Below are 53,840 nucleotides of genomic sequence, written 5' to 3' on the forward strand. Positions count from 1 at the left end.
GGCGTGTTCATCACCGAACTGATCGGCCAGGGCGTCAATGGCGTCACCGGCGATTATAGCCGGGGCGCCTCCGGCTTTCTGATCGAGAACGGCACGGTGAGCCACGCCGTGTCTGAAATTACCATCGCGGGCAATCTCAAGGAGATGTTCGGGCGGATCATCGCTGCGAACGATCTCACCTTCCGCCGCGCCATCAACGTGCCCACCCTGCGCATCGACGGGATGACCGTTGCCGGGGAGTGAGCCCCCCTCTCTGGATCTTCTGGCCGATATTCTGGCCATAGCCGACGCTGCCGGCCTGCTGGCCATGCGTTTCTGGGAAGCCGACGCACCCATGCACGGCCATTGGGAGAAGCGGCCCGGCGAGCCGGTGAGCGAGGCCGATCTCGCGGCCGATGCGCTGCTGCGCGCACAGCTTGGCGCGCTTCTGCCGGATGCCGCCTGGCTCTCCGAGGAAAGCGCGGAGACGCCCGGACGTGCCGGTGCCCGGCGCGCGTGGATCATCGATCCCATCGACGGTACCCGCGATTTCGTGCGGGGCCGGGCGGGCTGGGCGGTCTCGGTCGCACTGGTCGAGGACGGCGTTCCGACTGTCGCGGTGCTGACCGCACCGGCGCGCAACGAGCGTTGGTGGGCGGTGCGCGGCGCCGGTGCCTGGCGGGAGCGCACGGGGGCACAGCCCGAGCGGCTCGCCGTGGGCGATCATGCCACGCTCTCGGGCGCACGCGTGCCGCTCGATCATCTGGGCGGCATCGATATCGACTACCGCATGGTCGCCAAGCCCAACAGCATCGCGCTGCGCATGGCGATGGTGGCGGCCAATGAAGCCGATCTGGTAGCCGGCCTGCGACGCGGCGCGGAATGGGATTTGGCGGCCGCGACTCTCATCGCGCAGGAAGCCGGCGCCCGCGTTACCGATGCGCTGGGCGAACCCATCATCTTCAACAAGCCCGACCCCTATGTGACGGGGATGCTCTGCGCCGTTCCCGCCCTGCACGATGCCGGCCTGGGCCGGCTGCGCGCGCGGGCGCTCAGGCTGCTCAAGCAGGGATGATCGGCTTGTCTGGGCGCGGCTGCGCTCAGGCCTTGAGCCGGACGACCTGCCGCAGCCGCGATTCGCGCGCCAGACCCAGATAGGCCTCGACCAGACGATCGTGCATCAGGCGCTGTGCGGGCTCCGCGGCGACTTGCGCCAGACGGCGATGTTCGTTGGCGCGGTTGCGGTAATAAGCGTGACGTGACGGAATCATGCATGTCCTCCCGCCTGCCTCTTCAGCAGATCGCGCCCATGCAGAAATTGATCGGGATCAAGCCTCCGAAATGCGCGCGCTCTGGCGGGGCCGGTTCCACAGCGATGGATCACGCGGCGCGGGGGGGTAGAGGCTGGTGCGCCGACCAGCCTGCGTGCCGGCGCGGAGCAGCCAACCCAGCTTCTCCGCCTTGCTGGTGAACAGGCGCCGACGCAGCGCCTCCTGCGGGTCGGCGGCGACCTTCCGGGCAATGCCGCCATAGATGCCCGCGGCAGCCAGCACCGCCCATGCCGAGCGGAACGGCAGCTTTGGGGTGCCATGCCGGGCGCTGTCTTCATAGCGCGCCGCCATCGCCGCCACGCGCTCCGTGACCGCCGCGAGGGCCGGGCGCCGCTCCGCCGCCATCGGGTCCGTCGGGTCGATGCCGGCCTCGATGAGCCAGTCCGCGGGCAGATAGCAGCGCCCGCCTGCCGCATCCTCGGCCACATCGCGGGAGATATTGGCGAGCTGGAAGGCCAGCCCCAGATCGCAGGCGCGGTCCAGCGTCGCCTCGTCATCGGGCGCGACACCCATCACAATGGCCATCATGCAGCCGACCGCACCGGCGACATGGTAGCAATAGCGCAGCAGATCGTCCTCGGTCTGCGGTCGCCAGCCCTGCGCATCGAGCGCGAAGCCTTCGATGAGATCGTCCATATAGCGGCGCGGAATCTTGCATTCCGCCGCCACCAGCGCCCCGCCGGCAAAGGCGGGATCATCCAGCCCGGCCTGCCCCGCCAGAGCGCGCTCGGTCCGCGCGCGGATGTCGGCCAGCCGGGCCATGGGGTCGCCGGTCGCCTGCATGGTCCCGCCATGATCCTGCCCGTCGGCAATGTCATCGCATGCCCGGCACCAGCCATAGAGCAACCACGCCCGCTCGCGCGTCTCCCGGTCGAACAGCCGCGAGGCCGTGCGAAAACTCTTCGACCCGCGCGCAATGCTCTCCTGCGCAAGACCGACAAGGGCAGGGCGTTGCTCCAGCATCTAGCCCCTCCCCTTCAGGGGAGGGGATGGGGTGGGGGACGGCGCTGCCCAACGGGCTGGTGCTGAATTCAAACGCGTCAGTATTGCCTCCAGAACCTCGGTGAGATTGGTGCGTACATCTTCGTTAGTGAACCGCAGAACGCGATGACCTTCCGCGGTTAACGCAGCATCCCTGCGCGCATCTTCTTCCGGATCGTGCGTATCGCCATCCACCTCGACGATCAGCTTTTTGGCGGGGCAGAAGAAATCCACAATGAACGGCCCCAGCACATGCTGCCGACGAAATTTGTGCCCGCCAAGCTGGGACCGACTCAGATGTCGCCAGAGAATGATCTCGCATGGCGTCGCCTCGTGCCGCATCGCTTTTGCGTGGATCAGAAGGCGTGCATCTTGCGTCACGGGCGCTCCCCACCCCAACCCCTCCCCTGAAGGGGAGGGGCTCATGTTTCCCCTCAAAGCCGGTCGACCTTCATGGCGAAGATCGTTTCATGGGGCGTGTAGGCGGCCATCGCGTCGAGCAGGTCGTCCAGCGTCTCGCGGGCGATCAGGATGTTGGCGTGGGGTGGGCGGATGAAGCCGGTTTCGATCATCTGGCGATTGAAGCCGATCAGCTGATCGTAGAAGCCGCCGGTGTTCAGCAGCCCGACCGGCTTGTCATGATAACCGAGCTGCGCCCAGCTCACCGCTTCCCACAGCTCGTCCATCGTGCCGACTCCGCCCGGCAGGGTCACGAACCCATCGGAAAGCGTGGTGAACAGCGCCTTGCGGCTGTGCATGTCCGGCACGACGTGCAGTTCGGTGAGGGCGCGATGGGCGACCTCGGCATTCACCAGCGCCTCGGGGATCACACCGATCACCTCGCCGCCGGCCGCCAGCGCGGAATCCGCAATGGCGCCCATCAGCCCGACCTTGCCGCCGCCATAGACGACGCCGATGCCGCGCCGGGCCAGCCCGGTGCCGACCGCGCGGGCCGTCTCCATGTAGATCGGGTCGGGTGGGGTGGCGGAGCCGCAATAGACGGCCAGCCGGTTGAACGATGTCATGCAAGATCCTCGAGCATCAGGGCCGCCGTCGCGCGGGCCGAGCCGACGACGCCGGGAATGCCGGCGCCCGGATGCGTGCCGGCGCCGACGAAGTAGAGATTGTTGATCACATTATCGCGATTGTGGGTGCGGAACCATGCACTCTGGGTGAGCAGCGGTTCCAGGCTGAAGGCGCTGCCCAGATGCGCGTTGAGATCATGGGTGAAGTCGCTCGGCGCATAGGAGAACTGCACCTTGATGCGCGAGCGGATGTCCGGGATCAGCCGGCGCTCAATCTCGTCGAGAATGCGCCCGGTAAGGATCGGCCCCACCTCGTTCCAGTCCACCGGCAACTTGCCCTGATGGGGCACCGGCGCCAGCGCATAGAAGGTCGAGTGGCCCGGCGGCGCCAGATCGGGGTCGGTGACGGTCGGGTGATGCAGGTAGAGCGAGAAATCCTGCGAGAGTACGCCATGGTCGAAGATGTCGGTCAGCAGCTCCTTATAGCGCGGGCCGAACAGGATCATGTGGTGCGGGATACCCGGCCAGGTCCCCTCGATGCCGAAGTGGACGACGAACAGGCTCGGGCTCCAGCGCTTGCGGAACAGCTTGGCGCCCTGCCGCTGGCCGCGCGGATGGTCGGCCAGCAGGTCGGCATAGCTGTGCATGATGTCCGCATTGCTCGCCACCGCATCGGCCTCGATATGCAGGCCCGAGCGGGTGACCACGCCGGTCGCGCGGTCGCCCACAGTCTCGATCTTGGCGACCGGATCGCCGAGGATCAGCGTGCCGCCCAGCCGCTCGAAATGCGTGACCATCCCGCGCACCAGCGCATGGGTGCCGCCCTTGGCGAACCACACGCCGCCCTGCTTCTCCAGCTTGTGGATCAGCGCGTAGATGGCGCTGGTCGTCATCGGGTTGCCGCCGACCAGCAGCGTGTGGAAGCTCAGCGCCTGGCGGAGCTTCTCGTTCTTCACGAAGCTGGAGACCATGGAATAGACGGAGCGCCACGCCTGATGCTGGGCGAGGTCCGGCGCGGCCTTGAGCATCGACTTGAAGTCGAGGAAGGCGACATGCCCCAGCTTCTCATAGCCCTCGCGATAGACCTCGGCGCTATAGGCGAGGAAGCGCTGGTAGCCGGCGATGTCGGCGGGATCGAGCTTGGCGATCTCGCGGTTAAGCGCGGCATCGTCGTTGCCATAATCGAAGGTCGTGCCGTCCTGCCAGTGCAGGCGGTAGAAGGGGCTGACCGGCAGCAGCGTCACGTCCTGCGCCATGTCGTGGCCGGTCAGGCGCCACAGCTGGGCAAGGCAATCCGGGTCAGTGATGACAGTCGGCCCGGCATCGAAGGTGAAGCCCTCCTTCTGCCACATATAGGCGCGGCCCCCGGGCAGTTCGCGCCCTTCCACAATGGTGGTGGCGATGCCCGCCGATTGCAGGCGCAGGCCGAGGGCAAGGCCCGCAAAACCGGCGCCGATGACGATGGCTGTCTTCATCCGCGTGTCGCTCCAAGGGCTGAAATGGCTCGGCTGACGGGAACAGGAGGCTTCCCGGTCAGAACGCGCAGCTTGTCGAAAAGGGTGCTCTGCCCGGCATAAAAGCGGGCGATGAGGGATGGGTCAAGCCGGTAGAAGCGCGCCAGCACCCGCCAGCGCTCCTGCGGCTCGGCGGCGCGGAAGAGCAGCCGTGAGAGCATCCGGTAATAAGCCTGCCCGCGCCAGTGCGCCGCGCCGCGCGCACGCATCGCCTCATGCAGGGCCGGGCCGGAAAGATCGTCCATCGCCGCGATGGCGAGCGCGTTGCGCACCGCATCCGGCAGCGAATAGCCGGTGAGCGCGTGGAAAAAGCCGCCGCGCAGTCCGGCCTTGGCGACGCCGGGGGACTCGGCCTCCCACAGCCGCGCGAAATCGCCGCCCATGCACACAGGCAGCACGCCGGTCTCGCTATGGCCGCGCGCCGCGCCCTCCCAACCCTGCGCCTGGGCATAAGCCGCAATTCTCGCCGCGAGCAGGGGCTCATCCAGTGCCGGACCATCGGCATAATAAGTGTCTTCGATGAACAGCTCGGTGGGGGAGAGGGGCAGGGTGTAGACGAAGCGATAGCCGTCCTGCTGATCGACGGTCGCGTCCATGATGATCGGTTCGGCAAGGCCGTGGGGGGTATGGCACAGCCAACTCGCCCCGACGAATTTCTGATAGCCTAGCTCCAGCGCGCTCATATCGCCCGGCCCGCGCGCATCGATGACGCCGCGCGCCTCGATCACGCGTCCATCGGCCAAGGTGACGCTGTTCGGCGTGAGTGCGGTTGCCGCCCGGTCGAACAGCAGGTCACCCTCCGGCATGGCGCGGTGCAGGCGCATCCCCAGCCGCTCGCTGGTCAGCGTCGCATAGCTGCTCGGCAGGCGCCTCACCTGACCCGGGAAGCGCACGTCATAGCCGCCCCAGCCATGCACGATCAGCGGCTCGATCAGCCAGCGATCGGCGGACGCAACATCCTCGGCAAAGCAGGACCAGAGCTGATTGCCGCCAGCCCGCGCGGCTTCCTCGATCACCACGACGCGCAGCTCAGGTCGCCGCGCGCGCAGGGCCAGCGCGATCAGGCTGCCGGCAAGGCCGCCGCCGACAATGGCCAGATCGATAGGTCGTGCGCCTGTCATCCGCGCAGCCCTAGCCGAGGGGGAGGCGCTTGGCTATCGGCCAGTGATGTGGGAACGATGCCCGAAGGGGCGGGGGAACTTATCTCTGCGCTTGGCGAGCGACCGGCGCGAACGCTTTACCGATTATCGTTTCCCTCTCAGGCGGGGCTCCCTATAGCATCGCCATGCAGCCCGCGATGCTGATCCTTGCGTCCATTCTGGCGATGTCCGGCATCATCGCGGTGCGTTACCTGCTTTCCAGTGGCGGGTTCGCGCTGGCGACCCGGATGACACGCCCCGGCCATTATGCCGGGCTGCGCCGGCAGATCGGCGCGGAAATCCGCTGGTCGCTCCTTTCGGCGCTGATCTTTGGCCTGCCCGCGGGGATCGTCGCCTGGGGCTGGCAGAGCCACGGCTGGACGCTGATCTACACCGATGTCGATGCCTACCCGCTCTGGTATCTGCCGATCTCCGTGCTGCTCTATCTCGCCGCGCACGATACGTGGTTCTACTGGACGCACCGGCTGCTCCACCGCCCGGCCTGGTTTCGCGTCGCCCATGCGGTGCATCACGCCAGCCGGCCGCCCACGGCCTGGGCGGCGATGAGCTTCCATCCGTGGGAGGCGGTGACCGGCGCGGTCGTCATTCCGTTCCTCGTCTTCGTCATTCCCATTCATGTTGCGGCACTGGGGGTGGTGCTAACGGTGATGACTGTCATGGGCGTCACCAATCATATGGGCTGGGAGATGTTCCCGCGCTGGCTGGTGAACGGCCCCGCCGGGCGCTGGCTGATCACCGCTTCCCACCATGAGAAGCATCATGAGCAGTATCGCTGCAATTACGGCCTCTATTTCCGCGTGTGGGACCGGCTGTGCGGCACGGATCGCGGCCTGTCTCCCCGGTTCGCGCCGACACCGGCGGGAGGCTCCGCCGCCATGCCGCACAATGATGACCCCGCGCCGGCAAGGGATAATGCTGCATGATGTTCTTTGACGGTGCCGACCATGGTCTGGCGCGTCGTGTCGCACGGCCGCTGATGCTGACAGGCCTGCTGCTCTCGCTCGGCGCGCCAACCCTGGCGCTGGGTGAAGATGGCGCGGCCACCGTGCGCACCGCCGATGCGGTCGTTCCGGCAGCGGCGGGCCTTGCACCGGCCACGGGCCAGATCGACGTGCGGTTCGAGGGCTTGCGCTCCACTCGCGGCATGTTGCGCGCCTGCCTGACCAAGGACCGCTCCCATTTCCCCAAATGCGAGAAAGACCCGCTCGCCCTCACGGCCAGCGTTGCGGCGGGCGACCATGCCGAACTTCTGTTCGCACGCGTGCCGCCCGGCGACTATGCGCTGCTCGTCTTCCACGATGAGAACAGCAACAGCCGGCTGGACACGATGCTGGGCATCCCGCGCGAGGGGGTCGGCTTTTCGCGCAACCCCCGGCTGCGCTTCGGCGCGCCGGGCTTTGAGTCCGTCGTCCTCACCGTCACCCCCGGCGCGGCGAAGCGGACGGCGGTGAAGCTGCAATATTTCCTGTAACGCCTCGCGCGATCAGGGCGTAACGGTCGGGCCCTGCTGCTGCGCCTTGAGCCGCGCGGCCTCCTCATCGGCCTTGGCCTGTGCTTCGATCTGTGCGGATTCCGCATCGAGATTGCCGAGCCGCTCCTCGCGCGCCTTGGCGACGGCATCGGCCCAGGTGCCGGAACCGAGCATTTTCTGGCGCTCCTCGCGCGCCGCACGCGCGATCTGTGTGAAGCAGCCGGTGAAGCCAGCCGAGCCGGTGGGCGAGCAACTGTCGGTCCCAGACGCGCCGACATATTCGATCGAGCGGGCGCGATTGGCCCAGCTTTGCACGGCCGGGCTGTTGGGATCGGTGCGCAGTTCCTTGGGGATGCGGTAGCGATCATTGTCGGGCATCCGCGCACAGACGACGATCTCGTCGCCCTCGCTCGCCGGGCACGGGTCTTCGCCATAGACGAACACCTGCTTCACCTTCGCGACATCCTCCGGCCCGGCGGCGGCAGCGGGAGCGGCCGGGGCGGCCTGCGCGAAGGCAGGGACCGCAAGAGCGAGGCTGAGGGGGAGTGCAAGGACGAGGGCACGCATCGACAGGTTCCTTCTTAAATCCGCTTCGAGAGGGCAATGGCAGCGCGGCAGCCAAGCCGGATCGCCCCGAAAAGCAAGGGATAGGCAGGCGCGGATTCTGCGCCATGGGCAATCGCGGCATCGCGATGCTCGACTTCTTCGGCCTGGAAGTCCGTGATCGCTTCGGTCAGCGCCGGGTCGTCCTCGCCGATCTCCTTGAGCTGTTGCCCGTAATGATCGTCGATCTCGGTTTCGATGGCGGCGGTGCAGGCCATCGCCGCGCGCGGGCCGATGAGCGCGGTTGCAGCGCCGAGCGCGAAGCCGGCAACATGCCAGAAGGGCTGCATCAGCGTGGGGCGCACGCCACGCTCCACCATCATCGCATCGAAATGCGCGCGGTGGCGCTCTTCCTGAGCCGCCATGCCGGCAATCTCGCGGCTGATCGGGTGACGGTCGCCCAGCACGGCGAGCTGGCCGGCATAAATCCGCACCGCGCCATATTCGCCGGCCTGATCGACCCGCAACATCGAGGCGCGGTCCGCACGACGCTGGCCGGGACGGGGCGAGACGCGTGTGCTGTCGGTCATGACCGGCTCCATTTGAGAACCAGAATGAGGATCAGCAGTGCGCCGCCGAGCGAGAGGATCGCATTATAGCCAGCGAGCGAAATGCCGAACATCGACCAGGGCACGACATCGCAGCGCACCAGCGTGGCCGACATGATCGAATCCAGCATCGACTGGCCGGAAGACGTGTCCATGGTCGCCGTGCAACTGGTCAGGCCCTGCCACCAGCCATATTCGACGCCGGCGTGAAATGCGCCGATGGCGCCGCTGGTCGCGATGGCCAGCGCCGCGAGCATGGTGAACATCGCGCTCATCGGCGCGGTGCGGCGCAGGGCAATCGCGGCGAGCGCGGCGATGATCGCGCCCAGATGCGGCCAGCGCTGCCACATGCACATTTCGCATGGGAACAGCCCGCCGACATGCTGCGAGAGCAGCGCGCCGCCCAGCAACAGGGTCGGCAGCATCACCGCCACGAACCGGGCGAGCGACAAGGAGGCGTCACGCGACATCGGTCTGTTTACCGCCGTGCCTTCGTCGCCGGGGCTGCCGCCATTTGCGGCGCCCCGTTCAGGCGGCCGAGAGTCTGCAGCGCGTAATGGAGCTGGAAGTCCTCAACGCCCTGCTTCTTGAGATCCTCCGCCGTCGCGGTGAAGCGGGGATCGGGGTTGCTGTCCGCCTCCAGCTCCGAGCGATCCAGCTTGGCCTCGTTGATGAGGTGACGGCGCAGGTCGCTTTCGCGATATTTCGGCCGCTTGGCATAATCGGGGTCGGAGAGCTGCGGCACCAGAATATCCGGCTCGATGCCGCCTTCCTGCACCGAGCGGCCCGATGGCGTGTAATAGCGCGCCGTGGTGAGCCGCAGCGCGGTATCCTGCGAGAGCGGCAGCAGCGTCTGCACGCTGCCCTTGCCGAAGCTGCGCTCGCCCATGATGAGTGCGCGCTTCTGGTCCTGCAGGGCGCCGGCCACAATCTCGGAGGCGGACGCTGAACCCGCGTCGATCAGCACGACGACAGGCAGGCCCTGCGCATCATCGCCGGGCCGGGCATAATAAGGCCGGGTGTCGCCGCGCTGGCGGCCGCGCTGCGAGACGATCTCGCCGCGCTCGAGGAAGGCGTCGGAGACGCGCACGGCTTCATCCAGCAGCCCGCCGGGGTTGGAGCGCAGGTCCAGCACATAGCCGATCGGCTTGTGGCCAAGCGACTTGTCGATGCCGCGAATGGCGCTCTGCACGTCGGCCCCGGTGTCGGCGGAGAAGCTGACGATCTTGATGACGCCGACATCGCCCTTCACCTGCCATTTGACCGGCTTGATATCGATGATCGCGCGCGTCAGTTCCACGTCGAACGGCTCGGTGCGGCCTTCGCGGGCGATGGTGAGCTTCACCTTGGTATTCGGCGCACCGCGCATCTTCTCGACCGCTTCATCGAGCGTGCCGCCATAAATCAGCTTGCCGTCGATATGCGTGATATAGTCGCCGGCCTTGATGCCCGCGCGCGCGGCCGGGGTGTCGTCGGTCGGCGCGATCACCTTCACCACGCCTTCGTCCATCGTGACGGAGAGGCCGAGGCCGCCATAGCTGCCCTCGGTCTGGGTGCGCAGATTCTCGAAAGAGCGAACGTCCAGATAGGCGCTGTGCGGATCGAGACTGGAGAGCATCCCCTCGATGGCGCCCTTGATCAGCGTCGCATCATCGACCTGCTCGACATAATTGGCGCGCACCCGCTGGAACACGTCCATGAACAGATCGAGCTGTTTGTAAGTCTCGCCCTCGGTCTCCGTGACGGCAGAGGTCGACGCGGGAATGAGCGCGATGGCGCCCAGGATCGCGGCGGAACGGAGAAACAGGGTGCGGCGGGCATTGGCCATGGAGACGCTTTCGACAAAAATGCTGTCCTGACCTATAGCAGGAACAACGGTTCTGCCTAGGTCGCACGCCAGCGTAGCGTAGATTGCGTTACGCGCTGCTGAACGGGGCTAGCGGACAAGGGAAGCAATATCGACAGCGCGGTCCTGCTGGCGCAGCTCGATGATGAGTTGGGCTGGGTCGCTGCCGGTCGCGCCGACCGGGTCGCCCTGACGCAACGAGTCTCCCGGCGCCACGCTCAGCCGGTCGAGCCCGGCCAGCAGGCTCGTCCAGCCGCCGCGATGCTCCAGAATGACGATCTTGCCATAGCCGCGAAACGGCCCGGCAAAGGCGACTCGCCCTGCCGCTGGCGCGATAACCGCGGCCCCGGCTGCGGTTGCCATGGTGATGCCCCGCGCGCGCACGCCGCCTGCACTCAATTCCCCGAAGCCGGTGACGATGTCGCCGATGGCAGGCAGGCGATAGGGCGGCGCCGGGGTCTGGCCTGCGGCGACGCTCGGCCGCTCGGGTGCCGGAGCGGCGCTGTTTTGCGGACGGGCCGGCCGGGGCATCGGGCCGGGCAGGCGCAGCAACGCCTCCTGCACCTGCGCCGCATCGCCGATCCGGTCCATCAGATCGCTGATATCGCGGGCCTGCTCGCCCATGGCGAGAGCGCGCTCGGTCTGCAGGCTGGCCTCCGCGCGCAATTGCCGGGAGGCGCCGCGCTGGCGCTGCTCAAGCGTGCTGAGCGCGGCCTGCTGCGTTTTCAGCCCGGCGCGGGTACGGACGAGGGATTGCGCCGCCGCCTCCGCGCTGCGCTGCAGATCGGCACTGCGCGCAATGGCACCCCGCAGATCCTGCGTGGAGGCGGTGATGGTCGGCAATATCTGCGCGAGCGCGATGCGGCGATGCACCGCCTCGCTAATCGTGCCAGGGGCGACCAGTGCGAGCACAGGCGAGCGCCGGGCCAGTTGCTGCAGGGCGGCGGTCAGTCGGACGATCGGTTGCTGGCGGGTGGCAAGCTGGCGCCGCTGCTCGCGCTGGCGCGTGATAATGATCGCCATGCGTGCCTCGCCCGCGCGTAGATCTGCCTCGCTCTGCTGGATGCGGGCGGCGAGCGCCGCGATTTCGTTGCGGGTCTTGTCAGCTGCGGCGGAGGAGGCGCGGGCGCGGGCTTCCAGGGCTTCGCCACGCTTGCGGGCTTCCTCGCCCTGCGCGCGGGCGCGAGCCAGCGCGGCCTGCTGCCGGGCGATCTCCGCCTGCGCGGCCTGTGGCGCCGGATTGCGCTGGGCAGAGAGAGCCAGCGGTGCCGCGATGGCGGTGACGAGCAGGGCAGCGGTGGCCAGCATGACAGGCAGGGATGGTCGCGAGGCCAGTGGCCGGGGCAGTCGGGTCCAGGTCGCCGCCACCACGCCTCATCCCTCCCGGTGATAGGGGTGGTTGGCGAGGATGCTGGTGGCGCGCCAGAGCTGTTCGGCCAGCATTGCCCGCGCCATCATGTGCGGCCAGGTCATCGCCCCGAACGCGATCAGCAGATCGGCGCTGGCCCGATCGGCGCTCTCGAACCCGTCCGCCGCGCCGATCATGAAGCGGCACTCGCGCACGCCGTCGTCCCGCCAGCGGCCGATCTGTTCGGCAAAGGCCATCGACGTCAGCTGCTTGCCGGTTTCATCGAGCATCACCATGACCGATTGCGCTGGCAGCGGCGGGGGCGCCTTGCCGCCGCGATCCGGAAGTTCGGTAACCTTGGTGGGCAGCGTCACACGCTTGAGATAGCGCTCGACCAGATCGGCCTCTGGCGAGCGGCCGATGCGTCCCCGTGCGACGATGTGCAGCAGCATTCGGCCCCCGGGGTACGCTTGATGGAGATCAGGCCTCGCCGGCGGCCAGCGGTGCGTCCGAGAAGCCCCACATGCGCTCGAGATTGTAGAAGCTGCGGACCTCCGGGCGGAAGACATGCACGACGACATCGCCCGCGTCGATCAGGACCCAGTCGGCGACGGGCAGGCCTTCGATGCGGACATTGCGGCCCATCGTCTGCTTGATCCGCTCGGCCAACTTCTGGGCAATGGCGGCCACCTGCCGGGACGAACGACCCGACGCGATCACGATGTGATCGGCAATGCTGCTCTTGCCGGCAAGCGGAATGCTCACGACTTCCTGCGCCTGATCATCGTCCAGCGATTCCAGCACGATCGCCAGGAGGCGATCCGAGGATGCATCGATGCCGGGTTGGGACAGTCCTCCAGCGGGGGCAGGACGGGCGGGCATGGGTAACGGGTCGGGCAATGTCACTCCTGTGGGATGCGGCGACCGGTCACGCCGTCGATCGGCGCAACATCAGCAAAGCTACGGTGCCAAAGAGGCGCCTTCTGCCGAAGCAGCGTGGCTGATCTGGGATCGGGGCGAAAGCGCAAAAGCACGAGCGCCGGCAGTCTCCATGTCGTCCAGCTTTTGCTCTGACTGGCGGGTCGGACGAAACGCCGCAACCAGGCCATGGCCGGTGAGCCTACAGCCGCCCGACTATAGCCGGGTCGGGCGATAACAGCAATGGCCGTTGTTCGCGCAATATCGCGCCATCCTTTCCACTGGTGGAACTGCGCCAGATTGTCCTCGCCCATCAGCCAGATGAACCGGCGATGCGGGTAGCGGCGCGTCAGCCGGCGCAGCGTGTCGAGCGTGTAGCGGGTATGCATCTCCCGCTCGATGGCGGTGACGCGGATGGGCGCGCGGCGGGCGGCCGCCTCGCCGCTGGCGACGCGCGCGTTCAGCGGTGCCATGCCGGCCCGTGGCTTGAGCGGATTGCCCGGCGAGACCAGCCACCAGACCTCATCCAGCCCTAGTGCGGCGTGCGCGAACAAGGAGATGGCGCGATGGCCGCCATGGGCGGGGTTGAACGATCCGCCGAGCAAGCCGACCGGCACGCGCTTGCCCCGCGTCACGCGGCCTGGCTCCCGCAAATCTGCGGCTGGTCGGGTGCGGGCGCGCAACAGCTCATGGCCTGTCGCTAGAGGCCGGGTGCGATCAGGTCAAACCGGCAATGGTCAGGATGCACCTCGGAAACGTTAACGCCGCGAAAAGCATCATTGCTCCAGGTCCCTCATTATGCTCAATAATTCGCTCGGCAGCGCAGGGGGAACGCGGTGTCGACTCGGGGGGGAAGATGAGTGGGACACTCGCTTTGAGCGAGCTGCTGTGCAGCGAGCTTCTCTTGTTTGCAGCTTTGGGGCTTATCATCGGTGGGCTGGACGATCTGGCCATCGACCTCATCTATCTGGCGCGGCGCGGCTGGCGGTCGCTGACCGTCTACAGCCGGGTGGCGCGGATGACATCACGCGATTTGCCGCCGGCTGGCTCTGCCGGGCCGATCGCGGTGTTTATTCCCGCCTGGGACGAGTCGGACGTGATCCGTCCCATGCTTACCGGCTGCCTCGACAAATGGGCCGGCGAGGATGTGCAGATTTTCGTCGGCGCCTATCCCAATGATCCGGCGACGTTGTGGGCGGTCTGCACGCTGATCACCGAGCGGGGCGGCGGGCGCGTGACCTTAGTGGTCAATGATCGGCCCGGTCCCACCACCAAGGCGGATTGCCTGAACCAGCTCTGGGTGGCCCTGCAGCGCTGGGAAGTCGAGCAGGGGCGCCGCGTGCTCACGGTGGTGCTGCACGATGCCGAGCAAGTGGTTTCGGTTGTAACACCGAAGAAGTCGCAGAAAACTGCGAATGTCCGCTTTGGGAGCAGTCGGCTTGCAGCGGCTATGGCTTAAATGTCGGGGGAAGCGGACAGTCGGCTTTCGACTGGTGTAGCACGATAAGCGGAACTGATTTATGAGTGGGCCATGCTCACAAATCGCTTTGCCCTATCCATGACCTTCATTTTGTTCGCTGCGATGGTGTGCGGAAGCGCGTGGGCTATCGGCAACGAAGTGGTCGGCTATATCGCTGCGGCGGTTCTATTTTCTGGCCTAGGCATTCTTGAGCAACTCGGCATTATTACCGTGTTTCGAGGCTTTCTGCGGTTTGCCCTGCTAATCGTCTTACCGTCAGCCGCATTCCCGCTCGCTGACCTCGGCTATCTCCCATTTCCAGAAATGGCTCTTTGGATCGCGGCGTTCACTATGCTCGCAGCCTTGCCGATTGTCTGGTGGCAAATTGCCAAACGCGGACAACGCGAAACGTCATTGAATGTCGGCTAAAGGGCATTTGATTTAGCGAGAAGAATGACCACAACGGCGGGGCTGGCGGACTGCCCGCTTTCCGCAAGCGGATCGGGGCGCTATTGCCGGCACATCAACCTCCGTCTGCTTGGCCCGCGTAATATGGCCAGACCTTCCGGCGGTCCGATTTGAGGAAATGATCTTCAAGGCGAGCTTGGGACTGATCGTAAAAGAGATTGTAAATTGCCGGTCCACCATTGAGGATCATCCGGCTTCTTTCCCCGGTGCGTTCGAGAGCGATAGAGCAATCTCCTCCGGCCGCCTCTCCGCCTACTTGGATTGTGTCGCCAGCAGTGCCCTTCAGGAGGCGATGCACCCGGACAAGCGCCGGCGCTTCCCTCGTCCAAGGCCGAATCACTTCACCATCAATGATGGCACTCGCCTTCTGGATCGCCAGTTTGACATCACGCCGCTGACGCGCACTGCCTTCGTAGTCTCGGGGGAGGACTATCGAGCAGGCAGATGCCGGTGCAATCGGGAACGCAGCGGCTGCTAGAACTAGAAAGGCTAACAGCGTCGCGCTATGCCGGTTGGATCGCAGACGGTAGCTCATTCGAGCAACCTGACAGGCTTCGCTAATGTCCGCAAACTCGTCGTATCCCGACAGGCGGCTTACGGGGTGCAGTGTCTCGAAGCGGAACGTCGAAAATGTCGGGGGAAGCGGACCTTATGCCCAGATAAGCGCGGCTGATACTGCCAATAGGATGACCACGGCTACGCAGCCCAACCTCAATTTGGCGCTTACTAAGCGCTGACGTTTTGTCCAAAATGCTTGGGTAGCAGCAACCAACGTAGGAAGATCGGCGTCCAGTGGAACCACCTCGCCAACCTGCTGCAATGAGCGCCGAAGAAGTTCATACAGCCTGTCGGGCTCGGCAGGCTGTTCGATAGCGCGAATTATTACCCTTTCGCCCTGCGTCTCGATTGCGAAGAGTTCACCCGCTTGACCAAAAGCTCGCGCGCCGTTGCGAACATCGATCGCTTCAAGATGCTCTTCAGCCATCTCGATGGACGAAAACATCATGAGAAGTTCGTCAGCTTCGATAAAGAGGGTCGTCATGTCGGCAACCTGTCAATTTAGCCGAACGTCCGCAATGTTGTCGTGTCCGGAAAGTCCGCTTTGGAGGTGTCGCCCCTCATTATATGCCATTGAGCCATCGCCGAGTTGCGAAGGAGCTATAGCACCCGTAGAATGCCCGTCAGGATGAGGCCAATTACCACCACCGCAAGGGTCAATGACAGGGAAAGTGGCACCTTGTCGCGCCAAAACGTGAATTGCTTCTGCTCGTCGATCCACTCGATCTGGTCCTGCCAGAAAAACTTGTAGTGGGCATACCAGTCGCTGAAAAGGATTTGCTTGGACTGGCTGGAGCTGAACACCTCTGCCTGAAGTGCGTCTAGACGCCCACGGTAGGCGGAAAGATCGTCGCCCTCCGCCCTCGCTTGCACATCGCGGTAGAGGTCGCGCAGCCGACAGAAAAGCGCGGTGAGCCGCTCACCTTCTTGACAGTGCGCAACCTTGTTATGGTCATAGTGCGTGATGATGATCGTGACGACGCCGAACGCGACCATTGTCGCAGCTATCCACTTAGCATTCAACGGCTCCCAGATAAGCGCATACACGCCCACTAAAAGGGAGACGAGCCCGAGACCTCCTGGGACCTTCTGCACAATGTCGTAAGTGGCAAAATTTTTCTTCGCGCCGAACCCGACGTTATAGCCCGTCTCAGCGATACTGCGGAGAAGACCTGCCCTATTCATCCTTGTCCTCTTGGTTTGCGCTGATTGGCACATGGATGCGATCGGTTGCCACGACCACGCCGTCAACGAGGGCATAGCACTCAACCACGTGGTCGCCTTTGAAATTTGTACGCTCAACGTTCTTCTTGTGGCCCTCGTCAGCCACAATCTGGCCTCGGATGCAATCGCGGTTGATCGCCTCCTGCCCCCGATTGAGCACTTTCCAGAACAACCCGTAGGAGCCGGGAATGTCCGTCTCGACTGTGAAAGTGAGCTTCTTGCGCGGCTTAAGTAAGGTACGATCCTTCAGCATCTCTCTAAGTGAAGCAGGCCGAAAGCCGTCCTGCTCGACTTGGCAGTCGATGCGGATGTTGTTCCGAATGTCGATGGCGGCGAATACATCCTCGGGGAACTCCTCCGTCATACTGACGGCATGACCCGCGCGGTCGGTCAGCGCCGCCTTCTCCAACTTCTCGGCAGCGGGGAACAGCCGCCCGTACACGGCGCGCCACTTGTCGTTCTGATTGTCCTTGCCCTCGGCCTCGATGGCCTTGAGGCAGAGCTCGTGCGCCTTCTTGGCCTTGCGCTGAAAATTCTTTTTCACTTTCACGCGCTGGCCGCTCCCCAACGCAGCGAAATAGTCCTGCTTGGGCAAGTCCTTGAGATAGGCAAAGAAGTCGCGGCTCATGTAGTCGTAGTAGAGGTAGCTCTTGTCGTCATACTCGCTGGTCGATTTCAGAAAATTGTGCGCCAATGTGTCGATCAGGAGCCCGCCGATTCCTACGCCGTGCTTGTTTTTCCACGCGCGCGCCATCTTGCAGAGCCGCCGAAGATTGTTGTTCTTCTCCGCCACGAACTCCGACATCGCCTGTATCTCTTCACGGGGCTTTGTGATCTTCCAAGAGCCGCCATTGTAGGTGTCGGGATATTTGAAGCTGCCGTCGTCTTGCTCGAAAACCGGCTGCGCCTCCACGGTGAAATTTGAATAGACAGCCTGGACAACAAGTCGATCCACCCTGACGGTCGTCTTCGGGTAGCGCGCGCGGATGGCAGCGGCGGCATCGGACAGCAGCTTGGACTGCCCCCCATCCTTGTAGTTGTCCCACTCACCTTTTGGCATGATGTAGAGCATATCGAGGTCGGAGATGCCCTTTATCGCAGTATGTCGCCCATAGGAGCCGACTTGAAGTGTGTTCGCGGTGTTGGACTCAGTGTCTCGGAACTTCTTGTTGAGCGCGCATGTGATCTCCCCATACCGATCAGAGATCGCTTGGGCGTTATCGACCTTTAGCTTGCTGAGAAACTGCTTGAATGTGTCCGAGATACTCAAGCTCTCTACCCCCGGCTGTGCTTCCCCAGAGTAGATTTAGATCAAATCGGGAACGTTTCAACGGGCCGGGACGAGGAATTCGCAAACTTGTGAAAAGCGGCTCAGCGGTCCAATGAACAGGTGTCCTCTGTCAGCAGCGCTTCATTGCGACGTATTAGAACGGCAAGCTCGTCTGGCGAGGATCGGGCAAGCTGTCCTCACCGTCTATAAGGGTCTGGACGTGCAGCGCGAGTTCCTTCGCCGCTGCTAGGCGCAGCGTGTCGCGAGGGGCGGTTAAACCAACACGCGCCCATCCCGGAGCCGAGAGGAGCGCGTGCGCAAGATCACTGGTCGAGGGCTGTTCCATGAGAACAGAATAGGAACATCAAACGAGTCGGGTCAAGGCCCTAAGCGGACGTTCAATTCGTGCAGTTTGGCGCTCAGTGCTGCCCTCTGAGCGCGCTGCCAATATGACGGCAAGTCAGTGTAGCCGAAGTAGGCAATGCCTTCTCTGGGCATTTCTAGGGCAGTCGTGGGCGTTGTGACCGTCGCACGAAACATGCGCCGTTGCCGGTCGCTCATCGCGACCCAAGCCTCCTGCATGTCAACGAGCATTAAACGAATGCGCTCGCGGCCATTTGCTGCCCGTTCAAGCAGCCAAGCTATCTCACCCTCTTCCGTCGGCTGCACCAGTCGGGGCCTAGCAGGGCCGATCTTATCGCGAAGCTCCTCTGCTTCCCCCTCCCATTTTTCGACCTTTGTCAGGTTGCCACGGGTTTCTTTGGGCCAGCTATAGAGCAATTGGTGATAGTGATGAAACGCTGCGTCCTCATTGCCTTGGCCGAAACAGTAAATTCCAAGTTCGTCCATAAAGGCGAGGTCATGATCGTAATTGGCGATGCACCGGCTTACGTATCCGCGACCCCCGCCAACATTCCCCCAGAGGAAGCGCGCGAACTGCTCCAAGCTGACAAAGCGGCGCTTGCCGGTAACGATCACGCCTCGCGCTTGGTGAGAGCAATCGACGCAGCGCTGGCAGCGTTGGATAGGGCTATCGGCGCTCACAGGGATTGACCCACTTTTAACTTATGCAGCTTTAGGCATCCGCGGATCAAACAGGAGGCTATATGTCCGAATATCCGCAGGTGCCCGAAGAAACCATCCGCAACCGAGTGGCAAATGGCTGGTCAGAAGAGCGGGCAGCAAATACGCCCATTAATGCCCACCGCCATCGCGAGGACGCTCCCAATGTTGCCCAGCTCGCGCGTGAGGCTGGGGTCCGCCCTTCGGCTGTTCAGCAACTCGTGCGGGAGGGTTACCCAATCGGAGCGGCCATTATTAAGGCGCAAGATCGAAAGCGCTGATTTGCCGTCAGCCTGATCCATCGTGAAAGTTGCGCCACCCCCGCATCCAACCCTTAAAACTTTGGTGGGACAAACGTCATCACGATTTCACGCTCAATATGGAGAAATTTAGGGAACTCCGCCCGGGCATAAAAAGTGGTATCCCGCATCGCATCCAATTGACCTAGGTTGATAGCTCGGCTGAGAGCTCCTTGTCGAAGCGTTACTGCCTGCTGATCGCAAATCAGCTGCCGTTCGCCGCGTCCACTCCTTGATTGCATCTGACTCCCAGCGTCCACCAGCTCTATAAAAGACGTTCGAGACGGAGACTTTATTTGAATAGTCAGGAATAAAGGCGCCGAATACACTTAAAAGACCATGCGTAGAAACGCCAACTGCTATATCGTAAGAGCAACTTACTGCGGCACTCTTTAAGGTTCTGCATGAAAGATTTGTTATGTCACGATTTACACTCATAACCTTTCCGAGAAAAGGATAAGTTATGTCGGTTAAACCCGCCATATTTCCCTGATGGTTCATGGAATCAAATAAAGTGCTATATCGAGAGTATATATTTGCAATGTCTGCTTCAGTTGGCTTCGTTGAGTTGCTGAAGGAAATTGATTTTGTCGCAAGTCTAGATCGGTAAGTTAAATTAACATCGCCCAGACATTCGCTTTTGCAGGTGTGGGCGAGGGTGGGTAGATTTACGTTAGCTGGCCTTCCCTGGTCTAGAATCACATTGTCTACAAACTGTCTCCATAACTCCGTATGGCTGGTGGATCCAAAATAGGCCATTCTGATGTTGCCGCAATAGTAGCTGCCCGCAACCTCCTTAAGATCTCTCTGCGGCGATGAAAGGAAGCGAAATACTTTCTGATCGTTTGGGCATTCACGTGAGTCAAATAGGAACACCCATTTTATTTTGGCCGATGGAGATTCCAAGAGTACAAAAACTGGAAGAGATTGCGTCGGCCCAGCAATTTTATCGTAGGAACTTTGTGATTGCGCAGGTGAGTTCAGAGCAAACAATGTTCCGATCAGTAATGCCAGGCGAATGACTAAAAGATTCACGTGCTACCCCCACAGATTAGCCAAGCCTATGTATTACATTTCGGAATAGGAAATCCATTAAAATGCGAATGCCTTAAGAGCGTGTGAGGTAGTTATCAAACGTGGATCGTGTCGTGCGAAAGTTGCCGGGCCGAGCCTTCGGAACAGCATGTTCGACGGCGGCATTAGACTTGGCAGGCGCCTCTTTTGATACAATGGCGAACTGCATACCGATATAGCCTAGGATGCCCGCTAGCGCCCCTGCGACCGTCAGCAGCAGCTTTCCCGCTGCGCCGATGCCCTTTGCCCCGCCTTGCATCTCTGTGCGCCAGTCTTCCAGCGTGCGGACCCGATAGGATAGATCCTTGATCTCGCCTTGGTGCTGCTCCTGATTCTTCAGGATCGTTGAAACCTTCTCGTCCAAGCGGATCAGCAATTCTCTAGTGTCTTGCGTCGGGGGAGCCATTAAAACACGATGCTTAGAATGGTGATGACCGCGTAGGCTGCGTCCGCGAGCGGACCAGCCTTGTCGGCTGCTATAGCGCCGATACTCGCCAGCCCTGCAAAGATCGCTGCGACTACCCATTTGTTGTCTTTTACACCTGTGGCTACCTTATCGATAAACGCCTTTGTTGCCTTCTTCACGACCCGACCCCCAAAAATCATAACTCGATTTATTTAGTGGTCGCGTCGTCCGGTTAGGCCGCCAAAGCGTCCTCCAACATTGCTAGACGTTGTTCCTGTGCAGCGATGAGGAACTGATTTAGTTCGTCGTAGCGAACGCTAAAGCGCGAGCCTGCTGCTGTGCTGTGAACAACGTCGTCCCCTGATCGAGTTTCCTCTGCATCCCATTCGTCCCAGCAGAGGAACCCATACCGGCTGTCTGGAGCCACGCCTTCTTCGAGTTCATCGATTAAGCCATGCGCAGCCATAATATTCCAAACGGTCTGAGCGCCGACGCCTACGTGGTAGCGCGCTCCTTCCTCGCCCTTTTCCTCAATGCTGTCCTTCCACTGATATTTGCGGATGGTGGCTGCAATTTCCTTAGCCGCTGCTAGCTCGGCAGTAGTGAAGCCGTCATTGTCGAATACCTTGTAGGTTTCATCCGAGGTGCTGACCGCGCCGCTGACAGCATATACGGTTGTCCAACGATAGGATGGATGACCGCTTGCGCCAGTATTGTCGTTACCGGGACGCACGTTGCCCGCGAGGTCGATATAGAGCCTGACCTGTCCGATGGTTTCGTCATAGATCATGAACTCGTCGCCGCCGCCCATACCCATGAGCCACGAGCGCGCACCGGTTCTCTTCAGTTTTAGCCAGATGTCGGCATATTCCACCGTCAGCTTTCTATCCGGGGCTAGTGCACCAAACCCAACGAAGCCATTTGCATCAATGACGGCTTGATTGTTGTTGCTTGAGCCTAGGTAGAGGTAGCTGCCAGAATTTGTTGGTCGCACATACATATGTCCGCCCGCGCCTTGGATCATGGCATTGTTTGCACTAATCATGCCGTTGACGGAGTTGATGCCTCCATTGACATAAAGTGTGCTGCCACTGGTGAGATACATCTTTTCCGCACCAGCAGTCGTGCGCCAGCTATGATGATTTGAATCGTCATAAGCTACCGTTACCGCGCTGCCATTAGAGATTGCGCGGTAGGGATTTGCCACGCCATTGTTCACAGCCCAAATGCAATATGCGTTTGATGTCGAGGTCGATAAGGTAATTCGCGCTGCGGAGTTGTTTGAGGTGCTGCTATTGACGACGCGCGCCTCCACTTCCGCACCGGAAGCGAGACCAGTAATATCCAGCTTGGCAGTAGGATTGCTTGAGCCAATGCCGACGAAGCCGTTAGCTTTGATGGTAACGTTCTGGCTAGAGGTCGAGCCAGTGCCACTATAAAACTCAATACCACCTGCGTTAGAAGCGGCTGTCGACCCCCGTGCGATGATCGTCGCACCGCCTGTCGCAAGGTCCGTGCCCGCTGCTAGAACGACGGACGAAGCGGATGAGCCTGAGAATATGGTGTTGCCGTTCGTTCGGATCATACCGCTCGACAAGAACGACATTCTCTGCGCGCCGCTCGTCCAAATGCCGATCTCGCCGCTGCCGTCCTGAGCAATATTCAACGAGCCAGAGCCTAGCTGGCTGATGCTAAATGCGCCATTTGCGCCCGCCCCACGTTGAATGCGACCGTCATAGTCGGAACCGTTCCGGGCGTGAAAATCTAGCGTGGCGGAACCGTAGCCTGTGCGATTGCCACCTATCTCGATGGCTGTGTCACCAGTCGCGACGCCGGTTCCTGTGGTTATGACGCTGCCTGCGGCAAAGTTGCCTGACGTGTTAAGGTTGCCGCTGAAGCTGCCAATGTTGCCGGACAGCGTCCCCGAAAGGCTTGCGCTATCCGCTGAGAGCGAGCCAGAAAGTGTCAAGTTGCCGGATATCGAGCCGCCAGCGCTGGTTAGCGGTTGTTGGGTTGTGCCATTGGCACGAATGAAAAGCCCATCGGTTGTTGTCCAAATATCTCCGTTGCTAGGGCTGCTGGGTGCAGTTCCGTGTGGCAGCGATATCGAAGCAATCGTTGTCGTCGAGGCCGGTAAGACGATCTTCTTCGCGGAGGTGATCGACGTCGGCTGACTGGAGAACGCTGAATTCACCCCGGAAATTGCGGAGGTCAAATCTGTTACGGCGCTGAGCATATCGCCCGCGCGCTGTTCGGTGGGAAAGACGCGATAGGGAGCGCTTGCGTTTGTCGTGCCGAGATAGGCCGGGGCAATCGCCAGGACAGTGTCACTCGCGACGCTCACAATCTCGTAAGTCTGCCCGCCGATGATGATACCGCAACCTGCTGAAACCTTATTGGCGAGGAATTGAGTGCCTGTGCCGGTAACTGCCGTCTGGCCGTTTGTAACTGAGATTGTGCCCGCGCTATACCAAGCCATTATGTTATGTTCTCCCGAATTGGTTCTCGGGTATTTATTGCTGCCGGCTTTAGCGCTTGAACTCGTTACCCCACAATGATCGGTTCGATACTACTGCACCGCTTGCGTAGCTCAATGTTGGATGAGTGAGTTGCAAGACGTAGCTGTGCGAACCACCGCCGGGGTAGTCGATCATGGTTACATTCTTCGGAGTGCCATAGCCGTTCTGCGCCTGATCCGCGCGACTATCGTAGATCACATTGCCATTGCGAAGAATCTGGAATTTGATGACCTGCACTGATCCAGTGCCAGAGAGAGCATTATACGACGCACCAATTAGAACCGGTCCGCCACTGGCCGAGATGCTGAACGATTGCACAGACGTATAGACGTTTTGCGTCGGACTTAGGCTGATATTGCCGTCGGTGTAATTGCCCGCCGTTACAGACGTGGAGTTGTTTGCGAGCTTCCATTCGTCAATCGCAGCATTCGCGATTTTGGCATTGGTGATAGACGCATTTAGGATCGAAGCGTTTTGAATATAGGTGACGCCGCCGATCACGGAGAATGGCACTGAGCCGTTGCCGCTGCTATCCACTACACGGAAGTTGGTATCGACAACGTCGAAAGTCGCCTTTGTCGCTGAGCCGTTTGCGAAGACCAGTCCAGCAATAGCTGTTCCACCCGCATTCAAGGCTACGGTCCAGCGGTTCTTTACGCCGTCTAACACGTCGTTAGTGGTGCTGAGCGTCGTCTGAACGCCAGTAATTTGGTCACCGAGTTCTGTCTGAACGCCAGTGATAGCAGTTGCACGAGCATCGCGTTCTGTAACGACTGATTCAGCAATGGCTATCGTTGCAGCTTCAATGCTTTGTCCCGTTCCGCGATAGTTGTCGAAACGTGCGGTTAGCGTATCGATAGCGAGAACCCTAGCTTCAGTTTGGGAAACGTCTGCTGCTCTGAGTTCGGTCATCACTGCTTCAATAGTCGTGCCAGTGCCCGCCACGTTGTCTAAACGCGCTAGTATCTCATCACGGGAGAAGGCGAGGGCGGCTGTTTCACCTACTCTCGCTGTTCGTTCCTCAACGATCCGGCTTTCAGCGTCGGCGAGACGAACCGCGAATTCAAGCCGCTGACCCTGTTCAAGTGAGAAGCGAGCCATACTTTCAGCGTCTGAGTTAATTTGGTTGAGCGCTCCCTTTGCAAGGCTCTCGATTTTATCGAGGGCTTGCTGTTGCAGGTCGAGGAAGACGAGACCGCTATCCTTCACGCCCTTATAGGCATTCGCTACCGTCTCTGCTTTCGCGCCGGTTGGATCGAGAACGCCTTCCCAAGTGACCTTTGTGCGCTGGATGAGCCGAAATACGGTGAGACGATCCGCGAGGCGCTGCGAGCCGTCGATGCATTCCACCTCCACCATGACGGCGTTGATGCCGTGGTCGTTGCAGAGGGCGTGGAAATCGTCGTGGTCAATGACAAGGGTGTCGGCATTCGCGCTGCTGGTGGCATAGCCGCTGGCCACGAGACTTGCAGCCGTGCCTTCCGCGATGATCGACGTGTCGATCTTGCGGATGCGCCAAGTAAGCACCGCGCTCGTGTGCTGTTTGGTCGCCGTGAACGTCGCAGTCTGGGGCGCAGGCTGGTTATATTCATCATATGGGAAGGTGTTATGCGTGGTAGCTAGCGTGAGCAGCTTTGCGGTGCCTGCCCCTCCGGCTTCACGGGACTTTGCAATCGAGAAATCCTTATAGATCGACACCCCCGCGTAGACTGCCTTGAACACCGCTGTTGCGCTGTCCTGATCCACTGCGGAAACTGTGTAGCGACCCGTGTGGGGGTCGATTGCAACGGTGCAGTCTATTTGGTTTGCGACGGAATAGGCTGCTCCTGAACCTGTGGTAACTTCCGCATTGCCATCGAAGATTCTAAAGCCGCCGCTAAATGTGTCTAATGCGCTCATTATAGGATGGTACCCCCGCTATTGGCCGCGAAGGTCACGCTCTCGTTATCCAGAAAACCTATGATGTTCGATGCATTGCTGTCCGCTGCTGCTGTTACTGAAACCGTCGTCCAAGGTCCGTAGACGCCGCTGAACATGAGGAAGCGCGCTTGCACCTCATGCTCGATGCCCCCGGCCATTGCGGCCATAGTGTATTTCTCGGCGCGATGGCTGAACCGGTCTGTGGCCGTTCTCCACTTGTCGCTGCCCTTTTCCCGAACGTTGATCTGGATGCTCTGAACGGCTGCGTCCGGCTCTTCCCACGTCACGTCGATCTGACTGACTATGCCGCCATTCGAGTTGGTGATTGTGCGCGAGCTGGCTGCGAGTGAGCTGACCGGAATGCTAGCGTTGGGATTATATGCCGATGGACGAATATCCGCTGGCAGCGCTAGCTCTTCATCGTCATCCCATGCGTAGATTGCCGGATTTTCCTCCTGCAACGTCATGTTGAATATGAGGTCCACGCTCTCGGCCTGGCTAACCACGCGGAACAGTTTGCCGGGCTGGTTCCAGCCTTCGATTGGCAGGACGAGCCGAATGAGAGTTCCGACCTGCGCCGCAAATGCACGGGGTCCAAAAATGCCAGAGAACGTCCCTGTGTAGTTGTTTCGGACGAGAAGCTGCTTGGCAATGCGCTGGCAGGTTTCGGCGCGTGTGACCGCTGCTAGGTCAACGACGAGCGGTCGAGGAATGCCGTCTGCGAGCGGATTGACCTCGATCCGTCCCCAGTCCTCTAGGAGGAACTGCTTCTCAGGATTGGTGAAAACGCCGCGCGCAAAGTTGTAGCTATCTTTGAGTGAGGCAGCGCTAGGGTTGTAGGTGTAAGCCCCGACTAGATCGTCGGCGGTCAGCGTTAGCGCTGGTCCGTCTAGATCGTCATAGCCGCCGACAAGCTGATACAGCCCACCCATGTCGATGAGCTTCGCTGAACCCATCGCAGCCGTGATGATGCCCATGTTTCCTTCATGGGTGTCGCCGGTCGATAGAATGCAGTCTGCTTGGTAACGCTTTACAAAGCCGGACTTGGTCGAAACTGCTTCATCGCAAAGGTTCGCATAGTGGATAAAATTGCCAAGGTCGATTCTGCTGGCTGGAATGCCCATGCCCCAGACCAACTTGCCGTTGATCCGCCATCCTATGATGTAGGTGAGCAGCGATAGCGCTGGATTGCGGCCTAGCTCGTTGAAGCCGTCATAGTATTGCCATGTGTTCTGATCGTGCGGTCTCTGTGGGCCAGCACCGCCGTTGGTGGAGTCTCGGCGTGGGTCATAGACCGGACAGCCTTCGACAACGGTCGTCCAGCGCGAGGGCAGACCATCGGGATAGACATCAACGTCGAGCTTCTGGCTTACCTTGAGGTATGCGCAGCCGGTGAACTTTGCTGTTTCTTTCCAGTAGAGGCCACTGCCTAACTTGCTGGCGTTGCCGCTATTGCCTTCAAGGATCGGCGTAATGAGTAGGCCGGACTTAGGCTGGTATTTGCCGACAACGGCAGAGCCGTTGTAGGACAGTTCAGTGTCTAGGTAGATTTCCTTGACCGCATGAATCTTGTGCGAGGCCAATGCAACGACACGGTGTTGATAGTCGCCCTTGTCCTTGCTAGTCTCGATATATTCCCCGCTCTTGTTCGTCATCTCGTGGAAGCGAACATCACCGCCCGCAGCAGTACGACCGAAGACGATCTTGCGCGGTGCAGTGGGATCAACAGTGAGGTTGAGACGCGAAATGGTCGATTGATTAGCGACCTTGGGCTTGCCCATTAGCAACATGCTGGCGCCGCTAATCGCTACGCCGATAATGATGCCCGCGACTGCTTTAGCAGCTAGTGCCGCAGCGCTTGTTGAAGCTGCTGCCATACCAGCGGCCATTGAGCCACCGATTGCAGTGCCGCCGAACGCGCCGAACAATACAGAAGAGAGTGCTGGAAGTGCGACGGTCGCAAGCACAACAGCTGCCGCGACCATTAGGACTGTTTTGACAACTTTACCGATAGCGTAGCCCTCCTTTGCGTGGCTACCGGTATTTATTCTGTTGCCGTGTGTGCGGAGGCCCGGCTAAGCATCTAAAGGTTGAGGCGACGGGGCAGGGCGAAATGGCAATAGTTTTTTACATACTCGCTATTTGGTTTGGTGTTTGGCAGTCGCTTGTCGAGCCGAGCCTTCCCGGTCACATTTTTGCCGCACCGGATACTCAGGATTTTTTGATTGGTTATATCTGTTTAGTATGCGCCGGTATTTTTGCAGTTAGAAGCAACCTTAAAAGCGGGTCTGAAGAAGCTGTGTCAGTAACGCAGTTGGAGTGGCACGGAGCAGTGTCCACTATTGCTTTCAGCTATTTTGCTGTAGCTTCAGGTTGGGGCGATTTTGACGCGGATGGGACAAAATACATTCAAAAATTGGTTGAATTTGCTCACGAAATTGGGGCGGGTTTGCTTTTCGACAAAGAGAATTGGCTGAGTATTATCGGCCACATAATGGCGATTATGGCCTATTGTTTGCCGCTCTTCCTTCGTGCGTTGTTGGCGACGCTTATCTACCTGCTTACGGTTTTTATCATTGGGAAGGTGACCGGAGCGCCGACCGAAGATGCTTATGCCCGAATTGGCGGGTGGGGGTTTGGTATGGTTCTTTTGGCATTTGGACTGTGCTTCTTGTTCTTCGACGTATTAGGAAGCGGCATATAATGAGCCAATTGTCCAAGCGAAGTCGCACTGCAAAGTGGGATATGAAATTAAAGTTGGTTGAGTGATTGGCTGATACTCGGCGTCGTAGCCAATCGTCTCGTCGCCAAGGAACCAGCAGTGCTTGCCGACGCAGACGCCTAAAATATTACCATTGCCACTGCGCCGCATCACGATGTCGCCGCGCCCTGCTTGTGCCGGATGAACCGGATCGCCTAGTTTGCTGGAAACGGCCTCTTCAAACGACCGGAAGTCGTTCGCGCGCAACCATCGCGCAGCTTCTCGCCATGAGCTGTATTGGCCTCGAAAGTTTGCTGCTAAATCGGTCCCGGTCACCGCTTCAACCGCGCCCGCAGCGAACAGCGCACAATCGGATTTGCCCCACTCGAAACGTTGGTCAGCTACGTTCGCGAGGTAGATCGAAAGGTTCTCAACCCATGTGGCTTTTCGCTCTAGCTTCATGAGAATCTATCCGCCGTTCGTGCGGTCTGGTTGTTTTGTGGAAGGTCCGTTGGGCGCGTTGGCGTGTTCGGGCTGTTCGCGATGCTGACCGCAAAGTCCTGACTGGTGTCGGTCGGATCGAGCCGGGGCTGATCCAGATAGTTTGACCCGCTGGCCTTGGTAATCATCGACTGGTGAGCTTCAATCGTCAGCGTGAACAGTCGCTCCTGGCCGTTGTTGGACATGACGACCTTGTCCATTGCCCCTGCACGAACGCGCCTGAACGCCCATTCTGCTGGCTGTGTTGTCGTCGGCAGTGTCACCATAAGCGCGCGCCAGATGATCGCCGTTCTGCCCCGATATTCGTCGGGATCTAGGGAAGCTGCGATCATCGCATGTGTCGGCACGCTGGGCACGGCCAGTGTAACCGTCATCTCGTCCGAACCCGTATAAGAATAGGTGTTTTCGCCGATTGCTACCGGGATGCCTTCTTGCAGCGGCTCGAAGCGCACGCCATCTAGCATGGCATCGCCAGAGCCGACCGGCTGAATTGCTGTCCATCCCGTCCAGACCGCGACTGGCCCGGATGCGAAGTCGAACCAGCCCATAATCCCGGTGCGAATGCCGTTCGCTGATAGCGCGTCGAGCCAGTCGGTAACGCCCTCACGCATTACAGCACCTGCACAGCCGCGATGGGCTTCAAGTAGGTGAATTCAGCGTCCTTGCTGAACCCCTGCGCGTCTTCCGCGCTGCCTGCTCGGAACTCGCAACGTGGTGTCTGGAAATTGACTGTGGTTCCGCCGTTCGCGTCCGCGCGCAGCGGTGGCTCGAATGTTATGACTGCCGTTCCAGAGGACGAGTTGATCGGCGCGGACGTGATCCGATAGAGGTTGTTGCCGATACTGAAAAAGTCGCCGCCCTCAAGCCCGGTTGCCTGCGTGCCGGTCCATCCACCCACTTCAATCGACGTGCTGTAAGCGTAACCTTTGATAGCAAGTGACTTGCCGCCGATGGCCTTCCCGCTATCTGCGGGGTAGTAGATGAACGAGCCTTCAATCCCGCGAAGGTTCGCCAGCCAGACAGCCATTTGCTTCTCTTGCGTCGATCCACGTCGAACAGGTGGAAAGCTAATTTGAAGCTGCCACTGTGCATAGTTGTTGATGACCGACACTGCGCCAGTGAAAGGCGATTGGGCGCCTCCCTGTTTGAAGAGCAGCGTCAAGTCTTCTGTTGATGGTTTCGTTGGCGGTGCGCCAATTGGATAAACAGCCAATACCGGAGCCTCATATTAAAGTTGCTCCGGTATTTATTTGACCGCTTTAGATCGTTGTTCGGCCCGCTCTAGCCATTGTGTAAGCGAAGCCAGAAGCGTTGATATGGGGCATTGCTTGGGCGATGCCGAGTTCTACCATTGACTTTACTAAGGCCGGATCGGTCGCACCTCGAGCGTCAACACTGATGGTCAGTCCCCCACCGCCATTACCAAGGCCTGCAAGCTGACTGTGTGGAATGACCTTGCTACCACCGGGCAGATAAACGCGCTCTTCGCCACGTTCACCGACTGTCTTCCAGCCCGGTGTTGATACAAGTCCGCCGTTAGCATGACCCGGCAACGGTGATACTCCGAGCGCTCCACCAATCATGTTGCCCAATGGACGTAGTAAGGTCATTTGAATAACCATGTCTAAAATTGCGCGCGTTACCTGCTTGCCTACGTCAATGAAGGCATCGCCGAAGTTCTCCCACTCCATCAATGCGTCAACGATGCCATTGCTTAATGTGGCCAGTCCGTTTGCCGCGATGCTCTCAAGCGCTTCGTTCACTTGATCGGCAGAGTCAGGAATGGACTGCAACATGCTTTCGAGCGGTCCAGCGGTGTTGCGAACTGCTAATTCTGCGCGGGAGTTGTAACGAGCGTCCAAACCGCTCAAACGACTTTGTGCGCTGGCCTTCGCTTCAGGAGAGGCGTTGCTATGAGGTGCAAGCATATACTCTAGCTCTGCACGCTCGCGCTTTTTTTCCATTTCCAAGCGACGAAGCTCAATGGCCCGTCGTTCGCGCGCTGTCCGAGCCATGCCGCTTGAAATGTCGAGCAAGGCCATCTGATCGTCTAGCTCGGCCTGCTTAGCATTGCGGATTTCCTCTTCGATCCGCGCGTTCTCTTCGTGATTGATCTGGTTCTTGCGAGCCGTCTGGAGAGATTCTTGAATGAGGATGAGCTTTTCAGCTTCTTCCGCTGTGTATTTGCCGGAGGTGTTCAGTTCGTTCTTAACGTCATTGAGGATCGAGCGCTTGGCATCGAGGAATGCGTCATCGACCTCGTCACGCTGGCGAGCATATTCGTCTAGGTAGTTGCCGTGGTCGATATACTGCGCACGCTTTAGCTCTGCTTCGGCACGCATCAGGTCGCTCTCAGCAGCAAATGCGCGCTGGCGCTCCATCTCGGCTAGTTCTGCTGCTGATGGACCGGAGCTAGCCTTGGCTGGCCCTGCTGGCAGATCGGGAATGTCGCCATTCACTGTAGGCTTGGTTTTCGCCGCATTTAACGCGGTTTGCAGTAGGCCAACCTGCTTCTGGTATTCTTCAAACGCACCCTTCTTATCCAGCCTGATGACGCCGATGCCTATATTCGTTCCCTTGTCGGCCTGTGCCGCGTGGAACTTAGCTCGGGCATCTCGCATCTGCTGCTGGCGGAAACCGATGTCCATGTTTCCGTCATTCTTCATCTGCTCCATGGAACGACCAGCAAGGAAGCCGCCCGCTGCTCCAAGCGCTGCTGCTGCTGGGTGCTTGCCAAGGGCGAAACCGGCGATACCGCCGAGGATGGTCATTGCTGCCTTCGGGTTCTGGTTCCAGAACTGAACGAGGCTACCAACAACGCTCATTACACCCGTTCCGAGGCTGACCAACGCCGTCGCATTCTGCGCGATCGCGTTCGCCATCTGGGCGTTGAGGATCATCTTCATGGTATCGAGCTTGTCGTTTGCGTCGCCCGCGCTGCGCACAACATGGTCCTCAAGGATGATACCCAGGTCACGAGCTGCGCGGGCTTGGAGCTTGAAGCCTTCCGACCCTGCCGCCATCGTCTGTTGCAGCGTTCCGGCCTTTTTGCCGAACAGATCCATCGTCGCTGACAGCTGCTTGGTCGGGCTATCCATTTTGGAGATGCTATCTGCGGCTTGCAGGACGGCCTCATCGACGTTGCGCGCCGTGATCCCGTATTCTTTCAGCTTTTCGGCCGCCGCCTTGTTGCCTGCCTCCGCATCACCGACCGTCTTTGCGAACTTTTCAACTGCCGCATCTGCCGTCCCGAAGTCGGAACCGAGCATCTGGGCATTGTAGCGGAATTCCTGAATGAACTTGGTCGATGCGCCGGTTCGGTCGGACAGATCGGCAATGGCATCGGAATAGTCGAGAGCGGACTTGGTCAAGCCAGCAAGGAAGTCAATCGAGACAGCCGCTGCAAGCCCGGCGACCGCCGTTTGAGCGCCACCCATTGCTGCGCGCATGGTCTTGCTAGTCTTCTCGGACTCAACCGCCGCTTTGCGCATGCCGCTGATAAAATCAGCACTGTTTAATTCAAGGTCGGCTTTGAGAACAGCAACTGCTGACATGAAAATACTCCGCAAATCTAGTTACGGAGTATTTATTGGCTAGCTCTTTGGATTGGCGGCCTTGTGTCGCTCGTTGTAAGCAGCAAAGAAGCCTTTCAGCGAATTGCTCACTTCGCGTTCCTTCTGCTTCTTGGGCTTTTCAACCTCTTCCGGCTTAGGCCAGTGGTTATAATAGTCTGGCATCGGGCCAGTGCCCGGCTTCGTGTTTGCCTGCCAGAAAAGCTGTGACTGGACGCTTGCGCGATAGTCGTCTGCTGGGCTTCCGAAAGGTTCGAGCTGCGCATACGCATACCAAGACGCAAATTCGTCCGTGGTCATATCAGCAATCTCGGTGAGGGACTTGCCCAGAGCGAGAGCCAAGCGGTGCATGAACAACCGCTCCGGGTTCTCCATTAGTCTTTTTTTTCGGCCTCTGCCTTTGCAACGAGATTGGTGCCGTGATTGAGCAACATCATTTGCACATACATGGCTTTCACCTCTGAGTATGGAAGCTCCTTCAAAGCCTCCATGTCGTCCATATCGAACATTAGCTGATCGTTCTCATCAACGAGGCTGAACACGATGCTGACCATCGCGTCATCCAGCAGCTCTACCTTCTCTGGATACTGCTCTGGATCGTCCTTGTGGTTCTGGTGGGCAATCGCATTCTCGGTAATGACCGTTTGAAATGCCACGCGCCGTGCAACATTGAATGCCTGCAAGCGAACATCGCAGTCCCACTCGGCCACATGATACGTAACCGAGCGAGGCTTCTGCGACAGAATGTGTGACCTAGAAGCAAGCTGTGACATTAGCCACCTGCCGTTTCGCTAGTGACTTCACCGGTGATTTCCACAGTGCATGAGCCGCTGACGGCCTGTTCAACGCCGCCGCTGATACCCTTTGATAGAACGAACGCGCTGAAACTGTAGGTGGTCGCTGGGGTGTCAGTTAGAGTAAGATTGAAATCCTGCTTAGTGCGAGAAGCCTTTGCTGCCTCTAGTGCTGTCTGCCCGGCGTCCGATGCAATGTGATTGAAGTTGAAAGTAACCTGACCAAAGTCCTGCAAGCCCATGAGCTTTTCTTTTGCCTGACTGTCTAGGTTGGTAACGTCGATAACTGCTGCCGAACCGCCGAATGCTGAGAAGTCCTTGATCTCAGCGATGTGAACGTATGCAGTGCCGACCTTAATGGACAGAGAAATTCCCTGTGCTTGAGATGCATTGCTCATTATTATTATTGCCTCCGAAAATACTGGTTGCAGTCCCCAGCTTCGGGGCATTGCTCGCGAGTATTTATCGGGCAGGCTTCAGTGGCTTGATTCAGAGCCAGCTATAGGAAGCGTCAATATCTAAGATAATGCGGTAGAGGTCAGGTGCGCCGGAAACGTCCGAACCATCCTGCTCATTGATGATAGTGATGTAGTGGATTGAATCTGACTTGTAGGAGACCAATTCAACACAAGCCGTATAAGCGATCTGCTGCGCCTCAAGCAGGCTCTTTGCGTAAATGTCCACGCGATATGAAGCCACTGCCAAGCCGTCTGGCCCGTCAAGGGTGGTAGAGCGTTGCGTTGAAACGCGCTGATACACGACAAATGGCGCGTTGGCGTTCTTCGCTGCAATATTTGGATACGCTTTGAGCGTTCCAATTGCGCTAGATAGCGCGGTGTAGAAGTGATTATCAATCATTTGATCGGCCCGAAATGTTTAACGGTGAGGCGATCAATGGCTTTGCCTAGCTGCTTGTTCAGTTCTGCAAGCATATCGATAGTGGCACTGTCGAATGCTGGCTGCATAACTGGACGAGCAGCCATGTTCACAGTGCCAAATTCGAGAAAGCGCATCCAGAATGCGTTGCCGAATGTGATTGTTGAACCCACAGTGTGTGCCGTCTTCGGCTTTAACTTCTTGATCCGGAGATTTGCGCGTGCATGACCGTAGTCCACCCGCACGCTTTCGCCGCTCTTGGTTTTGTAGATGCGGCTTGTGTCCTCATCACCTACCGGCGTTGCTGCATAGACGGCCTTCATGCCGACTTTTGCAGTAGCCCTAATTGCAGACTGTCCAGCCTTGGTTGCGAGTTCGGGGCCTAGCTGATTAAGCGCCGTCTTTAACTCCTCAAAGCCTTCCAGTTTGAATTTAAGGTGGTTCATCGCATTGGTCTCATTGTTGATCGCACATTATTTATTGGTGCGGTCAGACAGTGAGACTCCGAACGAAGAGATAGAGACCCCAACCGTCTTCAAACTCTTCAGTGCTGACGATCTGGTAGTCGGTGCCTTTGTGGACGATACGATTGCTTGTGCTGATACCGTCGCGATAGCGAATGGCGAATTTTGCTTCGGTCTGCTGTTGCGCGCTTGCTGCTCGTGCAATGTCTTTGCTGGTCAACGTCCACTTTGCTGCCCAGACAGTCGCAACGGTCGCATAAGCACTTGCGACCACTTCCCCGATAGCGTTCTGTGCGCTGGTCGCTGCGGTAATGGCGATGCGCTCTTTTAGATCGCCCGCTTTCATTAGATGGCGCTCACAACGAACGGACGAAGCAGGTTCTCAAACGTGTCTTTCGCCGTATCCTGCCCCTCGCGCCCTTCATATGCGCTGCCGACATGCGTCGAGATCGCCAGCTTGATCCCACGCGGCACGCTTGCAGCGCCGGCATATCCAACCGAGCACGTAGCAACGAGCGTCTGCTTGCCCCGAGAATGCCCTGTGAGCGTCAGCACAGCGCCGCTATCCGACACTCGCAGCCAATATGCGCTCTCGGCGGGTAGCTCTGTTCGTGCGCCCTTAGACGTTTCTAGCTCTACCTTGCTGGCTGCGACGACCGGCGCCGTAGGAATGGCAAAGCAGGCTTCGCCAGACTTGTAGGAAAATTCGATTGTGGCCGGAACAATGGCGCGATTGGTGAAGGCTTCCGCTGCATCTGTTGCCGCACGGATCAATCCTTCTAGCAGAATGTCGTCTGCATTCTCGTCAATGCGGCACCACTGCTTTGCCTCTGCGACTGTGATCGCAAGGAAGTCGTCGTTTCGTTCAATTGTCTTTCTCATTGGCGGCGCCCCTTATGTTTTCGATATTTATCGAGCGCACAAAGAAGCCCGGTCATTGCTGACCGGGCTTCCAATGTTGTTTGTTGCTAGCTTACGAAGCTGCGATCTTGAGCAAGCGGATCGCTTCGTTGTTGGTTGGAGTGCCGCCAACGCGCGAGGTCACGTAGAACATGACATATGGCTTGTTGGTGAAAGGATCGCGAATGAGCGTGAAGCTCTTGCGGTCGGCAATGGTATAACCAGCCTTGAAGTCGCCGAATGCGAGCGGAGTAGCGTTGGCTGCAACGTTTGGCATGTTCTCATCATTGTAAAACTGATAGCCAAGCAGCGTGCCGCGTTCGCCGTTCAAGCCCGGTGCCCATAGGTAGTTACCCGTGGTGTCCTTGAGCTTACGAACGGTTGCTTCGGTTGCCGAATTACCAAGGAAGTTGCCGTTTGCACGGTGTCCAGCCTTGAGGCCGTAAACCAGATCGATAAGCGCGTCTGGCTTATCGAGAGCAGCAGCAGAACCGCTTGCAGTTACAGCGAAGCCGTTACCCGATGCTAGCAGACCCTTTGGCTGATTGGTGCCGGTCCCGGTGATGAAAGCTGCGCCCTCAGCGACTGCGAACTGGTCTGCAATCTGTGCTGCGATCCAGCTTTCTACGTCGATAGCGCTGTCGTCGAGCAAAGTCTGAGTAGCCGCAATGTTAGCGTAGATTTCGCCGACTGGCACCTTGATCTTGTTGATCTTTGGAGTTGCAGTCTCATCGCGCTCGTCGGTTTCAGCAACCCAACCGGAGGCAGTGCCGCGCACGTTCAAGAGAACGGTGTGGTCGCCAGTGGTAGTTGTGATAACTTCCGCGAGCTGGCGCATCGGGCTTACGTTGATAAGCTGCTCGCGAATGTTGAAGTCGATGAATGCTGGCACTGTGACGCCGCCGTCTCTGCCAGTGTCGCCCCCAATGGTGAGCGACTTGGTTTGCAGTTCCTCTTCGTTGCGACCCTTGCGCATGAAACCGTTAAACAGCGTCTTGTATTCTGCGTCGGCACCAGCACCAGTAGTGCCAGGACGACCGGACTTCTTTGCGAGGCTCTTCTGCTCTTCAACAACGTCTTGGACGGTGCCGGTAAGTGACTGGAGAGCTTCTTCTAGCTTTGATAGCTTGTCGGCTGCGATTGGGTCCGATACGTTCGCTTCAATCGCTGCAAGACGTTCGTCGTTAGCAGTCTTAAACTCCTCCCATACGCTCATAATCTCTTCGTTAGTGGCCATTATTATGGTCCTCCTGTCTGTCTTATGTTTTTGTTTTGTGACCTATTGACAGGATCGCCCCTGTAGCGGCTCACTCAGAGCTATTTATGCAGGTTCCTTTCCGAGTAGCTTTGCAATGCGAAGTGCCATTGCCTCATCGGCCAGCTTCTTCTCTTCAAGGTCGGCTAGGTAGCGCTTGCTCTCGAACTGGCTGGCTACGGTCTCTGCTTGCTTGCGCGACAGTCCGCATTCGCGCAGCAGATTCTCTAGATCGCGAATGCCCATATCTGCTAACCGTGACTTCACTTCGCCAACCACCGCCAATTCGTTTGCTGGCAATGTGACTACGCTAACTTCGTATAGGTCCGCGTCGGTGTAAGTGTGAAAGAACTCGTCTTCCGTCGTGCCAGTCGACCAAGAGACAGGAAAGAAGGCCACTGATAGCCCGTTGATGGCACCCGCTTTGAGCGCGGTATATGTGTCTCTGCCAAACGAGGTATCGAGGAGTTCGCCAGTCAGCTTTAATCCGTAGTCGTCTTCTTCGAAATCGAGCCACTTACCGATTGGCAACGCAGTCCCGCTATAAGCGTCGTGGTTGAACAACATGAGTGGCGCAGTGCCATTGGATTTATGCTGCGCGATGCTCTTGGCATAAGCGCCAGGTGCGATAATGTCGCCGTGCCAGTCAATGTTGCCGAACACCGAACCATAGCCACTGAAGACCATCGCATCGCTGGTAGGATCGTCAACGGTTGCGAGCTTACACTGAGCGCCGGTGAGGGATTTCTTTTCAAGCTGCTTGTTCATTATTGTTATCCTGCTTGTTTGTTGAATCTGCTTCCGGCTCCGTTGTTGGCTGTGTTCCGAAAAGGTTTGCTGCTGGCATTAGCTTGTCGGCCAGCGGATCGTCGCTGCGAGGAAGGTCTTCCTTCTCGCGAACCTCGTTGATCGTCATTACGCCCATTGCACGCATGGCGTTGAAGTAGGCGACGCGATCCGACGTAGAGGCTTCTAGAAGCGCACGACTATCTAGCTTGAAGTAGTAGCCCTGACGTTTTTCCATTGGCGTAAGCAGCGCTTTGCGTGCCGATTGCTCGATGCGCTCATACCAAGGCATTAAAGTGTTCTGGATATGGGCGAGCATTAGCTGCTCCACCGACGCATATGACGTTGCACCCTGCTGCATGACCATGATCGGCTGAACACGGAACGCGCGGCAAATCTCTTCAATTTGGAAGCGTCGGCTTTCCGTCCACTGCGCATCATTGGCGCTGGATGCGAGCGCTTGCCACTTTACACCGTTGCCGAGAATTGCAGTCTTGTGCGCGTTTTTCGTTCCGCCCTGTTGCTGTTGCCATGCTTCTCGAAGTTGTTCGCGCTGCTCTTTAGTGAGATTTGCGTCGCTGGAGAGAATGCCTCCCGGTCTGGCGCCGTTAGCGAATAGGTTTGCACCATAGGTTTCGGAAGCGAGCGAAAGGCCGATGGCCTGACGTGCTAGCGTGGTCGCTTCAAGGCCCATCCAGCCATTCCAACTTGGACCGCGAATGTGCCACATATCGTCCTGACTAATCGTCAGAAACTTCTTGTCGTTGGTCTGAACCTTGTAGCTAAGCGAGTAATCATCGTGCTGGGTGACCGTCACGCTGCCCGGTTCAAATGCGTAAAGCTCCTGGACTACCTTGGTCAGTGGATGGCGGTTCAGGTAAATGAAGGCATTGCCGCAAAGCGCTAGGTGAATTGCTAGCTGCTCACGAAACTCGTAACTGGTTTGCCAGTCGTTCGGCGAATAGCGGATAAGATCGTAAAGCGGATGCGTCTTCGCAGGTTCGCCGCGTCCACCGCTGCCATTCTCTTGCAGTAGTTTAAATGGGACTTGTGCGATGCCGTCTGCAATCACGCGAACGACGCAAAGCACTGCGGTTGATTTGAGCGCTCTGTCGGCATCAACTGAAGGCAAGCCGCTACCGGCTTGTGCTTCTGCAATCTCTCCCAGCACATCAGTGTAGGGACGCGCGCTTTTTGTCTCGCCGCTACGTCCCAATATAAAGTCAATGAAACCTACCATCTTCTCCACGCACGTTTAAGTTCGTGGTATTTATGCGGATGGCCGGAGTGGCTTTTAGAGGAGGTCGATAAACGGCTCGAACACTGGTGCTTGGTTTAAATGCTGCGCATATGCCATTAGAGACGCTACGATGCCGTCTATCTTTAAGTGCATCTGCTTATCAGGCTTGTTGGGGAACAAGTGATTGGCGCTGTTCGGGCGGATAGACACATTGTTAGCCATCCAATTCATGCATGGATTGTCATTGTGGGCTAGTTTATGATCCACAACGAGCGCTTCAAATGCCTGCATGACCGGATTGTAGTTGCCAATGTTCTGAGCGAACTTGACGATTGGCAGATTGGGGAAGTCCGACTGCATCTCCTGCGACATTTGATGGCCCTGCCAACTGTCGTAGGCCATGCCTCGCACGTCGAACATATCAAGCAGTTCCACCAATTTAGCTTTCACAGCAGCAAAGTCCGTGGCGTTGCCGTCCGTAAGCTGAATGTGACCGGCATCGACCCATGCGCGGTAAGCGTCCGCTGTCTTCGACTTGGCGATTGCGCCTTCTGGTAAAAAGAAGAATGGGAAGAAGTGAGGCTTGTCGTTCTCACCTGTCACGCAAAGCGCCAGCGCGGTTATGTCGGTCTGTGTAGAGAGGTCGAAGCCGATATAGGCCGGACGCCCCCTGAGCGATTCTAACGTCGCGTCCGACTTGCAAGCCAGCCAGTCCTGCTGGTCTAGCCATCCGTTTGTGGCATTCTGCCAGACATTCAGGTGCTTGGTTAGAAGCGTGGCCTTCTTGGCAGGTAGATTGATCGCGTCCCTGTGGTAGCCTTCTAGGTTGTCTGGCAGCACGGACACGCCATAATTAGGATTGGCTTTCTTCCAGACCTCGAAATCTCGCCAGTCGTCGTCGGGATCGATTGTGTAGATAGCGGCGAACAACGCATCGTTCCGCACCGTTCCGGCCAGAACCGCCTCGGCGTCGATCTGAAGTTGCCTACATGGACCAGCGAGATTGAAGCCGGCTGTCGTGATGGTCAGCAACAAGGGTTGCTCACGCGCACCCATGCCGGTTTTCATCGTATCATATTGTTCCGAGCTATCGTTCTCGTGCGCCTCGTCGAGGATCGCGCAATGCGGGTTTGAGCCGTCGCCTGGCTTGCCGATCATGGAACGCAGGAACGAGCCGGTGCGAGGCGAGAAGACGCTTTCAGCCTGAACCTTGATCCCTGCTGCCTGCATCAACTGCGGTGTTTTGACGACCATCTGCCGCGCTGGCACGAAGCACGCATCTGCCTGCGTCTTCGAATTCGCGCCGATCCAGACTTCGGCTCCTTCTTCATTATCGAGGAAGCCCATATACAAGCCGATGCCTGCCGCGAGCGTGGACTTGGCATTCTTGCGAGGGATGAGAAGGAAGGCTTCTCGAACCTTGCGCAGTCTGGTCTCAGGATCGACAAAGCCGAAGATCCCTGCGAGGATCCAGACCTGCCACGGTTCTAGCGCGAGCGTTTCCCGCCTTCGTGCCCATTTGCCTTTGACGTGCGGCAGCAACCGCATGAACTTGCAGACGCGCTCAATGTTGGCTGGGACGAACTCCCAAACATCGCCGTCAATGTCATTGAGGAAGCGCTGGCAGGCTTGTCGGATTTGAAGGCAGGCCGGTATCGAGCCTGCTACGATCTCTTCCGCATATGTGACCGCAACCGTTGTGAACGGTCCCTCGCCTTCGGCCCACATGGTTAGTCACCAAGCAGGCCCGCGAAGGGGTTCTTGTTGTCATCTTCGGAAGGCGTGCCGCGTTGGGCGCGTGATGGAACACCGCCAATGCCGAGCGCTTCGGCGAGCTTCCGTAGCTCAACGACGTAGGTCGCCTTCGGGTATTCGCCTTTGAGGAAGTCGCGCCGCGCGAGAGATTCTAGAGCGCAGTAACGAGCGAAAAGAGAGCTATCTGCGTCGATAGTTCCTGCTTGAACGACACGGTTGAATTCTTCTCGCCAGACCTGTTGCGCCTCAGGTGACAGGTAGGCTGGTAGCTTCGGCGGTGAGTTGTCCGTAATAAGGAATTTCGGATTGTCGCGGCTGGGGCGAAAGGTGCCGGTAGCTTTCTTGACTTCTGCCGACTTCTTCTTTGGACCGCGTTGCATCTAATATTTAGTAGACACCGTCCAGCGCCTACCATTGACGCCATCAACAAAGCTGTTGATGATGAGGGATGGCTAGCCTCACAGACCCCGCCCGCGAACTTGCAGACTTCTGCGATGATTTAATTTCGGCTTCTTCTTCGAAGCGGGGGGATAGTGTTATCGCTCGTGTGTTGGGAGTGGATGCATGGTCGCGAGACTTTTACCAGATCATTTTTTGCGTGATGGATCGAGCCGACTTTATAATCGAGATACTTCATACTTGCGACATGGACGATGATGTTCGGGCGGCAGCGATATCTCACGTAAAAGGTATCAAGTCGGTCTTCGACCAAGAGGCATTGACTGGGACGTGGAACAATTCAGGTAACGGACTGACACGGGTTCAGGCGAACTTGCAGCCACTGAAAATGCTTTCGCCTACGATACGGCAGAAAGTGCAGTATCCGAAGTTGAACGAGCAAGAGCTGTCCGACCTCATTGGCGAGATCGATACTTTGCTCGAATGGCTAGGTGAGCATCAGCTTGTTCAGGGTGACTTCATTCGGCAAGCGACCATTGACGGACTGAGGCAATTCAGATTTCGATTGGAACGTGTGAGGTGGCTTGGCTGGGGCTACACCATCGAAAGTCTGCGCGAGCTTCTTTCGGCCTATATGGCGCTTGAACGAGGCGCGTCTTCCGATGATCCGCAAGCCGAGGCGACTTTGAAGAAACTCGGCGCTTTCGTGAAATTCGTTTTTGCTAAGGCCGGATTGGCAAAGGACATGTCGGACACGGCTGAGTTCGTGCTTACTGCATATCGGACGGTCTCCACCTTCGCCACGCCCGTTCTTGCTGGCTACCTGACCTTTCAACCGCAATAGTGCTTCGGCTCCCGAGGCTTTAATCTGCACGGGTCAGAATTTAGTTGGGGGGTTGTCGTAGCAGGCCGCTATCCGCAGAAAAAAGTACGCCCCTTGGTTGCCGCTTCGGTTCCTGCGTCTGGACCAAGCCTCTTCAACACCATAAACGTTGGGTATGGCTGACAGAGACGTTGGACTAAAGAAGGACACCCTCGACGTTATCTCGGCGTGGATAAACAAGATCACTAACTATCCGGGTTTTAGAGAGTGGAAGGCGAAGGCCATCGCTTTGACCCTTGATGATATCCGGCTTCCACCGGATGCTAGTCATCCCGAGATGTTTATGTTCTCGCCTGCCGTCGAACGGCAGCACGAAGCCGTGATGTCATTCCTCGCTCTTCAAACGACGTGGATCGCCATGTCAGAATGCGAGCATTATCTGCGCAACCATCCCGGTGAACCTATCAGCAAGGAGGCTCACCTTCGTTATTCCATCGAAATGTTTTTCAATCGCTTTTATGAGTTCAGCGAGCGAATGAAGCGCTGCTTGAATGCAGTCAATGCCACTCTGATTAATAAATTGGATGCGGGAACGGCGATCAAAGCGTTTGCTAAGCAGTTCAAGCAGGAATTGGCTGCTAGAAACTCAGTGCATCACAACAACCATTTTAGCGACCTAATGCTTGATCGCGTATCGATGACCGGACTTATGTCCAACCATCCTAAGCATGGCGATGGGTGGGCCTCTGAACAACGCAGAGCTTACCGAACAACGCAAGCGGATTGGGTTAAAAGAATGCGCCGACGCACTGCCCATGTTAAGGTTTTCCTCACGGCAGTCGAAGAGGCGATTATACGCGAATGCAAATGGCTTGAGGAGGAGCTTGAGCTTCCACCGGAGAGCGACATTAATATTCAGGTCGAGACGATACACTAAACTACACCTGTATTCCGCTTTATTGAGTGGCTTCTGATAGATACGATTGCAAGTGTGCAGCGTTTTCTAGAAGGAGCCCTTATGTCACGTAGGGTTAAAGCAGTCAGCCTGCTTGGGGTTCAGTTAGTTGCGTCGATCATTGTTATTACCGTGCTTCAACATTTGGGCATATGGTATGTGGAGAACCGAACGCTTGAACTGGTGTTCGCCGCTGGTGCAGTGCCGATGCAGTCTCCAACAGTTATGGCTATCATCGTCACTGGGTGGGTTTCGACCATTGCTGCATTGGTGTTCAATGTGGTGTGGGCGTTGCGCGTGATGTTCAAAGGCTGATTAATAGCCTCTCATCCTGAGTCTTGTCTCTTCAGCGGTCTTAGCCTGATGGCAAGGCAGGCATAAGCTCTGGGTGTTATCCCATTCGTCCTTGCCGCCTTCTGCTCGCGGCCTGATGTGATCGACCTGCACTGCTGGCGTCACGTGTCCTGCGGACAAGCAATGCCTGCATAGAGGCTCTTCCTCGATGCGCCGGTCACGTAGCTTTCGCCATTTGCTGTCATAGCTGTAGTCGGTCATCTGCAATGGCTTTGCAGAGCCGCTGTTGTAGGAAAATGATTGAGGCTTATTCGGCATCCGTATTGCCATCGGCTTCCTGCTCATCAGCAAGTGCATTGTTAAACGCGCTGAGTGCATCGACCACTGCCCCGATTGGTGACAATTCATTGGCACGGAACGCGCCGCGTTGGGTGGCCACGTCGATGATGTTGATGATGGATGCCACCAGTTGTGGGTTAATAATATCGTTGGAACTCACTGTTCTCTCCTAGCTTGTGTTCTGCTCTCCTATTTAGCTCCGCCGTTCTTCTATCTTTCGGCCTGTCAACGCCATTGATTGGATGATTGTGATTTCAGGTGAACACATACGATTGGGGTAGGCACTGCTGCTTACGCAATCGGAGTAATGCACATGACGAAGTTCAACCCCTCGATGATCGTCCCTGTTAGCAAGTCGGTCGAGTTCTCGGGCGAAGAGCAGGGTCGCACTGCAAAGCACATTCTGCTCGAAGGCATCGACAATCAGATTGCGCTCTACAAGGAGCCGACGAAGAATGGTCGACGCTGGTTCACTATCGGCAAGGAAGAAGTGTCCCTCACGCTGCGCGTTAACAACAAAGCGCTGCCGTTACTCGGCACTGAAACCAAAGTGGCTGTGCCGCTTGCTCACTTTGAGGATGCAATGCTGCACTTCAAAGGCCAGATCGAAGCTGGTGAGATGGATGTTGCCCTTGCTGCTGCCGACGAGGGCATTGCAACGCGCCGGTCGAAAATGCGCGAGACGCGGGCAGCTAAGGCTACTGCTACGGCGTAACCCACTACAATAATGTTACCCAAGGGGCGCGCTATGTGGCGCCCCTTTTTTGTTGTGCTGAGATTCTGTGCAGGGCATTGGTGCGCATCCCCCCATGGAGGTTGCTATGTCCCTCAAAGATGTTCTCGCACTGATTGACGATAAGCTGGAAGAAGTCTTCCACCGGAAGCCGCACGACCCCTCAAAAGCCCGCAAGCCTGTCCTCAAGCGCATTGCTGCTGCAAAGACGCAGTTTGAGAATGGCTCGTCCAGAGCGCCTAACCGCTGGTGGTCTGCTTCCAATGACGTTGTGGCCTTCAAGCCAGTCATTGATGGGAAGCCTCTGCTCATCAACGGCAAACCTGTCAGCCATGTGCCCGCTGAGCGCTTTCCTAGCTTCCTCGATAAGCTGACTGCTGCTGTTGAAGCTGGCGAGCTGGACAAAGAGATTGAGGCGCTGAACGCTGGCACTAATTCTGGCAAAGCGGCGAAGAAGCCTGCCGGTGAAAAATTCCCGGCTGATCAGCGCACCGATTGGGACAAGCTGGATCGCGGAGCAAAGCAGTCCATTGGTCGGCTGTGGGGCGTGGGTAAGAACCCTGATGGCACGCCGCGCGCTGTGGTCGGTGACAAGCCCAACGCGCCGTATCAGGGTGCTACCAAAAAGAAGTGATGCGAAGAGAAGCCCCGGCAGGTATATCCACCGGGGCTTCCCGCATTTGCACTTCTAGGTTTGACCGATGGCTCACCGGTCAATCGTATTTAGCGGCATTGTGAAATCTGTCGCCATGGCCACAAAACAGGTGACTGCTACACCAGACGATGTCTTTTGAACCTGCTACCGCAATAGGAGGTAGCAATGCCGGAAGTCACAACGCTCGAACAAACCGACGCCCTGAACGACCTCAAAGCTGCGCTCGACCGCTACAATTTTCTTTGCTTGGGCATCACCGACGAGGGGGATTTGGTCGAGGCGCGTGAAGAGCAGATCGATGCAGTGGTTGCTTCCGCGCAAGTATTCTTAGTTCAGCTCTAAGCTACCCTAGGAAGCCCTCTCAGGGCCATGAGCGCTCCTCTGCAACTCGGAGCGCTCTCCTGCTCTGACGTTCCCTGCGGGGCTTACTCAAAATGCTCGTCGCCAAGCATCGCTCCATCGCTGTCGAAGGCATAAAACTGGTCATCATGCGGCCATACAATGAATGTGCCATTGGCTCGTATTTCGATTTTGTCGATCAAGCGCTTGAGGGCTGTGTTCACCTGCATACGAGCCTCAAACTGGATTTCGTCGTCCGCGCTTATCAACTGCTCCTTCAATTGCTCCACCGCGTCCAGATCGTCCCGGCGGCCCGGTTTGGACGCCTCCATGCCTCGCTGGCTGATTAATGTAGCTAGATGGGCATTGAGGTGATCGATCTCAGCTTCAAGAGCGACCGCTTTCGAGGCAAGGGCCTTTGCTGACACGCCTTCCGCAATCGCATCTATCACGTTGTCGAGTTGGGTCTGCAAAAGTTCCAACTGGCGGGATGCGTCCGCGATCTGGATGTCGAAATTTTGCAGGGCTGGTTTCGCGCGCTTGTTGGCTGCGATGATTGGAAGCATTCCGTGGAGAATCGTTTGCTCCACCACTTGATAGCGTAGGATCGTCCTATTGGTGCAAGCGGTGGCCTTGTAGCGCGCGTCGTTGCAGCGCAGGTAAGAATGGGTGCGGGGAGGGCGGGTCTTGCTGGTCAAGGTCCTCTTTTGCAGGACCGCGCCGTATCCACACTCTCCACACTTCACTATCCCGAGTAGCAAGTTGGCGGATCGCTTACGCTCGTCGCCCCCAATCGTTGTCCTGTCCTTTCGCACAAGTTGTGCACGGTGGAAGGTGTCTGAGTCGATCACTTGAGGGTAATAGTCCGTAGCTAGGGTCTCGCCCTTCAAAGTGGCGTATTCCCCCATGACCGTCCGGCTCGTGAGCAGCTTGTGCAGATACCGGGGTGTCCAGTGCTTAGCATCCTTGTAGCGCTTCTCAGCCGACCAGCTTTTCTCGCCCATCGAGTTCAGCCGTTCGATGATTGTCAGGCTACCAATGCCGTTCACATACCAATCGAATATTTGGCGGACCAAAGCTGCACGGTGGTGATTGGGGACGTAAACCTCTTCCTTGATGTCGAGCCATGCGGGGCACTGCCGCGAGTAGGCGCGCTTATCCCCATTGGCGATTGCGGTGTGAATGCGTGACCAGCCCGCGTTGCTACGCTTAGACTTTTTCGAGCTTTCTTCGTGAGCAACCGACGCTTTTATGATGACCGAAAAAAGGTCCATCATGTCGGTATCGTCACCAGCCTTGTAGACGTGGCCATCGTGATAGGTCGCCACGTCTACACCAGCGTCGTTTAACGCCCAGATGAGCTTAGCTGCTGCTTTCGCGCCTTGTCGGGAGAGGCGGTCTACATTCTCGCAGACTAGCACCGCACCATTCTGAAAGTGCCCTTCTCGCGCCTTTTGCTCAAAACCAAACAGGGCTGAACCTTCCTCGCGGTTTGCGCCCTTGAAAGCGCTTTTCGCTTCGTCGGTCAGTTCGTCAACGACCGCCCAGCCGCGTTCTTCTGCGAACTCCCGTCCATAACCAAGCTGCCGCTCAATGCTGTGACCGTCGCGCTGCCCTTGGGAGCTAAAGCGTGCGTAGAGATAGGCGGGCTTGGTAGCTGTTGCGCTCGGGAATTCGTGGGACTGTTTGACCATGCGACGCGTCCTAGCTGCTCATGCGTTGCGATCCTGTTTACAACCAACACGACAAGCGAGGATGTCGTGCATCCTGATGCGCTGCGGGTGATCGGCTATCTCGCGCCGCGCTTCGCGCTCGTCCAGCTCCCGGTCCTGCCGCTCAAATCGGCGCGCTCGCAATGGGTTGCGGGCCATTATCTCGATGAGTTCGCGGTTGCGCATGGCGCCTCGCTGACGGTGCGGGAAGCGCTGGGCGCAGCCATGCCATCGGCCGGCGTCGGCTGCGGGTTCAGCCGCGATGCGCTCGCCGCCGTGGCGGTGGAGCGGGGCGGGCGCCCATTCGATGAGGCCAGCCTCACCGAGGATTATGAACTGGGCCTGCGCATTGGCGATGCCGGCGGGCGCGGCATCTTGGTGCGGATGCGCGACGCCAGGGGCGAGTTGATCGCCACGCGCGAATATTTCCCGGATAGCTGGGGCGCCGCCGTTCGGCAAAAGGCGCGTTGGACGGTCGGGATCGCCTTGGCCGGGTGGGATCGGCTCGGCTGGTCTGGCCCCTGGCGCGAGCGCTGGATGCGTCTGCGCGATCGACGCGCGGCGCTGGCAGCGATCGTCCTGGTCGCGGCTTATGCCGGGCTGGGGCTGGCCCTGTTCATCCACATCACGCGCAGCCTGATGGGCTTGCCGCCGATGATCTGGCCCGAGCCCTTGCCCTGGTTGATGCGCGCGACAGCAGTGCTGCTCGCCTGGCGACTTATCATCCGCATGCTGTTCGTCTGGCGAGCCTATGGCTGGGGGCAAGCGCTCCTTTCCGTGCCCCGCACGATCACCGGCAATATCGTCGCCATTCTCGCCGCTGGGCGCGCCATTTCGATCTACGTGCGGCATCTGCGCGGACGCGCGCTGGTGTGGGACAAGACGCGCCATCGCTTCCCTGACGCGGCCACGGGAGCCTCGGCATGAGCGCCGGTGGCGGGCGGCCGCTGCGGTTCCTGGGCGCGGTCCTGGGCTGCTGGGTCTGCGTGCGCGGCGTGATGCTGGGCTGGCCGGTGATGGCGGGAGGCGAGCGCGCGACGGACGTTGCGGCCTTGCCTGCGGCGCAAGTGCCAAGTGGCGGGCGCCGGGCTGACGATAGCGACGGGCAGCGCAGCGCCGGATTGTCCGGCGATACTCCCGGGTTCACAGGCCCACCGGCAGGCAGGGCGGCGCGGCCTCACCATACCGTTCCTTCATACCGGACACCCGTCGCGCTTTGGGCGCAGGCCCCTCAAACGGACATGCCACAGCCAAGGTCGGACGCTCCGCGCAATGCGCCGGCTTCGGCAGCGACGCTTTCGCAAGGGACCGTGCTCGGCGAGCCGTCGATCAGCACGCTGCGGGAAGCGCGCAAGAGCGGGCGCCTGTCCGGCCAGGCATGGCTGTTCTGGCGCCCCGATGCCGGCGGGTCGCGCGCCTTTGCGCCGCTGCTCGGCGGATCGCAAATGGGCGTCCGGCTCGATTATCGCGTCAGCAGCAGCGAGATGGGCGTGTTCAGCCTCTATGGACGGGCCAGCCGCGCGATCGAACGGCCGTTCGCGGAGGAGGGAGCATTCGGCCTCGCCTGGCGCCCGGCCGGGCTGCCCGCCGCCTTGCCAGTCTCGCTAATGGTGGAGCGACGCCAGCGTCTGGGGACAGGCGGTCGCAACGGATTTGCCTTGCTGGCGGCCGGCGGCCTCAACACCACCGAGATTCTGCCGCGCGTCGAGGCGGACGGCTATGCACAGGCCGGATTTGTCGGCTTGCCCGGCAGCGATGGCTTCGCGGACGGCAAGGCCGCCCTCTCTTACCGGCTGTTTCCGCCCGGACGGGGGCTCGCGCTGGCGGTCGGCGGCGCGCTCTCCGGCAGCGTCCAGCCCGGTGCACGGCGTCTGGACATCGGGCCGCAACTCCGTGCCCGGCTGCCATGGGCCCGGCCGGGGCTGAGCCTCTCGGCGGAATGGCGCTTCCGCATCGCCGGCAATGCACGCCCAGCAAGCGGCCCTGCAATCACCCTCGCGACGGATTTTTGAGCATCGGGCGGCAAGCCCCTTTTTGATCCGGCGCTTTGCGACTACCGAGGGCGACATGGACATCTATCTGCCGATCGCCAACCTGTCGGTGAACGCCTTGGTCATCATCGGCCTGGGCGGCCTTGTCGGCCTGCTCTCGGGCATGTTCGGCGTGGGCGGCGGATTTCTCACCACGCCCTTGCTGATCTTCTACGGCATCCCGCCGACCGTTTCCGCCGCATCCTCGGCCACGCAGGTGATGGGCGCGAGCGTCTCCAGCGTGTTCAGCCATCTCGGCCGCAAGACGGTCGATCTCAAGATGAGCGCCGTGCTCGTCGTCGGCGGCGCTATCGGCGCGGCGCTGGGCGCGGTGATCTATCGCGTGCTGGAGCGGATGGGCCAGATCGATACGACCATTGCCGTGCTCTACGTGCTGATGCTCGGCTCGATCGGCATGCTGATGGCGCGGGAATCGATCCATGCGCTGGTGATGGCGCGGCGCGGGCAGCGGCAAGCTGCGCGCAAGCGGCGGCACCACCCGCTGGTGGCCGCGCTGCCGCTGCGCTGGCGCTTCTATGCCTCTGGCCTCTACATCTCGCCGCTGGCGCCGCTGTTGCTTGGCATCTTCTCCGGCATCATGACCATGTTGATGGGCGTGGGCGGCGGCTTCATCCTCGTGCCCGCGATGCTCTACATTCTCGGCATGTCGACGCAGATCGTCATCGGCACCTCGCTGTTCCAGATCCTGTTCGTGACGATGTTCACGACGATGGTCCACGCCACCACCACCCACGCCGTCGACCTCGTCCTCGCCTTCCTGCTGCTCATCGGCAGCGTGACCGGCGCGCAGATCGGCAGCCGCATCTCGATGCGGGCCCGGCCGGAATATCTGCGCGTCGCGCTGGCCTTCATCGCTTTGGTCATCGCCATCCGAATGGCGCTGGGCCTTGGCTGGCGGCCGGACGAGATTTACTCGGTGGTCGTCCAGTGATCGCCCGCATCGCCCCGTGGCTGGCAGCGGTGGCGCTGTTGGGCGCCGCCCCGGCGAGCGCGCAGCGGGCCGCGCCGCAACTGGTGCCTGATGTCTCGCAACGCACGGTCGAGATCCAGTTCAGCTTCACGGGCGCGGAACTGCTGCTGTTCGGCGCGATCCTCTATCCCGGCGGGCGCGTGCCGGAGGAGCCGGTCGACATCATCGTCGTGCTCAAGGGCCCGAGCCAGGCGATCACCGTGCGCGAGAAGCGCAAGCTCGCCGGCATGTGGGTCAATGCCGACAGCATCGCCTTCCGCTCGGCGCCGAGCTTCTATGCCGTGGCGTCCTCGCGCCCCATCGACCAGATCGTCGATGAACGTACGGCCGCGATCTACGAGCTGGGGCTGAGCAAGCTGCAGCTCTCGCCCGCGTCCTTCAGTGATACCGAGGAGATCGGCCGGTTCGCCAGCGGCCTCAATGATCTGCGCGCGCGCAGCGGGCTGTATCTGGAGGCGCCCAAGGCGGTCGAGATCACCGATGGCGTGCTCTACCGCGCGCGCCTGCCGCTCTCCGCACGGGTGGTCACCGGCACCTACACCGCCGAGACCTTTCTTGTGCAGAACGGCCGCGTGCTCGCCGCCGCAGTGCGCGAGATCGAGGTGCACAAGACCGGCTTTGAGCGCGACATCGGCGTCTTCGCGCAGGAGCATGGCGTGGCTTATGGCCTTGTCGCCGTTTTCTCGGCGCTCGCCATGGGCATGTTCGCCGGCTTCGTCGCGGGTCGCGTGAAGATGCGCTGAGCCCAAGCCGCGCCCACGGCGCAGGCATTTGTTTACGCATATTCGATACGCCCTGCATCCTGGCCACAGGTGGGAGCGACACGGTGAACTATTTTTCTGGCAGGGATCTGGATGGCCAACCGGTGCCGGTCGATGCCGTGGCGCAGCCCGGCGTACGGCCGCATTTCTCCGATATCGAGATCGGCGTCATCTCCGCGATATCCGGCGGCTCGGCCAAGATCCTGCTCGACATTGCCGCCATGGAGCAGCTGGCGGGGGAGAGCGACCCCAGCATCGCCATGGGCGGGCAGGTCGGCAGCCAGCTCAAGATGCGGGTCGGCGCCTGCTGGATCGTCGCGACGGTGCGCACCCTGGCGCTCGATTCCCGCTCCGCGACGCACATCCTCGCCGATATCGACTTTGTCGGGGAGGGCGATCAGGAGCAGCTGACCGGACGCATCTTCCGTTTCCGCCGTGGCGTCACCCGCTTCCCGGTGCCCGGCACGCCCATCTATCCCGTGTCCAGCCCGGATATGCTGGAGATCTATTCCGCCCACGATCAGGCGCGGATCGAGATCGGCACGGTCTACCCCACCGCCAACACCCGCGCCTCGCTGCTGGTCGATGCACTGCTCGGCAAGCATTTCGCGCTGCTCGGCTCCACCGGCACCGGCAAGTCCACCTCCGCCGCGCTCATCCTGCACCGCATCTGCGACATGGCGCCGCAGGGCCATATCGTGATGATCGATCCGCATGGCGAATATGGCGCCGCCTTCGCCGGCAATGGCGCGGTCTACGATACCAGCAATCTCGAACTGCCCTACTGGCTGATGAACTTCGAGGAACATTGCGAAGTGCTCGTCACCTCAAAGGGGCCGGAGCGCGCGCAGGATTGTGACATTCTCGCCAAGTGCCTGCTCGCCGCGCGCGGCCGCAGCCGGCTGGCGGAGGGCATCGGGCGGCTGACGGTCGATTCGCCCGTGCCCTATCTGCTCTCCGATCTCGCGGCGATCCTCGCCAATGAGATGGGCAAGCTGGACAAGAGCACCAATTCGCTGCCCTATCTGCGCCTGCGCACCCGGCTGGACGAGATCAAGGCGGACCCACGCTTCAGCTTCATGTTCTCAGGCATGCTGGTGGCGGATTCCATGCAGAATTTTCTCGCCAAGGTGTTCCGTCTGCCGGCGATGGGCAAGCCGATCTCCATCGTCGATACCTCGGCCATGCCGTCCGAGATCACCCATGTCGTCGTCTCGGTGCTGGCGCGGCTGATCTTCGATTTCGCCATCTGGGCGCGGGACGAGGAACAGAAGCCGATCCTGCTCGTCTGCGAGGAAGCGCATCGCTACATCCCCTCCAGCAACATCGAGGCCGGGCAGAGCGTCCGCAAGATCCTCGAACGGATCGCCAAGGAAGGGCGCAAATATGGCGTGTCGTTGGGGCTGATCACGCAGCGCCCGTCCGATCTTGCCGAGGGCGTGCTCTCGCAATGCGGCACGCTGATCGCCATGCGCCTCAACAACGAGCGCGATCAGCATTTCGTGAAGGCAGCGATGCCGGAGGGCTCGCGCGGCTTCCTCGATTCGATCCCGGCCCTGCGCAACCGCGAGTGCATCGTCTGCGGCGAGGGCGTCACCGTGCCGATCCGCGTCGCCTTCGATGATCTCGAAGCCGTCCGCCGTCCCGCTTCGGCGGACCCGGTCTTCTCCGACCTGTGGCGCCAGACCGGCGGCGAGGAAGAAATCCTTGAGCGCACCATCAACCGCTGGCGTAATCAGGGCCGTTGAGAGGGCGCGCAACTCCCAGTTAAACCAGTGCTCCTGCGAAGGCAGGAGCCCAGCGCGTCAACGCCCTTCGGCAGATCAATTGGGCAAAACCCCGTTCATCCTGAGTAGCCGCTGAGCCAGTCGAAGCGGCGTATCGAAGGACGCCACCGCTGCGCTGCTTCGATACGGCTCTTCGCTACCCGCCTGCGGCGTTACTCAGAGCCTACTCAGCACGAAGGGAGGAGGGATAGGAGGACGACGCCCCATCTAGCTCCCCAACCCGTCCTCAATCGCGTGCATATCCTCGTCGGAAAAGCCGAAATGGTGGCCCACCTCATGGACGATGACATGGGCGATCAGCGCATCCAGCGCGACGCCGCTGTCCACCCATTCTTCCAGCAACGGGCGGCGGTAGAGGCGGATGATCGGCGGCAGATCGCCGGATGACCAGATGCTCTGCTCGGTCAGGGCATGGCCCTGATAAAGCCCGGTCAGCTCCCAAGGGTCTTCGATGCCCAGCTCATCGAGCACCTCCTGCTCGGCGAACTCCTCGATCTGGATCGCAATGCCATCGAGATGCTGCCGAAACAGCGCCGGCATTGCCGCAATGGCCTGACGCGCCAGGCGCTCCAGCACGGCGGCGTCCGGCGCATGGCGCAGGGGTTCAGTCACGCGCGAGCGGGTCCAGCGCCGAGCGCCCACGACGGACGGCCGCCGGGCGCGCGCTGCTGCCCGGCCCCATGGCCTGCAGCGCCGCGATCCGCTTCTCGGTCTTGGGGTGGGTCGAGAACAGCTCCGAGACGCTGGTCGGCACGATGTAGAGCTGCGCGGCCGCAGGGTTCTGCGCCACCGCCTGTGTCGGGCGGCGCTGCGCCGCGCCGGCGATCTTGGCGAGGGCAGAGGCCAGCGCATGGGGGTTGCCGCTGATCTCCGCACCGGCCTTGTCCGCGCCATATTCGCGGGTGCGGCTGATCGCCATCTGCACGATCATCGCCGCAAAGGGCGCGACCAGCACGGCGAGGATCGCTGCCAACGGGTTGCCGCCATTGCCATTGCCGCCCCGGAAAAACAGCGCGAAATTGGCGATCATCGAAATGGCGCCGGCAATGGTCGCGACCATGGTCATCACCAGCGTGTCGCGATTGCGCACATGGCCCAGTTCATGCGCCATCACCGCCGCGACTTCATCCCGGTCCAGCATGTGCAGCAGGCCGGTGGTGGCAGCAACGGCGGCATTCTGCGGGTTGCGGCCCGTCGCGAAGGCATTGGGGCTGGGATCCTCCACAATGTAGACGCGCGGCATCGGCAGGCCGGCATTGCGGGCGAGATCGCGCACCATACCGTAGAAATCCGGCGCGGAAGCCATGTCGACCTCACGCGCGTTGTGCATGCGCAGGACGATCTTGTCGGCATTCCAGTATGTAAACAGGTTCATGCCTGCCGCGACCAGCAGCGCGATCATCGCGCCGCCTGTGCCGCCGAACATATAACCCAGAGCCATGAACAGCGCGGTGAGCGCTGCCAGCAGCATGGCCGTCTTCATCATATTCAACGTCTTCAACTCCCTGAGGAAAAACCCGGAAAAGACCTTGCCAATATGTAGGTGGACCGGTGTTTGCCCGCAATGGGAGCCGAGGTGGATTTGGCGCTCAGCCGTGCTGGAGATCGCAGTCGATCGGCAGCGCCGCGCCGGAGATGGAGCGCCCGGCCGGTGTCGTGAGGAACAGCGCCAGATCGGCGACATGCTCGGGCGGCACGATGCGCTTGAGCGATTGCGATGCAAGGCCGAGCGCGGTTTCCTCCGCCACGCTGCGCCCACTCACGGTCGCGCGACCCGCGATCACCCGGTCGAACCGCTCGCCGCCGACTGCGCCGGGCAGGATTGCGTTGGCGGTCACGTCGAACGGCCCGAGTTCCATCGCCAGTGTCTTGGTGAAGCCAATGAGGCCCCATTTGCTCGTCGCATAGGCAATGCGGTTGGGATAGCCATAGCGCCCGGCGGCGGACGACAGGGTGATGATCGTCCCTCCGCTGGCCTTGAGCAATGGAATCGCCCGCTGGGTGACCTCGAACGTGCCGGTGAGGTTGATGTCCATCACCGCGCGCCAGTCAGCGCTGGGCAGCTCTTCCGCTGGTGCGGTCGGTCCGCCGATGCCGACATTGTTCACCAGCACGTCCAGCCCGCCCAGATGCGCGGAGACACCTTCAAACAGGCTGTCGATCTCGGCGACCTGCGACACATCGCACCGCGCGCC

Annotated in this window: 66 protein-coding genes (2 of these 66 cut by a window edge); 19 read left to right on the forward strand and 47 right to left on the reverse strand. The window is 59.7% G+C overall.

Annotated features, from left to right (window positions below; genetic code table 11):
- A protein-coding gene (locus M2341_RS04840; RefSeq protein WP_264584419.1) for a TldD/PmbA family protein crosses the window boundary here: on the forward strand, positions 1 to 243 show its 3' portion. It extends 1,101 nt beyond the left edge of the window; only the last 243 of its 1,344 coding nucleotides appear in the window; the start codon falls outside the window, past its left edge; it ends in the stop codon at positions 241 to 243.
- The gene (locus tag M2341_RS04845; protein WP_264584420.1) at positions 230 to 1,054 is read left to right on the forward strand and encodes a 3'(2'),5'-bisphosphate nucleotidase CysQ; all 825 of its coding nucleotides are present in this window, start codon (positions 230 to 232) and stop codon (positions 1,052 to 1,054) included. Before M2341_RS04840 ends, M2341_RS04845 begins: the two co-directional genes overlap by 14 nt.
- Positions 1,055 to 1,079: 25 nt before the next feature.
- On the opposite strand, the gene M2341_RS04850 is transcribed toward M2341_RS04845, so the two are convergent.
- The 6 genes from M2341_RS04850 to crtY are packed head-to-tail and all read right to left on the reverse strand — an operon-like array spanning position 1,080 to position 5,951.
- On the reverse strand, positions 1,080 to 1,250 hold the full coding sequence (locus M2341_RS04850; RefSeq protein WP_181558903.1) for a hypothetical protein: 171 nt from the start codon (positions 1,248 to 1,250) through the stop codon (positions 1,080 to 1,082).
- A 57-nt stretch (positions 1,251 to 1,307) separates the two neighbouring features.
- Positions 1,308 to 2,273, reverse strand: coding sequence for a phytoene/squalene synthase family protein (locus M2341_RS04855; RefSeq protein ID WP_264584421.1), 966 nt, complete (start codon positions 2,271 to 2,273; stop codon positions 1,308 to 1,310).
- Positions 2,274 to 2,672 (reverse strand): endonuclease domain-containing protein, encoded by a 399-nt coding sequence (locus M2341_RS04860; RefSeq protein WP_264574610.1) that lies wholly within the window; start codon positions 2,670 to 2,672, stop codon positions 2,274 to 2,276. It abuts the gene before it with no gap.
- A gap of 53 nt (positions 2,673 to 2,725) precedes the next feature.
- On the reverse strand, positions 2,726 to 3,316 hold the full coding sequence (locus M2341_RS04865; RefSeq protein WP_264584422.1) for a TIGR00730 family Rossman fold protein: 591 nt from the start codon (positions 3,314 to 3,316) through the stop codon (positions 2,726 to 2,728).
- Entirely contained in the window at positions 3,313 to 4,791 is a 1,479-nt protein-coding gene (locus tag M2341_RS04870; protein ID WP_264584423.1) for a phytoene desaturase, read from the reverse strand. The genes M2341_RS04865 and M2341_RS04870 overlap by 4 nt, the downstream gene beginning before the upstream one ends.
- Positions 4,788 to 5,951 (reverse strand): lycopene beta-cyclase CrtY, encoded by a 1,164-nt coding sequence (gene crtY / locus M2341_RS04875; RefSeq protein WP_264584424.1) that lies wholly within the window; start codon positions 5,949 to 5,951, stop codon positions 4,788 to 4,790. The genes M2341_RS04870 and crtY overlap by 4 nt, the downstream gene beginning before the upstream one ends.
- A 176-nt stretch (positions 5,952 to 6,127) precedes the next feature.
- Here crtY and M2341_RS04880 point away from each other — a divergent pair, with 176 nt between their 5' ends.
- Positions 6,128 to 6,913 (forward strand): sterol desaturase family protein, encoded by a 786-nt coding sequence (locus M2341_RS04880; RefSeq protein WP_264569631.1) that lies wholly within the window; start codon positions 6,128 to 6,130, stop codon positions 6,911 to 6,913.
- A complete protein-coding gene (locus M2341_RS04885) occupies positions 6,910 to 7,461 on the forward strand; it encodes a DUF2141 domain-containing protein (protein WP_264584425.1) in 552 nt (183 codons plus the stop codon). The genes M2341_RS04880 and M2341_RS04885 overlap by 4 nt, the downstream gene beginning before the upstream one ends.
- Positions 7,462 to 7,473: 12 nt before the next feature.
- Here M2341_RS04885 and M2341_RS04890 read toward each other — a convergent pair whose 3' ends face one another.
- From M2341_RS04890 to M2341_RS04925, 8 genes are all read right to left on the reverse strand, one after another.
- Positions 7,474 to 8,028 (reverse strand): hypothetical protein, encoded by a 555-nt coding sequence (locus M2341_RS04890; RefSeq protein ID WP_264584426.1) that lies wholly within the window; start codon positions 8,026 to 8,028, stop codon positions 7,474 to 7,476.
- Between the two features lie 14 nt (positions 8,029 to 8,042).
- Positions 8,043 to 8,594: a demethoxyubiquinone hydroxylase family protein gene (locus M2341_RS04895; protein ID WP_264584427.1), complete on the reverse strand. Its 552-nt coding sequence runs from the start codon at positions 8,592 to 8,594 to the stop codon at positions 8,043 to 8,045.
- Positions 8,591 to 9,082, reverse strand: coding sequence for a disulfide bond formation protein B (locus tag M2341_RS04900; RefSeq protein ID WP_264584428.1), 492 nt, complete (start codon positions 9,080 to 9,082; stop codon positions 8,591 to 8,593). Before M2341_RS04900 ends, M2341_RS04895 begins: the two co-directional genes overlap by 4 nt.
- Before the next feature lie 8 nt (positions 9,083 to 9,090).
- Positions 9,091 to 10,440 carry a S41 family peptidase gene (locus tag M2341_RS04905; protein ID WP_264584429.1) on the reverse strand — a complete coding sequence of 450 codons (1,350 nt, stop codon included), beginning with the start codon at positions 10,438 to 10,440 and terminating at the stop codon, positions 9,091 to 9,093.
- Between the two features lie 108 nt (positions 10,441 to 10,548).
- Positions 10,549 to 11,826, reverse strand: coding sequence for a murein hydrolase activator EnvC family protein (locus M2341_RS04910; RefSeq protein ID WP_264584430.1), 1,278 nt, complete (start codon positions 11,824 to 11,826; stop codon positions 10,549 to 10,551).
- Between the two features lie 6 nt (positions 11,827 to 11,832).
- Positions 11,833 to 12,258 (reverse strand): 23S rRNA (pseudouridine(1915)-N(3))-methyltransferase RlmH, encoded by a 426-nt coding sequence (locus M2341_RS04915; protein WP_264584431.1) that lies wholly within the window; start codon positions 12,256 to 12,258, stop codon positions 11,833 to 11,835.
- A 28-nt stretch (positions 12,259 to 12,286) separates the two neighbouring features.
- The gene (gene rsfS, locus M2341_RS04920) at positions 12,287 to 12,688 is read right to left on the reverse strand and encodes a ribosome silencing factor (protein WP_181561330.1); all 402 of its coding nucleotides are present in this window, start codon (positions 12,686 to 12,688) and stop codon (positions 12,287 to 12,289) included.
- Positions 12,689 to 12,708: 20 nt separating this feature from the next.
- Positions 12,709 to 13,359, reverse strand: a complete 651-nt coding sequence (locus M2341_RS04925; protein WP_264584432.1) for a nicotinate-nucleotide adenylyltransferase — start codon at positions 13,357 to 13,359, stop codon at positions 12,709 to 12,711.
- 221 nt (positions 13,360 to 13,580) lie between these two features.
- Between M2341_RS04925 and M2341_RS04930 the strand changes: the two genes are divergently transcribed.
- Together M2341_RS04930 and M2341_RS04935 are read left to right on the forward strand one after the other, a co-directional pair.
- Positions 13,581 to 14,183, forward strand: a complete 603-nt coding sequence (locus M2341_RS04930; protein WP_264584433.1) for a glycosyltransferase — start codon at positions 13,581 to 13,583, stop codon at positions 14,181 to 14,183.
- A gap of 72 nt (positions 14,184 to 14,255) precedes the next feature.
- On the forward strand, positions 14,256 to 14,612 hold the full coding sequence (locus tag M2341_RS04935; RefSeq protein ID WP_264584434.1) for a hypothetical protein: 357 nt from the start codon (positions 14,256 to 14,258) through the stop codon (positions 14,610 to 14,612).
- 94 nt (positions 14,613 to 14,706) lie between these two features.
- Here M2341_RS04935 and M2341_RS04940 read toward each other — a convergent pair whose 3' ends face one another.
- From M2341_RS04940 to M2341_RS04960, 6 genes are all read right to left on the reverse strand, one after another.
- Complete coding sequence (locus M2341_RS04940) at positions 14,707 to 15,186, reverse strand: hypothetical protein (protein ID WP_264584435.1); 480 nt, start codon at positions 15,184 to 15,186, stop codon at positions 14,707 to 14,709.
- 114 nt (positions 15,187 to 15,300) lie between these two features.
- Positions 15,301 to 15,693, reverse strand: coding sequence for a hypothetical protein (locus tag M2341_RS04945; protein ID WP_264584436.1), 393 nt, complete (start codon positions 15,691 to 15,693; stop codon positions 15,301 to 15,303).
- A 116-nt stretch (positions 15,694 to 15,809) separates the two neighbouring features.
- Positions 15,810 to 16,394, reverse strand: coding sequence for an SLATT domain-containing protein (locus M2341_RS04950; protein ID WP_264584437.1), 585 nt, complete (start codon positions 16,392 to 16,394; stop codon positions 15,810 to 15,812).
- The gene (locus tag M2341_RS04955; RefSeq protein ID WP_264584438.1) at positions 16,387 to 17,703 is read right to left on the reverse strand and encodes an SMODS domain-containing nucleotidyltransferase; all 1,317 of its coding nucleotides are present in this window, start codon (positions 17,701 to 17,703) and stop codon (positions 16,387 to 16,389) included. Before M2341_RS04955 ends, M2341_RS04950 begins: the two co-directional genes overlap by 8 nt.
- A gap of 154 nt (positions 17,704 to 17,857) precedes the next feature.
- A complete protein-coding gene (locus tag M2341_RS16435; RefSeq protein WP_319801039.1) occupies positions 17,858 to 18,049 on the reverse strand; it encodes a DUF6771 family protein in 192 nt (63 codons plus the stop codon).
- 32 nt (positions 18,050 to 18,081) lie between these two features.
- Positions 18,082 to 18,681: a hypothetical protein gene (locus M2341_RS04960; RefSeq protein WP_264584439.1), complete on the reverse strand. Its 600-nt coding sequence runs from the start codon at positions 18,679 to 18,681 to the stop codon at positions 18,082 to 18,084.
- A gap of 128 nt (positions 18,682 to 18,809) precedes the next feature.
- Here M2341_RS04960 and M2341_RS04965 point away from each other — a divergent pair, with 128 nt between their 5' ends.
- A complete protein-coding gene (locus M2341_RS04965) occupies positions 18,810 to 19,046 on the forward strand; it encodes a hypothetical protein (RefSeq protein WP_264584440.1) in 237 nt (78 codons plus the stop codon).
- A gap of 1,126 nt (positions 19,047 to 20,172) precedes the next feature.
- Here M2341_RS04965 and M2341_RS04970 read toward each other — a convergent pair.
- Genes M2341_RS04970 through M2341_RS04990 form a run of 5 tightly spaced genes read right to left on the reverse strand, consistent with a single transcriptional unit; the run spans position 20,173 to position 26,968 of the window.
- The gene (locus M2341_RS04970) at positions 20,173 to 20,514 is read right to left on the reverse strand and encodes a hypothetical protein (RefSeq protein ID WP_264584441.1); all 342 of its coding nucleotides are present in this window, start codon (positions 20,512 to 20,514) and stop codon (positions 20,173 to 20,175) included.
- Positions 20,515 to 20,543: 29 nt separating this feature from the next.
- On the reverse strand, positions 20,544 to 20,723 hold the full coding sequence (locus M2341_RS04975; protein WP_264584442.1) for a hypothetical protein: 180 nt from the start codon (positions 20,721 to 20,723) through the stop codon (positions 20,544 to 20,546).
- 53 nt (positions 20,724 to 20,776) lie between these two features.
- On the reverse strand, positions 20,777 to 23,023 hold the full coding sequence (locus M2341_RS04980) for a tail fiber domain-containing protein (protein ID WP_264584443.1): 2,247 nt from the start codon (positions 23,021 to 23,023) through the stop codon (positions 20,777 to 20,779).
- 49 nt (positions 23,024 to 23,072) lie between these two features.
- Positions 23,073 to 24,962, reverse strand: coding sequence for a hypothetical protein (locus M2341_RS04985; protein ID WP_264584444.1), 1,890 nt, complete (start codon positions 24,960 to 24,962; stop codon positions 23,073 to 23,075).
- Entirely contained in the window at positions 24,962 to 26,968 is a 2,007-nt protein-coding gene (locus M2341_RS04990) for a phage tail protein (RefSeq protein WP_264584445.1), read from the reverse strand. The genes M2341_RS04985 and M2341_RS04990 overlap by 1 nt, the downstream gene beginning before the upstream one ends.
- A 128-nt stretch (positions 26,969 to 27,096) precedes the next feature.
- Here M2341_RS04990 and M2341_RS04995 point away from each other — a divergent pair, with 128 nt between their 5' ends.
- Positions 27,097 to 27,687, forward strand: a complete 591-nt coding sequence (locus M2341_RS04995) for a hypothetical protein (protein ID WP_264584446.1) — start codon at positions 27,097 to 27,099, stop codon at positions 27,685 to 27,687.
- On the opposite strand, the gene M2341_RS05000 is transcribed toward M2341_RS04995, so the two are convergent.
- The 16 genes from M2341_RS05000 to M2341_RS05075 all read right to left on the reverse strand — a co-directional run bounded on the left by M2341_RS05000 (position 27,670) and on the right by M2341_RS05075 (position 40,207).
- Positions 27,670 to 28,146 (reverse strand): DUF6950 family protein, encoded by a 477-nt coding sequence (locus tag M2341_RS05000; protein WP_264584447.1) that lies wholly within the window; start codon positions 28,144 to 28,146, stop codon positions 27,670 to 27,672. The two genes, M2341_RS04995 and M2341_RS05000, sit on opposite strands and share 18 nt — an antisense overlap.
- The gene (locus tag M2341_RS05005; RefSeq protein ID WP_264584448.1) at positions 28,143 to 28,796 is read right to left on the reverse strand and encodes a hypothetical protein; all 654 of its coding nucleotides are present in this window, start codon (positions 28,794 to 28,796) and stop codon (positions 28,143 to 28,145) included. The genes M2341_RS05000 and M2341_RS05005 overlap by 4 nt, the downstream gene beginning before the upstream one ends.
- A complete protein-coding gene (locus M2341_RS05010; RefSeq protein WP_264584449.1) occupies positions 28,796 to 29,347 on the reverse strand; it encodes a hypothetical protein in 552 nt (183 codons plus the stop codon). The genes M2341_RS05005 and M2341_RS05010 overlap by 1 nt, the downstream gene beginning before the upstream one ends.
- A 97-nt stretch (positions 29,348 to 29,444) precedes the next feature.
- Positions 29,445 to 31,739, reverse strand: coding sequence for a hypothetical protein (locus M2341_RS05015; protein ID WP_264584450.1), 2,295 nt, complete (start codon positions 31,737 to 31,739; stop codon positions 29,445 to 29,447).
- A gap of 39 nt (positions 31,740 to 31,778) precedes the next feature.
- On the reverse strand, positions 31,779 to 32,132 hold the full coding sequence (locus M2341_RS05020; RefSeq protein WP_264584451.1) for a hypothetical protein: 354 nt from the start codon (positions 32,130 to 32,132) through the stop codon (positions 31,779 to 31,781).
- Entirely contained in the window at positions 32,132 to 32,467 is a 336-nt protein-coding gene (locus M2341_RS05025; RefSeq protein WP_264584452.1) for a hypothetical protein, read from the reverse strand. The genes M2341_RS05020 and M2341_RS05025 overlap by 1 nt, the downstream gene beginning before the upstream one ends.
- 62 nt (positions 32,468 to 32,529) lie before the next feature.
- Positions 32,530 to 32,949, reverse strand: coding sequence for a phage tail tube protein (locus tag M2341_RS05030; RefSeq protein ID WP_264584453.1), 420 nt, complete (start codon positions 32,947 to 32,949; stop codon positions 32,530 to 32,532).
- 91 nt (positions 32,950 to 33,040) lie between these two features.
- Positions 33,041 to 33,409, reverse strand: coding sequence for a hypothetical protein (locus tag M2341_RS05035; RefSeq protein WP_264584454.1), 369 nt, complete (start codon positions 33,407 to 33,409; stop codon positions 33,041 to 33,043).
- Positions 33,406 to 33,873 (reverse strand): HK97-gp10 family putative phage morphogenesis protein, encoded by a 468-nt coding sequence (locus M2341_RS05040; protein ID WP_264584455.1) that lies wholly within the window; start codon positions 33,871 to 33,873, stop codon positions 33,406 to 33,408. Before M2341_RS05040 ends, M2341_RS05035 begins: the two co-directional genes overlap by 4 nt.
- A gap of 43 nt (positions 33,874 to 33,916) precedes the next feature.
- Positions 33,917 to 34,237, reverse strand: a complete 321-nt coding sequence (locus tag M2341_RS05045) for a phage head closure protein (protein ID WP_264584456.1) — start codon at positions 34,235 to 34,237, stop codon at positions 33,917 to 33,919.
- Positions 34,237 to 34,773, reverse strand: a complete 537-nt coding sequence (locus M2341_RS05050) for a head-tail connector protein (RefSeq protein ID WP_264584457.1) — start codon at positions 34,771 to 34,773, stop codon at positions 34,237 to 34,239. The genes M2341_RS05045 and M2341_RS05050 overlap by 1 nt, the downstream gene beginning before the upstream one ends.
- Before the next feature lie 91 nt (positions 34,774 to 34,864).
- Positions 34,865 to 36,028, reverse strand: a complete 1,164-nt coding sequence (locus tag M2341_RS05055) for a phage major capsid protein (protein WP_264584458.1) — start codon at positions 36,026 to 36,028, stop codon at positions 34,865 to 34,867.
- A gap of 84 nt (positions 36,029 to 36,112) precedes the next feature.
- Positions 36,113 to 36,814 carry an HK97 family phage prohead protease gene (locus M2341_RS05060; RefSeq protein WP_264584459.1) on the reverse strand — a complete coding sequence of 234 codons (702 nt, stop codon included), beginning with the start codon at positions 36,812 to 36,814 and terminating at the stop codon, positions 36,113 to 36,115.
- Complete coding sequence (locus M2341_RS05065) at positions 36,798 to 38,072, reverse strand: phage portal protein (protein ID WP_264584460.1); 1,275 nt, start codon at positions 38,070 to 38,072, stop codon at positions 36,798 to 36,800. The genes M2341_RS05060 and M2341_RS05065 overlap by 17 nt, the downstream gene beginning before the upstream one ends.
- A 54-nt stretch (positions 38,073 to 38,126) precedes the next feature.
- A complete protein-coding gene (locus M2341_RS05070) occupies positions 38,127 to 39,800 on the reverse strand; it encodes a terminase large subunit (RefSeq protein WP_264584461.1) in 1,674 nt (557 codons plus the stop codon).
- 2 nt (positions 39,801 to 39,802) lie between these two features.
- Positions 39,803 to 40,207, reverse strand: coding sequence for a hypothetical protein (locus M2341_RS05075; protein WP_264584462.1), 405 nt, complete (start codon positions 40,205 to 40,207; stop codon positions 39,803 to 39,805).
- A gap of 68 nt (positions 40,208 to 40,275) precedes the next feature.
- Here M2341_RS05075 and M2341_RS05080 point away from each other — a divergent pair, with 68 nt between their 5' ends.
- The 3 genes from M2341_RS05080 (at position 40,276) to M2341_RS05090 (ending at position 42,319) form a co-directional block, all read left to right on the forward strand.
- Complete coding sequence (locus tag M2341_RS05080; protein ID WP_264584463.1) at positions 40,276 to 41,070, forward strand: hypothetical protein; 795 nt, start codon at positions 40,276 to 40,278, stop codon at positions 41,068 to 41,070.
- A 154-nt stretch (positions 41,071 to 41,224) separates the two neighbouring features.
- The gene (locus M2341_RS05085) at positions 41,225 to 41,986 is read left to right on the forward strand and encodes a hypothetical protein (RefSeq protein WP_264584464.1); all 762 of its coding nucleotides are present in this window, start codon (positions 41,225 to 41,227) and stop codon (positions 41,984 to 41,986) included.
- 81 nt (positions 41,987 to 42,067) lie between these two features.
- Positions 42,068 to 42,319 carry a hypothetical protein gene (locus M2341_RS05090; protein ID WP_264584465.1) on the forward strand — a complete coding sequence of 84 codons (252 nt, stop codon included), beginning with the start codon at positions 42,068 to 42,070 and terminating at the stop codon, positions 42,317 to 42,319.
- Here M2341_RS05090 and M2341_RS16470 read toward each other — a convergent pair whose 3' ends face one another.
- Entirely contained in the window at positions 42,320 to 42,676 is a 357-nt protein-coding gene (locus M2341_RS16470; protein WP_413715242.1) for an HNH endonuclease, read from the reverse strand.
- A complete protein-coding gene (locus M2341_RS05095) occupies positions 42,606 to 42,797 on the reverse strand; it encodes a hypothetical protein (protein WP_264584466.1) in 192 nt (63 codons plus the stop codon). The genes M2341_RS16470 and M2341_RS05095 overlap by 71 nt, the downstream gene beginning before the upstream one ends.
- Positions 42,798 to 42,950: 153 nt before the next feature.
- Here M2341_RS05095 and M2341_RS05100 point away from each other — a divergent pair, with 153 nt between their 5' ends.
- The 3 genes from M2341_RS05100 (at position 42,951) to M2341_RS05110 (ending at position 44,367) form a co-directional block, all read left to right on the forward strand.
- Positions 42,951 to 43,352: a hypothetical protein gene (locus M2341_RS05100; RefSeq protein ID WP_264584467.1), complete on the forward strand. Its 402-nt coding sequence runs from the start codon at positions 42,951 to 42,953 to the stop codon at positions 43,350 to 43,352.
- 106 nt (positions 43,353 to 43,458) lie between these two features.
- Positions 43,459 to 44,004 (forward strand): hypothetical protein, encoded by a 546-nt coding sequence (locus tag M2341_RS05105; protein ID WP_264584468.1) that lies wholly within the window; start codon positions 43,459 to 43,461, stop codon positions 44,002 to 44,004.
- A gap of 186 nt (positions 44,005 to 44,190) precedes the next feature.
- Complete coding sequence (locus tag M2341_RS05110; protein WP_264584469.1) at positions 44,191 to 44,367, forward strand: hypothetical protein; 177 nt, start codon at positions 44,191 to 44,193, stop codon at positions 44,365 to 44,367.
- Between the two features lie 83 nt (positions 44,368 to 44,450).
- On the opposite strand, the gene M2341_RS05115 is transcribed toward M2341_RS05110, so the two are convergent.
- The gene (locus M2341_RS05115; protein ID WP_264584470.1) at positions 44,451 to 46,058 is read right to left on the reverse strand and encodes a recombinase family protein; all 1,608 of its coding nucleotides are present in this window, start codon (positions 46,056 to 46,058) and stop codon (positions 44,451 to 44,453) included.
- A 66-nt stretch (positions 46,059 to 46,124) separates the two neighbouring features.
- Between M2341_RS05115 and M2341_RS05120 the strand changes: the two genes are divergently transcribed.
- The 5 genes from M2341_RS05120 (at position 46,125) to M2341_RS05140 (ending at position 51,606) form a co-directional block, all read left to right on the forward strand.
- The gene (locus M2341_RS05120; protein ID WP_264584471.1) at positions 46,125 to 47,003 is read left to right on the forward strand and encodes a glycosyltransferase family 2 protein; all 879 of its coding nucleotides are present in this window, start codon (positions 46,125 to 46,127) and stop codon (positions 47,001 to 47,003) included.
- Positions 47,000 to 48,088: a hypothetical protein gene (locus M2341_RS05125; RefSeq protein WP_264584472.1), complete on the forward strand. Its 1,089-nt coding sequence runs from the start codon at positions 47,000 to 47,002 to the stop codon at positions 48,086 to 48,088. Before M2341_RS05120 ends, M2341_RS05125 begins: the two co-directional genes overlap by 4 nt.
- 55 nt (positions 48,089 to 48,143) lie before the next feature.
- Positions 48,144 to 49,058, forward strand: a complete 915-nt coding sequence (locus M2341_RS05130) for a sulfite exporter TauE/SafE family protein (RefSeq protein ID WP_181558917.1) — start codon at positions 48,144 to 48,146, stop codon at positions 49,056 to 49,058.
- Positions 49,055 to 49,840: a TIGR02186 family protein gene (locus M2341_RS05135; protein ID WP_413714798.1), complete on the forward strand. Its 786-nt coding sequence runs from the start codon at positions 49,055 to 49,057 to the stop codon at positions 49,838 to 49,840. Before M2341_RS05130 ends, M2341_RS05135 begins: the two co-directional genes overlap by 4 nt.
- Positions 49,841 to 50,079: 239 nt before the next feature.
- On the forward strand, positions 50,080 to 51,606 hold the full coding sequence (locus tag M2341_RS05140) for an ATP-binding protein (protein WP_264585989.1): 1,527 nt from the start codon (positions 50,080 to 50,082) through the stop codon (positions 51,604 to 51,606).
- 246 nt (positions 51,607 to 51,852) lie between these two features.
- Here the strand turns inward: M2341_RS05140 and M2341_RS05145 are convergent, their stop codons facing one another.
- From M2341_RS05145 to M2341_RS05155, 3 genes are all read right to left on the reverse strand, one after another.
- Positions 51,853 to 52,257: a metallopeptidase family protein gene (locus M2341_RS05145; protein WP_413715245.1), complete on the reverse strand. Its 405-nt coding sequence runs from the start codon at positions 52,255 to 52,257 to the stop codon at positions 51,853 to 51,855.
- Positions 52,250 to 53,137, reverse strand: coding sequence for a zinc metalloprotease HtpX (htpX, locus tag M2341_RS05150; protein ID WP_264584473.1), 888 nt, complete (start codon positions 53,135 to 53,137; stop codon positions 52,250 to 52,252). Before htpX ends, M2341_RS05145 begins: the two co-directional genes overlap by 8 nt.
- Before the next feature lie 97 nt (positions 53,138 to 53,234).
- Positions 53,235 to 53,840 carry the 3' portion of an SDR family oxidoreductase gene (locus M2341_RS05155; protein WP_264584474.1) on the reverse strand. The gene runs 147 nt beyond the window's last position, so 606 of the gene's 753 nt are visible here — the last part of the coding sequence; its start codon lies beyond the right edge, outside the window; the stop codon is at positions 53,235 to 53,237.

The organism is Sphingobium sp. B7D2B, assembly GCF_025961895.1.
Lineage (GTDB): Bacteria > Pseudomonadota > Alphaproteobacteria > Sphingomonadales > Sphingomonadaceae > Sphingobium.

Excerpts from the sequence above, each read along its gene's own strand:
- M2341_RS04850 (WP_181558903.1), bottom strand. The coding sequence starts at position 1,250 with ATGATTCCGTCACGTCACGCTTATTACCGCAACCGCGCCAACGAACAT.
- M2341_RS04855 (WP_264584421.1), bottom strand. The coding sequence starts at position 2,273 with ATGCTGGAGCAACGCCCTGCCCTTGTCGGTCTTGCGCAGGAGAGCATT.
- M2341_RS04865 (WP_264584422.1), bottom strand. The coding sequence starts at position 3,316 with ATGACATCGTTCAACCGGCTGGCCGTCTATTGCGGCTCCGCCACCCCA.
- M2341_RS04870 (WP_264584423.1), bottom strand. The coding sequence starts at position 4,791 with ATGAAGACAGCCATCGTCATCGGCGCCGGTTTTGCGGGCCTTGCCCTC.
- crtY (WP_264584424.1), bottom strand. The coding sequence starts at position 5,951 with ATGACAGGCGCACGACCTATCGATCTGGCCATTGTCGGCGGCGGCCTT.
- M2341_RS04880 (WP_264569631.1), top strand. The coding sequence starts at position 6,128 with ATGCTGATCCTTGCGTCCATTCTGGCGATGTCCGGCATCATCGCGGTG.
- M2341_RS04885 (WP_264584425.1), top strand. The coding sequence starts at position 6,910 with ATGATGTTCTTTGACGGTGCCGACCATGGTCTGGCGCGTCGTGTCGCA.
- M2341_RS04890 (WP_264584426.1), bottom strand. The coding sequence starts at position 8,028 with ATGCGTGCCCTCGTCCTTGCACTCCCCCTCAGCCTCGCTCTTGCGGTC.
- M2341_RS04895 (WP_264584427.1), bottom strand. The coding sequence starts at position 8,594 with ATGACCGACAGCACACGCGTCTCGCCCCGTCCCGGCCAGCGTCGTGCG.
- M2341_RS04900 (WP_264584428.1), bottom strand. The coding sequence starts at position 9,082 with ATGTCGCGTGACGCCTCCTTGTCGCTCGCCCGGTTCGTGGCGGTGATG.
- M2341_RS04905 (WP_264584429.1), bottom strand. The coding sequence starts at position 10,440 with ATGGCCAATGCCCGCCGCACCCTGTTTCTCCGTTCCGCCGCGATCCTG.
- M2341_RS04915 (WP_264584431.1), bottom strand. The coding sequence starts at position 12,258 with ATGCTGCTGCACATCGTCGCACGGGGACGCATCGGCCGCTCGCCAGAG.
- rsfS (WP_181561330.1), bottom strand. The coding sequence starts at position 12,688 with ATGCCCGCCCGTCCTGCCCCCGCTGGAGGACTGTCCCAACCCGGCATC.
- M2341_RS04930 (WP_264584433.1), top strand. The coding sequence starts at position 13,581 with ATGAGTGGGACACTCGCTTTGAGCGAGCTGCTGTGCAGCGAGCTTCTC.
- M2341_RS04935 (WP_264584434.1), top strand. The coding sequence starts at position 14,256 with ATGCTCACAAATCGCTTTGCCCTATCCATGACCTTCATTTTGTTCGCT.
- M2341_RS04940 (WP_264584435.1), bottom strand. The coding sequence starts at position 15,186 with ATGAGCTACCGTCTGCGATCCAACCGGCATAGCGCGACGCTGTTAGCC.
- M2341_RS04945 (WP_264584436.1), bottom strand. The coding sequence starts at position 15,693 with ATGACGACCCTCTTTATCGAAGCTGACGAACTTCTCATGATGTTTTCG.
- M2341_RS04950 (WP_264584437.1), bottom strand. The coding sequence starts at position 16,394 with ATGAATAGGGCAGGTCTTCTCCGCAGTATCGCTGAGACGGGCTATAAC.
- M2341_RS16435 (WP_319801039.1), bottom strand. The coding sequence starts at position 18,049 with ATGGAACAGCCCTCGACCAGTGATCTTGCGCACGCGCTCCTCTCGGCT.
- M2341_RS04965 (WP_264584440.1), top strand. The coding sequence starts at position 18,810 with ATGTCCGAATATCCGCAGGTGCCCGAAGAAACCATCCGCAACCGAGTG.
- M2341_RS04980 (WP_264584443.1), bottom strand. The coding sequence starts at position 23,023 with ATGGCTTGGTATAGCGCGGGCACAATCTCAGTTACAAACGGCCAGACG.
- M2341_RS04985 (WP_264584444.1), bottom strand. The coding sequence starts at position 24,962 with ATGAGCGCATTAGACACATTTAGCGGCGGCTTTAGAATCTTCGATGGC.
- M2341_RS04990 (WP_264584445.1), bottom strand. The coding sequence starts at position 26,968 with ATGGTCGCGGCAGCTGTTGTGCTTGCGACCGTCGCACTTCCAGCACTC.
- M2341_RS04995 (WP_264584446.1), top strand. The coding sequence starts at position 27,097 with ATGGCAATAGTTTTTTACATACTCGCTATTTGGTTTGGTGTTTGGCAG.
- M2341_RS05000 (WP_264584447.1), bottom strand. The coding sequence starts at position 28,146 with ATGAAGCTAGAGCGAAAAGCCACATGGGTTGAGAACCTTTCGATCTAC.
- M2341_RS05005 (WP_264584448.1), bottom strand. The coding sequence starts at position 28,796 with ATGCGTGAGGGCGTTACCGACTGGCTCGACGCGCTATCAGCGAACGGC.
- M2341_RS05015 (WP_264584450.1), bottom strand. The coding sequence starts at position 31,739 with ATGTCAGCAGTTGCTGTTCTCAAAGCCGACCTTGAATTAAACAGTGCT.
- M2341_RS05020 (WP_264584451.1), bottom strand. The coding sequence starts at position 32,132 with ATGGAGAACCCGGAGCGGTTGTTCATGCACCGCTTGGCTCTCGCTCTG.
- M2341_RS05030 (WP_264584453.1), bottom strand. The coding sequence starts at position 32,949 with ATGAGCAATGCATCTCAAGCACAGGGAATTTCTCTGTCCATTAAGGTC.
- M2341_RS05035 (WP_264584454.1), bottom strand. The coding sequence starts at position 33,409 with ATGATTGATAATCACTTCTACACCGCGCTATCTAGCGCAATTGGAACG.
- M2341_RS05040 (WP_264584455.1), bottom strand. The coding sequence starts at position 33,873 with ATGAACCACCTTAAATTCAAACTGGAAGGCTTTGAGGAGTTAAAGACG.
- M2341_RS05045 (WP_264584456.1), bottom strand. The coding sequence starts at position 34,237 with ATGAAAGCGGGCGATCTAAAAGAGCGCATCGCCATTACCGCAGCGACC.
- M2341_RS05050 (WP_264584457.1), bottom strand. The coding sequence starts at position 34,773 with ATGAGAAAGACAATTGAACGAAACGACGACTTCCTTGCGATCACAGTC.
- M2341_RS05055 (WP_264584458.1), bottom strand. The coding sequence starts at position 36,028 with ATGGCCACTAACGAAGAGATTATGAGCGTATGGGAGGAGTTTAAGACT.
- M2341_RS05060 (WP_264584459.1), bottom strand. The coding sequence starts at position 36,814 with ATGAACAAGCAGCTTGAAAAGAAATCCCTCACCGGCGCTCAGTGTAAG.
- M2341_RS05065 (WP_264584460.1), bottom strand. The coding sequence starts at position 38,072 with ATGGTAGGTTTCATTGACTTTATATTGGGACGTAGCGGCGAGACAAAA.
- M2341_RS05070 (WP_264584461.1), bottom strand. The coding sequence starts at position 39,800 with ATGTGGGCCGAAGGCGAGGGACCGTTCACAACGGTTGCGGTCACATAT.
- M2341_RS05075 (WP_264584462.1), bottom strand. The coding sequence starts at position 40,207 with ATGCAACGCGGTCCAAAGAAGAAGTCGGCAGAAGTCAAGAAAGCTACC.
- M2341_RS05080 (WP_264584463.1), top strand. The coding sequence starts at position 40,276 with ATGGCTAGCCTCACAGACCCCGCCCGCGAACTTGCAGACTTCTGCGAT.
- M2341_RS05085 (WP_264584464.1), top strand. The coding sequence starts at position 41,225 with ATGGCTGACAGAGACGTTGGACTAAAGAAGGACACCCTCGACGTTATC.
- M2341_RS05090 (WP_264584465.1), top strand. The coding sequence starts at position 42,068 with ATGTCACGTAGGGTTAAAGCAGTCAGCCTGCTTGGGGTTCAGTTAGTT.
- M2341_RS16470 (WP_413715242.1), bottom strand. The coding sequence starts at position 42,676 with ATGCACTCAGCGCGTTTAACAATGCACTTGCTGATGAGCAGGAAGCCG.
- M2341_RS05100 (WP_264584467.1), top strand. The coding sequence starts at position 42,951 with ATGACGAAGTTCAACCCCTCGATGATCGTCCCTGTTAGCAAGTCGGTC.
- M2341_RS05105 (WP_264584468.1), top strand. The coding sequence starts at position 43,459 with ATGTCCCTCAAAGATGTTCTCGCACTGATTGACGATAAGCTGGAAGAA.
- M2341_RS05110 (WP_264584469.1), top strand. The coding sequence starts at position 44,191 with ATGCCGGAAGTCACAACGCTCGAACAAACCGACGCCCTGAACGACCTC.
- M2341_RS05115 (WP_264584470.1), bottom strand. The coding sequence starts at position 46,058 with ATGGTCAAACAGTCCCACGAATTCCCGAGCGCAACAGCTACCAAGCCC.
- M2341_RS05125 (WP_264584472.1), top strand. The coding sequence starts at position 47,000 with ATGAGCGCCGGTGGCGGGCGGCCGCTGCGGTTCCTGGGCGCGGTCCTG.
- M2341_RS05130 (WP_181558917.1), top strand. The coding sequence starts at position 48,144 with ATGGACATCTATCTGCCGATCGCCAACCTGTCGGTGAACGCCTTGGTC.
- M2341_RS05140 (WP_264585989.1), top strand. The coding sequence starts at position 50,080 with ATGGAGCAGCTGGCGGGGGAGAGCGACCCCAGCATCGCCATGGGCGGG.